We start from the raw sequence: 45,479 nt of genomic DNA on the forward strand, positions 1-45,479 counted from the left end.
AAGATCGATTTGTTTCTTTCGTTTTCGCCGTTGTTTATCGGCGACTTAAATAATATATCATGTAATGCGTTATCTCGTCAACACTTTTTTTATAAGTTTTTTAAAACCAATTTTAGAAGGTTTTGGAGACCCCGTCAAAGCGACGGAATTACATCTTATCATCTGCTTATCAGTATTGCAATAGAAAAATAAAAAAAGAAGAGGATTTCTCCTCTTCTTCTAACTTGTTACTCTTCTTCAGGCTTTGAATCGTCGTTATCATCATTCTCGATGATCTCTTCAGCATCAACATCAATGATTTCTTCCGCACTTACTTCAATAGTAGGTTCTGTATCTTCGATGTCCTCACCTTCGATACCCTCTTCATTGATCTCTACCTTCGCAACCGTTGCGACAGAGTCACCTTCAGAGATACGGATCAATCTCACACCTTGCGTGTTTCTTCCGGTTTGAGAAATATCCTGTACATCAATACGAATAATGACGCCACTCTCAGTAATAATCATACATTCTTCATCAAGCGTGACAGTCTTGAGAGCTGTTAACACACCATTACGTTCAGTAAGGTTACACGTCTTGATACCTTTACCGCCTCTTGTTTGCACGCGATACTCTTCAACAGGTGTTCGTTTACCGAATCCTTTATCAGTCACAATAAGTACATCCTGGTTTTCATCTAGAATGCCTATACCGACAACTTGATCGTTCTCCTGAAGGGTGATCCCCTTAACACCAGTAGCTGTTCGACCCATAGATCTAACGTCTTCTTCATGAAAGCGAATCGCCATTCCTTGTTTCGTTCCCATAATAAGCTCTTTCGATCCATTCGTTAGACGAACGCCCATTAGCTCATCGTCTTCTTTAAAGTTGATGGCAATGAGCCCACCCTTTCGAATATTCGCAAAGGCAGATAATGGAGAGCGTTTAACAACACCCTGCTTCGTCGCAAAGAAAACGAACCAATCATCAACAAACTCTTCTATAGGAATAATTGCAGTGATATATTCATCTTTTTCTATTTGAAGGAGATTAATAATTGGAATCCCTTTCGCTGTTCGACTAAGCTCAGGTACTTCATACCCTTTAAGTCTGTAGACCTTCCCTTTATTCGTAAAGAAAAGAATCGTATTATGCGTCAGAGTAGTGAATAGGTGTTCAACAAAGTCACCATCATTTGTACCCATCCCCTGAATTCCACGACCACCACGCTTTTGACTACGATACGTATCGATTGGCAGACGCTTGATATACCCCTTATGTGTGAGGGTAATAACAATATTTTGTTTAGGAATTAAATCTTCATCCTCGATCATATCAAAGCCAACCGTTATTTCGGTACGACGTTTGTCCGCGAATCTTTCTTTTACTTCTGCTAGCTCTTCGCGAATGATTTCAAGAACTTTCTCTTCATCAGCAAGGATCGCTTTTAGTTCAGCGATACGCTTCATTAATTCTTGATATTCTGATTCAATTTTATCACGTTCTAGACCAGTTAAACGCTGAAGTCGCATATCAAGGATCGCCTGAGACTGATCATAGCTAAGCGAGAACTTTGTCATAAGGCCTTCTCTAGCAATATCTGTTGTTTCAGAAGCTTGAATTAATTTAATCACTTCATCTAAATGATCAAGTGCAATTCGCAAACCTTCTAATATATGTGCTCTTGCTTCCGCTTTGTTTAGCTCAAACTGCGTTCTTCTTCTAATAACAACCTTTTGATGCTCTAGATAATGCTCAAGACATTCTTTTAGCGTTAATACTTTTGGTTGTCCATCTACTAGAGCAAGCGTGTTAATCCCAAAGCTAGTTTGAAGTGCAGTTTGTTTATATAAGTTATTTAGGAGAACATTCGCATTTGCATCTTTACGTACCTCAATGACAACACGCATTCCCGTGCGGTCAGATTCATCGCGAAGATCTGTGATACCCTCTATCTTTTTATCGCGAACAAGCTCTGCGATTTTTTCGACAAGACGTGCTTTATTAACCTGATAAGGAAGTTCAGATACAATGATCGTCTTTTTACCATTGCTAAATTCTTCGATTTCAGCTTTTGCCCGCTGGATAATTGATCCTCTACCAGTCATATAAGCTTTGCGAATACCCTCACGTCCAAGAATCTCAGCTGCAGTCGGGAAATCTGGTCCTGGAATAAACTCCATTAATTCAGGTATCGAAATCTCTGGATTCTTACTAAGTTCCAAAATCCCTTCAATGACTTCCCCAAGGTTATGCGGTGGTATATTCGTAGCCATTCCTACAGCGATACCTGAAGCTCCGTTTACTAGTAAGTTAGGAAACCTTGCAGGGAGAACAATTGGTTCTTGTTCAGAGCCATCATAGTTGTCCTGGTAGTCTATTGTGTCTTTGTTAATGTCTCGCACCATTTCCATAGCGATTTTAGACATTCTCGCCTCAGTGTAACGCATTGCAGCTGCTGAATCTCCGTCAATAGAACCAAAGTTACCATGGCCATCTATTAACATATTACGATAGCTAAAGTCCTGAGCCATGCGCACCATTGTGTCATATACAGCTGAATCACCGTGTGGATGGTACTTACCAATTACTTCTCCAACAATACGCGCAGACTTCTTGTAAGCTTTATCAGAAGTCATACCCAGGTCATTCATGGCATACAAAATACGGCGATGCACTGGTTTTAAACCATCTCGTACATCAGGAAGAGCTCGACTTACAATAACGCTCATCGCATAATCCATGAAGGAGGTGCGCATTTCCTGACTAATATTTATTTCCTTAACTCTCGATCTTTCCATATCAGACATACGGAAAACCTCCAATTATACTCTTGTTCATCTCATAACATTTAGCTGTATTGCCTTATTAACCCTTGAACAGCAGAAAAGGGGGGATTCCCCCCTTCAGTTTATTTCTTAAACATCTAGATTCTTTACATAATGGGCGTTGTCTTGAATAAAGTTCCGTCTCGGTTCAACACGATCTCCCATTAACATATCAAAGACTTCATCCGCTTCGATCGCATCTTGTAGTTCAACTTGCAGTACTGTACGCGACTCAGGATCCATCGTTGTTTCCCAAAGCTGAGTTGGGTTCATTTCACCTAGACCTTTGTATCGCTGAATACCGGGCTTAGGAGCTTTCGGAATCTCGTTCAAAATAATATCATGCTCGCGGTCATTATAAGCGTAAGTAACTTTTTTTCCTTGTGTAATCTTATAAAGTGGCGGCTGGGCAATGTAAACATAGCCATTTTCAATCAACGGACGCATATAGCGATAGAAAAATGTTAATAGAAGCGTTCGAATGTGGGCTCCATCAACATCCGCATCAGTCATGATAATTAATTTGTGGTAGCGAGCTTTTGATAAATCAAAATCCTCACCTATACCAGTTCCAAGTGCTGTGATAATCGCTCTAATTTCGTTATTTGATAGTATTTTATCTAAACGTGCTTTCTCGACGTTCAGAATTTTACCTTTTAGAGGCAATATTGCTTGGAAATGACGATCACGTCCCTGTTTAGCTGATCCACCCGCTGAGTCACCCTCAACAATATAGAGTTCAGAAATAGAAGCATCTTTAGATGAGCAATCAGCTAATTTACCTGGGAGAGCGCTCACTTCAAGAGCACCTTTCCTTCTTGTTAACTCTCGTGCTTTCTTTGCTGCAGCACGAGCGCGTGAGGCTATAAGACCTTTCTCAACTATTTGCTTAGCAACGAGGGGATTTTCAAAAAGGAAAGTAGAGAACTTTTCTCCAAAAATAGACTCGGTAATTGTACGAGCTTCTGCATTTCCAAGCTTTGTTTTCGTCTGACCTTCGAATTGAGGATCAGGGTGCTTAATTGAAATGATTGCAGTTAATCCTTCTCGTACATCATCCCCTGTTAAGTTAGGGTCGGTTTCACGGAATAAACTATTTTTTCGTGCATAGTCATTAATAACGCGAGTAAGGGCTGTTTTAAAACCGTATTCGTGACTTCCACCCTCATGTGTATTGATGTTATTGGCAAATGAGTAGATACTACTCGCAAAACCATCATTGTATTGAACAGCGATCTCGACAGAAATCCCTTCACGTTCTCCTTCTACGAAGATTGGTTCTTCGTGGAGCGCTTCACGTGAACGATTTAAATGTTCAACGTATGATTTAATACCGCCCTCGTAATGATATTCATTACGCTTAGTTTCTTCAGGACGCTTGTCTTGCGCAACAATTTTAATTCCGCGATTTAGGAAAGCAAGTTCTCTTAGACGATGAGCAAGAATATCAAATTCATATTCTATTGTTTCAGTAAAAATTTCGGTATCAGGGATGAAGTGAATGGTTGTACCCGTCACATCACTATCACCAATAACCTTAAGATCTTCATCAGGTACACCGCGTGTATAACTTTGGTAATAAACTTTGCCTTCACGTTCTACCGTAATTTCAAGTTTAGACGACAAAGCATTTACTACTGATGCCCCTACACCGTGCAGTCCACCGGAGACTTTATATCCACCGCCGCCAAACTTACCACCGGCATGCAGTACAGTCATAATAACTTCGACTGCAGGACGGCCCATTTTCTCTTGAATACCGACTGGAATGCCTCGTCCGTTATCCTCTACTTTAATGCTATTGTCTTTCTCAATACTAACTGTAATTTGTGAACAGTACCCTGCAAGAGCTTCATCGATACTGTTATCAACAATTTCCCAAACAAGATGGTGGAGACCTCTGCTACTTGTGGAACCGATGTACATCCCTGGGCGTTTTCGAACAGCCTCAAGTCCCTCAAGGACCTGAATCTGACTTTCATCATAACTTTCTTTATTAGACTGTTGCTCTAATGTCATATTGTTCACCTACATTTCTCTATCAAAGATAGACTCAATTAAGCTTGCTGATTGACAGCCAACCTGGTTTTAAGATGATTCTCCATTCGATGTTACTTCTACACTATCCGATACTGTATAAGCACGTCTTTTTAGTGTGAGTGAAGATAAAGGGGACAGATAGACCGTATCAGTTGTGATAACGATTGATTTCGTTAAATCACCACCAATATCTTCTACTAGCTTATCTTTTTGATGGCGGTGCAAGAATTCATTCGTAATCTCCGCTTCCTCCATAACTTGCCAATCAAAGATGCCAACAACATCTCTCGATTGAACAACTACGTCCTCTCCTAAGTGTATAAACACCACTTCACCTCATTTCACCTTTTCGATTAGTCCATCTTGGACTTGAAAAGTCGTCGCTTTCTCAAGCGTTTCATGATGGATGCCTTCGACGCTAGTCGTTGTGACAAACGTCTGGACCTTCCCCTGAATTGTATTTAAAAGATGAGACTGCCTGTAATCATCTAACTCCGACAGAACATCATCGAGCAGAAGTAAAGGATATTCGCCTACTTCACTATGAATCAATTCAATTTCAGCAAGTTTTAGTGATAAAGCCGTGGTACGCTGTTGCCCTTGAGATCCATAGGTTTGAACGTCTTTTCCATTTACAAAAAACGACAAATCATCTCTATGGGGGCCCGCTAGCGTAACACCACGCTCAACTTCTCTCTCTTTAATTTTATCAAACTTTTGCTTATATCCATCTACTATTTTCGACAAATCGGTTGGTTCTGATACCTCTACAGTTGGATTATAGTGAATTTCAAGTTTTTCTAGCCCTCTACTAATTCCATAATGAATTGGTTCAGCCCATTGTTGAAGGAGTTGAACAAATCGAACTCGACGTATATAAATATTCGCAGCAGCTTCAATTAATTGTTCGGTCAAGATATCCAACATTACATAATCGGGATTTTTTTGATATCGCAAGGTCTTTAACAAGCTGTTACGCTGCTGAAGAAGCTTCAGATATCGACCAAGATAATAGAGATAGACTGGTTGTACCTGGCCAATTTCAATATCGATGAATCTTCTGCGAACGCCAGGATTGCCTTTAACCAGATTGAGATCCTCTGGTGCAAACATGACAACATTCAGTGCACCAATGTAGTTGCTCAGTTTCTGCTGTTCCAATTGATTTAGTTTGGCTTTCTTACCTTTTTGGGAAATAACCAGTTGGAGGGAGAGGGAACCATTTCGTTTTTCTATTCTACCTTCTATTTTAGCATATTCCTCGTCCCAATTGATTAATTCTTTATCTCTTGGTGTACGATGGGATCTCGCCATAGCTAGTACATAGATAGCTTCCATGATGTTTGTTTTCCCCTGAGCATTTTCACCGAGAAAAACGTTCACGTTATTTTCAAACTGCAGTTCTTGCTTCGTGTAATTTCGATAATTCGTTACTTTCAATGTGTTTAGATGCAACGGGAAACCCCCATTCAGCTAGATACAACAAACTCCCCGACTCCAGGAATCATCACTTTATCCTGATTGTAGAGTTTTCTGCCACGTCGGTCATCTAATTCTCCGTTTACATAGACCTCGTACTCTGACAGAAACCACTTTGCCATTCCGCCTGTATTAATCACTCCAGCTTCTTGAAGAAGTTGGCCAAGAGTGATGTATTCTTTAATTAATTTGATTTCATTCATCTTCGTTCACCTCATTTTCCTTCTACTCCATTCAACGATGACGAGTTTGAAGGATGACAATAGTTTATTATAACTCTTTTTTAACTAAAACGCATGACTTATAGAGTGGAAATTTCACAATGGCAAGAAAAAAGAGAAAGCCGCTGGAAGAATTCTTCTCAGCAGCTCAATATTTTTGCATGAATTTTAACTAAAATTAATAAGTTCGTACCGGTAGAATTAACTGCATAATAGCAGCTCCTTCAATAGGCTTGATTAAGAATGGACGCATCGCACCAGTAAAGCTAATATTCACTTCATTGGAATCCATCGATCTCAACGCATCCATCATGTATTTAGCACTAAAAGAAATCTTAAGCTCTTCTCCATCAAAGAATTGAGATTGTACCTGTTCAATAACTTTACCGATTTCAGGAGAGTTTGAGGAAATTTCTAACGTTGATTCCTCTATGCTTGCGAGCTTGACTACGTTATTCCTTCCTTCTCGTGCAAGAACTGAAGCTCGATCAATCGCTTGTAATAGTTCTTTTGCTGATACCGTTACGTTTGTTTTACTTTCGTTAGGTATAAGTCGACTTGTATCAGGATAGTTTCCGTCAAGAAGTCTTGAGAAAAAGAGAATGTGATTTGATTTAAATAGAATTTGATTCTCTGTAACCGTAATATCTACAAGTTCTTCGTTATCATCAATAATTTTAGAAAGTTCACTTAAACTCTTTCCTGGGATAACGACATTTGAGAATGAAAGGTCATTACCATTAGGTTCAACCTGCACTGTCCTGAGAGCAAGTCGGTGACTATCTGTCGCAGTACAGTTTAATTCGCCATTCTCAAGCTTCCAGTTTACACCTGTCAACACCGGTCTAGTTTCTGAAGTAGAAACAGCAAATACCGTCTGTCTAATAATGTTTTTTAGGAGATCTGCTTGAATTTGAAATCCTTCTTTGGATTCTACTTCTGGTAGACGTGGATATTCTTCAGGATCTAGACCGTTAAGGTTAAACTCTGAAGATCCAGAACGGATTCTCGTTGTTAAGCTATCGTGAACTTCAATTTCTACTTGATCACCTGGTAGTTTTTTAACGATATCAGAGAAGAAACGTGCTTGAAGAACAATACTTCCCATCTGAGAGATTTCAACAATTTGTTTATCATTTTCCTCTGCGGGAATGAAACACTCGATTGAAATATCTGAGTCAGAGCCTGTTAATGTTACACCTTCATCACTTGCCACGATTTTAATACCAGTCAGTATCGGTATCGTTGTTCTTGAAGATACTGCTTTCATGACATCAGATACGCTTGATACTAGATAATCTCTCTCGATTTTGAAACGCATAATTTACCTCCTAAATAAATGACCCTGATTATATATTTATTACTTAAAAAAGTCGTAGTCTTACTAGTAGGGGCTGTGAATGTGTGGATAAGTGTTAGTGAACCTATATCACGTAAGTTATCCACCTGTGGATAGTGTGTTAGTAACTCTGGATAATTGTACACACTCTATCAACTAATATCCACAAAAAAGGTGACTAACCATTTTTCAGCTGCTCTACTATATCTTGCAGTTTCTTCTGAAATGCTTGATCAGAATCCACTAGTTTTGAAATCTTCTCATGAGCGTGGATCACAGTTGTGTGATCACGGCCTCCAAATTCTTCCCCAATCTTCGGAAGAGAAAAATCGGTCAGTTCTCTTGATAGATACATCGCAATTTGACGTGGGAAAGCGACTGATTTCGTTCTCTTTTTAGCCGCAAAGTCTTCTAGTTTTACTGAGAAGTGATCACTTATAACATTTTGAATATCATGGATGGTGATGACTCTAGGTTTAGATGATGGAATAATATTTTTTAGAGCTTCAGCTGCTAAGTCCGCATTCATGTCTTGATTAATTAGTGAAGAATAGGCCACCACTCGAATAAGAGCACCTTCTAGTTCACGTATGTTCGTATCAATCTGGTTAGCGATATAGAGCATCACTTCATTTGGGATATCTAGGCCTTCAGCTTTCGCTTTCTTTCTAAGAATCGCAATCCTTGTTTCAAGATCAGGAGGCGTAATATCAGTAATTAATCCCCATTCGAAACGTGATCGTAGCCTGTCCTCTAGCGTTGGTATTTCCTTAGGTGGTCGATCACTTGAAATCACAATTTGCTTACTTTCTTCATGAAGCGCATTAAATGTGTGGAAGAATTCCTCTTGGGTTTGTTCTTTACCAGCTAGAAATTGAATATCATCAATCAATAGCACGTCTACATTTCGATATTTATTGCGAAAATTAACGGTCTTATTATCGCGAATGGAGTTAATAAACTCATTAGTAAACTTCTCGGATGATAAATACACCACTTTTGCATTCGGATTATGCTCAATGACATAGTGACCAATTGCATGCATCAAGTGTGTTTTTCCTAGGCCAACCCCCCCGTAAATAAATAAGGGATTATAAGCTTTGGCTGGCGCTTCAGCCACTGCTAGGGAAGCTGCATGAGCAAAACGGTTCCCGGATCCAATAACGAAAGTATCAAACGTATATTTGGAATTAAGCACGCTCTGCGGATGTTCTTCCTGAGCGGGATTTGCTTTTGGTTTTTTCTTCATAGATTGTTCAAGATCCAAATCAGTATCGGACTGATTCTGGGGAATAATGAACTTTGCTTTGAGTTCACTGCCTGTTAGCTCAAGTAACGTTTCCGTTATTAAACTTGAGTATCTAGATTCGAGCCAGTCTCTAGCGAACTCGTTGGGGGCAGTAATAATAATGGTGTCGCCTTCCATTCTGTTAGCAGAAGTGGACTTTAACCAGGTTTCGAAACTCGGCTTACTTAATTTTTTTTCGATTTCGGATAATGCCTGTTGCCAGAGATCCGTGATGTTATCCAACGAAGTCCCTCCTTTTGTTCAAAAGTAAATAAAATTAATATTGTGAGCTTAGTTCGGGCCTCTGAATGATTCTTATCATCAGACCGGGTGACATTGTAACAGACCCTTATGTTTTTTCACCAAAATAAAAACAGGCTGTATTCGCTGACGATAGTCGCCTAATGTGCCAACGTACAACCTTTGTACAATCATTTGAATATTCACGAATAATTATACTGTCCACAATATCAAAGCGGATCATATAATATAGAAGAAAGTCGAATTATTGACTGTGTTCACATGGTTGTGGACATAAAGAATAACATACCTGAATAACTGTCCACATAATTATCCACAGACTGTGGACTCTTTTTAATCCACTCTAGCTTATTCACGAGTTAAAACACAAATATCATAACAAAAGAATAGCTTGTTTGCAATGTTTTTCGGGAGGTTATCCACAGAGGACATATCTTGTGGATCAAAACTGTCCACAGCACTAGATTTTGTGTAGAACCTGTCGATAAGTGATGTGAATAAGTGAAAAGTGTCGAAATGAGTTATCCACACGGGTGTTTTAAGAGGTTTGTAAATGATTTGATCAATCTTTATTTGGTGGAGATCATCGTAGATTTAAATGATTGCTTTTAGTTAAAGTGTGTTTGATATTTTAATTAAACTTGACAATTCCCCATGTCTTTTCTTATAATTACTTGGACTGTCTTTATACAGTTTATCCTCAGGGAGGTGTAATAGAATGAAAAGAACGTTTCAACCAAACACACGTAAACGTAAAAAAGTTCACGGTTTTCGTGCACGTATGAGCTCAGCTAACGGACGTAAAGTCCTTGCTCGTCGTCGCCGTAAAGGTAGAAAAGTATTGTCTGCATAGACCACTGATCATCAGTGGTCTTTTTTTAAGATAAGGTTTATAATATGCTTATCCAAGTAACACTGGGAGTGTGCGGATTGAATAGCAACTACCGGATTAAAAAGAATTCTGAGTTTCAGAACGTTTTCAAAAATGGAAACTCAACTGCAAACAGACAATTTGTTGTGTATGTATTAAAGCGAAATGATCAGCCTCAATTTCGATTAGGTCTTTCAGTAAGTAAGAGGATCGGCAATGCTGTGACACGAAATCGTGTGAAGCGACTTGTGAAAGAATCATTCCATCAGTTGTCAGATCAAATCAAATTCCCTTACGATTTTGTCGTAATTGCACGAAAACCTACTTCAGAGATGAGTTTCGAAGAAGTGAAGAGCAGCTTAACTCATGTGCTTAATAGAGCTCGTGTGTTGAGAGGTGTGAAACAAGTTAGTAAAGGAAGGGATTCTAAATGAAGAAAGTGGCTTTGATGCTAATTCGCGTCTATCAGAAGTTTATTTCTCCATTAACTCCCCCATCTTGCCGTTTCTACCCATCCTGTCCTCATTACAGTTTCGAATCTTACCAGAAGCATGGATTTATTAAGGGCTCCTGGTTGACGGTTAAAAGAATTTCAAAGTGCCACCCCTTTCATCCTGGCGGTTTTGATCCTGTACCGGATAAAAGGGACTAGTGGCATGCTTTTACTACATAAATCATTGTCGAGATATGATTGCAAGGAGGATGAAGCGTGAGGAAAAAAATAACCCTCGCATTTCTATTGATTGGTCTCGTTGCGGTCCTTTCAGGATGTAACATTAACGAGCCGATTGATGCAGAAAGCACGGGATTTTGGAGCGAATACATTGTATATCCGCTTTCCGCAGTCTTAACATTTTTCGCTGATTTGACTGGTGATGGAAATTATGGACTGTCTATTATTATTGTTACGATTTTAATTCGACTTCTACTACTTCCATTGATGATCAAACAAACGAGAAGTTCAAAAGCGATGCAGGAACTGCAGCCAGAAATGCAGAAACTTAAAGAAAAGTACAGCAGTAAAGACCAGAAGACGCAACAGCAGCTTCAGCAAGAAACAATGCAGCTCTTTCAACAGAATGGTGTTAACCCGCTTGCAGGTTGTCTACCAATCTTAGTGCAAATGCCGATTCTTTTAGGTTTTTACCATGCTATTATGCGTACACAAGCAATTGAAACACATACTTTCCTCTGGTTTAGCCTTGGCTCTCCAGATATAATTCTGGCAGTCACTGCTGGTATAACAACCTTCATTCAGCAGAAAATCATGATGGGTAGCGGTGGAACGGTGCAGCCTCAAATGAAGATGCTTCTATACGTTATGCCAATTATGATTATTGTCTTTGCTATTAACTTCCCTGCAGCGCTAGCGCTATATTGGGTTGTAGGTAACATCTTTATGATTGCGCAAACTTACTTTATTACGAAACCTACCATTAAAACCGCTGATACGAATACGGGGGGAGCGAAGAAGTGAGAAGCGTTACGGTAACGGGAAAAACGATTGAAGATGCCATTGAAAATGCGCTGAATCAAATCGGGACTGTTCAAGAGAATGTTAATATTGAAGTGTTAGAAGAGCCTAAAAAAGGATTTTTAGGTTTTGGAGGAAGGCCCGCCCGCATCAAAGTAAGCGAGAAACCTGACATCATAGAGCAAACAAGGGCTTTTTTAGAAAAAGTCATTAGCAATATGGGAGTAGAAGCCAGTATAGAAGGTAGAAGAGAGGATCGCGATCTTTATTTTACTCTATCTGGTGAAAAAATTGCGATATTGATAGGGAAACGCGGCCAAACTCTTAATTCTTTGCAATATTTGACAAATCTTGCCGCGAATCGATTTTCTGACCGATTTGTCCGTGTAGTACTCGATGCTGAGAACTACCGTGAAAGACGTGAAGAGACGCTAAGAAAGTTAGCCGATCGTCTTGCAGACAAAGCGATGGTTACGAAAAAGGATATACAGCTAGAACCGATGCCGTCGTTAGAACGTAAGGTAATTCACCTTTATTTGAAAGAAAAGAAGGGGATTTCCACTCACTCAGATGGAAAAGATCCACATCGCCGTGTGGTTATTGTTCCACGTAATAAATGATATGAAACCTTCGGGCACTTTGCCCGAAGGTTTTTTTGAGGAAAGATTGGGTTTTCTTTACTAGAAATCTCCATTCTTTTCACCCTTCTTAGGCTGGTTGTATGGAAAGCAAACTTATTTCTTTTTTTTATGAAAATGGGTTACACTAAAAGGTATTGTGGATTAGTCTGTAGCTTTAAGATATGAAGTTATCCACTGTGGATAATTGGTTAAACTAATACTAGCTTATATTATATAGAAAACGTAAATAAATAGAATAAAGAAGTGTGATTAGAGAGGTGAATAACTTTGGAATATGAAACGATTGCTGCAATATCGACTCCAATGGGAGAAGGGGCAATTGCGATTGTCCGACTTAGTGGTTCAGAGGCGGTTGCGATAGCTGATCGGCTATATAAGGGCAAACAGGCGTTAGAATCCGTTGATTCTCATACGATTCATTATGGTCATTTGATTGATCCTGATACTGAGCAGGTTGCTGAAGAAGTGATGGTTTCAATTATGAAAGGACCCCGGACATTTACGAGAGAGGATATTGTCGAGATCAACTGTCACGGTGGACTGGTATCTGTAAACCGTGTGCTTGAGTTGGTTTTGCGTAGTGGTGCACGCCTTGCAGAGCCAGGTGAATTCACTAAACGAGCTTTTTTGAATGGTCGAATTGACTTGTCGCAAGCAGAGGCTGTTATTGATTTGATTCGAGCAAAAACGGATCGAGCAATGAATGTTGCGTTAAATCAAATGGAGGGTCGCTTATCGACGCTGATTGCTACCTTGAGACAGCAACTCCTTGAGACAGTTGCTCATGTTGAAGTGAACATTGACTACCCTGAATATGATGCAGAAGAAATGACGCAAGATCTTTTAACCACGCAATTAAAGCAGGTGGCTAAGGAAATTGAAGGTATTCTAATTACAGCACGACAGGGAAAAATTTTGCGTGAAGGTTTATCTACTGTTATCGTGGGACGGCCAAACGTTGGTAAATCATCCTTATTGAATAGTCTTGTTCACGAAAACAAGGCAATAGTGACAGACGTTCCTGGTACGACCCGAGATGTTATTGAGGAATATGTTAATGTAAGAGGCGTGCCTTTAAGATTAGTGGATACAGCGGGAATTCGAGAAACGGAAGATCTGGTCGAGCGAATAGGTGTTGAACGTTCACGTGAACGCTTGAAACAAGCTGATCTCATCTTGCTTGTGCTTAATTATAATGATGAGTTGACGCATGAAGATGAGAAGTTGTTCGAAGCGGTAAAAGGCATGGATGTTATTATTATCGTGAATAAAACGGATCTAGATGAGAAACTAGATTTAACTAAGGTAAAAGAATTAGCAGAAGAGCATCCAATGATTACGACTTCATTAAAACATGAACAAGGCGTTGATGAGCTTGAACAATCCATCTCTGAACTGTTCTTTGCAGGTGAAGTAGAGTCACAGGATTTAACATATGTATCTAATTCACGTCATATTGCTTTGCTAGAACAATCGCGAAGAACGCTTGATGATGCGTTAGGCGCTGTTGAAGCAGGAATGCCGGTTGATATGGTACAAATTGATATTACTCGAACGTGGGAAATTCTTGGAGAGATAATTGGTGATACAGTATCTGAGAGTTTGATCGATCAGTTATTTTCACAGTTTTGTCTTGGGAAATAAGATGATAAAAGGAGGAATACGGCAATGGGTTATAAAGCCGATTCTTATGATGTTATAGTCGTCGGAGCAGGTCATGCCGGTGTGGAAGCGGGACTCGCTTCAGCAAGAATGGGTGCGAAAACACTCATGCTTACACTTAACTTAGACTCTGTCGCTTTCATGCCATGTAACCCGAGTGTAGGAGGTCCTGCAAAGGGAATTGTTGTGCGGGAAATTGATGCACTTGGTGGAGAAATGGGACGAAATATAGATAAAACGCATATTCAAATGCGTATGTTAAATACAGGTAAGGGGCCTGCTGTACGTGCACTGCGTGCGCAGGCTGATAAAGTACTGTATCAAAGTGAAATGAAACGAACCATTGAAGAACAGGATAATCTTACGCTCTTACAGGGCATGGTTGAGAAACTAATCGTTGAGGATGGCGTCTGCAAAGGAGTTATTACGAAAACAGGTGCAGAGTTCGAGGCGAAATCTGTTGTTTTAACAACTGGTACGTTCATGCGCGGTCGCGTTATTATTGGAGATCTTTCATATGAAAGTGGCCCTAATAACATGCAGCCTTCCGTTAATTTGTCGCACCATTTGGAGGAATTGGGCTTTGAGATGGTTCGTTTTAAGACAGGAACGCCTCCACGTGTAAATAATAAATCTATTGATTATAGTAAAACTGAAATTCAGCCCGGTGATGAAAAACCGCGTGCATTTTCATACGAAACAACAGACTTTATTACAGACCAGCTGCCATGTTGGTTAACTTATACGGGTGAAGCAACGCATAAGCTCATCAATGATAACTTGCATCGATCTCCGATGTATTCAGGTATGATTGAAGGGACAGGCCCAAGGTATTGCCCATCAATTGAAGATAAAATTGTTCGCTTTAATGATAAGCCCCGTCACCAAATTTTCCTTGAACCAGAAGGACGCAATACGAAGGAAGTATATGTGCAGGGTCTTTCAACAAGCCTTCCAGAGGATTTGCAGCAACAAATTCTTAAAACCGTACCTGGTCTTGAAAATGTTGAAATGATGCGTGCAGGCTATGCCATCGAATATGATGTTATTGTTCCGACCCAATTGTGGCCTTCACTTGAAACAAAAACAGTGAAAAACCTCTTTACTGCAGGACAGTTAAACGGTACTTCAGGATATGAAGAGGCAGCAGGTCAGGGAATCATGTCTGGTATTAACGCTGCAAGGAATGCACAGGAGCGTGAAGCGGTGATTCTGGATCGTTCTCAAGGGTACATTGGCGTTATGATCGATGACCTTGTGACGAAAGGAACGAACGAGCCATATCGTCTATTAACATCACGAGCAGAATATCGTCTTCTTCTTCGTCACGATAATGCAGATTTAAGACTAACAGAACTCGGTTATGACATCGGCATGATTCCTAAAGAACGCTATGATCGTTTCCTTGCTAAAAAAGAAATGATCGAGCAAGAAATGAAGCGTCTTGCGAAGATTGTGATTAAACCAGGCGAGCAGGTTAATGATGTTCTTCCGGAGAATAGTACTGAATTGAAGGAAGCTATTCACGCAGCTAATTTATTGAAGAGACCGGAAGTAACTTATCAAGAGATTCATCAACTAGCACCAGCAGACTTTGAAATTCCTGAAGATGTTTCAGAACAAGTTGAGATTCAGATTAAATATAGCGGCTATATTAATAAAAGTCTTCAACAAGTGGAACGTATGAAGAAAATGGATGAAAAGAAAATTCCTGAGGGCATAGATTATTATGCGATTGGTGGTCTTGCAACTGAAGCGAAGCAAAAACTTGATGAGGTTCGCCCTCTTTCAATTGGTCAGGCTTCGCGTGTATCAGGAGTTAATCCAGCTGATGTATCGATCTTACTTGTGTATATCGAACAGGGGAAAATCGCTAAAATTGCAAAATAATGTACTAGTGGAGGGTCTATGAACGAGCAACAGTTTCAGGAGTTGTTAGAGGAGAAAGGGATTACTCTTTCTCCTGAACAGCTTCAACAATTTCAAACATACTATGAAATTCTAGTTGAATGGAACGAGAAAATGAATCTGACAGCTATCACTGATAAAGAGGAAGTCTACGAAAAGCACTTCTTTGATTCAATCATGGCGGCGTTCTCATTTGATTTCTCTTCTGACTATCATATTTGCGATGTGGGAGCGGGCGCAGGTTTCCCAAGTTTGCCTATTAAAATTTGTTTTCCACATTTAAGCATCACTATTGTCGATTCACTTAACAAGAGAATCGGTTTCTTAGAACACCTTTCATCAAAACTTAAGCTAACAAATGTGTCATTTTATCATGACCGTGCTGAATTATTTGGTAAAAACAAAGATCATCGTGAAAAGTATGATGTTGTCACAGCAAGAGCCGTTGCAAGACTTTCTGTCCTTGGTGAGTTGTGTCTTCCTCTCGTTAAACCAAACGGTTATTTTGTTGCGCTAAAAGGCCCAGGTGTAGAGGATGAATTAGAGTCTGGTAAACAGGCGATTAAGCTTCTTGGTGGAGAAGTTGTGAAACGAGATACGCTAACACTACCTAAAGAAAAGAGTGAGCGTAATATCGTTACAATTAAAAAAATCAAAACAACTCCAAAAAAATATCCAAGAAAGCCAGGCACACCAAATAAAAATCCTTTATAATAAAGATGGACTGCATTTGAACGGATAGGTGTTTCACATGGAACGCTGCTACGACGGAAGGAATTCGGTTTTGAAGCAGCGAATCAGTTAAGGAGTCGATTAAAGGTGGTGTTAGGCGATGAAGCATACGTTTTCACGTCTTTTCGGTTTGAACGATGAAAAAAGCGAGACGATGGAAGCAGAACAAGAGGAAGTGAAACAGCTTCTTGTTGAGGATATTATCCCAAACCGTTTCCAACCTCGAACAATTTTTATAGATGAGAGAATTACTGAACTATCTCAGACGATAAAGACCCATGGAGTTATTCAGCCGATCGTGGTTCGAGAACGTGAAGGCAAGTATGAAATTATTGCCGGGGAAAGACGCTGGAGAGCAGTGAAAAAGCTAGGTTGGGAGCGAATTCCTGCCATTATTAAGGAATTTAACGATTCTCAAACAGCCTCTATTGCGCTTATCGAGAACCTGCAGCGTGAAGAGCTAACAGCTGTTGAAGAAGCTATGGCTTATGCCCAGCTTATTGAGCTACATGATTTAACTCAGGAGAGCCTCGCTCAGCGACTTGGCAAAGGGCAATCTACTATTGCGAATAAGCTTAGATTACTGAAGCTCCCCGAGCCTGTTCAAAGAGCGCTTCTCGAGAAAAAAATCACGGAGAGACACGCTCGTGCTTTGATTCCACTTAAGAATCCTGAGAATCAAGTAAAAGTTCTCACAGAAGTTCTTGAAAGACAATGGAATGTGAAGCAGACGGAAGAACGTGTTGTTCGTATGCTAGAAGGCACTGTACCTAAACCGAAGCCTAGAAAAAAATCGGTTAGTAAAGATATGAGGTTGGCTGTCAATACGATCCGTCAATCGCTTGATATGGTAACAGAGACTGGTTTAACGATTGATACAGATGAAGAAGACCATGACGAATACTATCAATTTACGATCCGAATACCTAAAAAGAAGTAAACTCATCCAAACTGGATGAGTTTTTTTGTACATATAAAACGTTAAACAGATAGTATTAACTTCAAATATGCTGAGCTGTTTTCTGTTTCTATCTCTTTCAGGGAGGAAATGGAATTTTATTGAGAATACCGTCCGGCTAATAACAAACGTGATAAAATAGAAAGAAAGAATGGTTGGAGAATGGGGTGACATCTTGGTGAATATTGTTGCTGTAGCAAATCAAAAAGGCGGAGTGGGAAAGACGACCACTTCAGTGAATGTAAGTGCCTGTCTCGCCTATCTTGGTAAAAGGGTCTTGCTTGTTGACATTGATCCTCAGGGGAATGCAACAAGTGGCGTTGGGATTGAGAAAGGCGATATTGAAAAATGTGTGTATAACATCCTCGTAGATGACCTAGATGCTGGAGACATTATTCAGGAGACGATTGTTGAGAATTTGCACGTCATTCCTTCAACAATTCAGCTTGCAGGAGCAGAGATCGAACTTGTTCCCACCATTTCCCGGGAAGTAAGATTGAAAAGGGCGCTAAATAAAGTTGAAAAAAACTATGATTATATTATAATTGATTGTCCTCCATCGTTGGGGTTATTAACAATTAATGCTCTTACAGCCGCAGATGCAGTGCTTATTCCTGTCCAATGCGAATACTATGCACTTGAAGGACTAAGTCAGTTACTTAATACAGTACGACTCGTCCAAAAGCATTTAAATACAGAATTAAAGATTGAAGGAGTACTGTTAACAATGCTTGATGCAAGGACAAACCTTGGTATTCAAGTGATTGAAGAAGTTAAAAAGTACTTCCAAGAAAAAGTCTATCGAGTGATCATACCAAGGAATGTACGTTTGAGTGAGGCGCCAAGTCATGGGAAGCCAATCATTGTCTATGATCCAAAATCTCGAGGGGCTGAATGCTATTTAGAACTTGCAAAGGAAGTGTTAGTCAATGACTAATCGTGGTTTGGGTAAGGGAATTAACGCCTTTTTCCCTTCCCAAAATGAGAACGAGACTGTGAGGGATATTCCCGTTAATGAGCTCCGTCCTAACCCTTATCAACCGAGAAAGAAGTTTAGTACTGAAGCGATTGAAGAATTAGGTGCTTCGATTCAAACTTTCGGTGTCCTCCAGCCATTAATCGTTCGTCAAAGCATTAAAGGCTATGAAATTGTTGTAGGTGAGCGGAGGTATAGGGCTTCTTTAGAAGCAGGTCTTACAACCGTTCCAGCTGTTGTGAAAGATTTAACAGATCGAAAAATGATGGAAATTGCCTTAATTGAAAACTTGCAGCGTGAGAATCTAAATCCGATTGAAGAGGCGCATGCTTACCAGAAACTGATGGAAGAAACAGATGTGACACAGGAAGAATTGTCAAAACGCCTGGGTAAAAGTAGACCGCATCTCGCTAATTTCCTTCGTCTTTTACAGTTACCTTCTGAAGTACAGGAATATATTTCAGACGGAAAGCTCACGATGGGGCATGGGCGGGCGATACTTGGATTAAAAAATAAAGAAGCTAGAAAGCCACTTGCGGATCGAGTTCTTCAGGAGAAATTAAACGTTCGCCAGCTAGAGAAGTTAATTACGGAATTGAATCAGAATGTTTCACGTGAAACAAAGAGAAAAGAGAAGTCAGATCCGTTTCTTAAGGAAAAGGAAGATCACCTTCGTGAGCGATTTGGAACGTCGGTTTCAATTAAAAGAATGAAGAAAAAAGGTAAAATAGAGATTGAGTTTTTCTCAGAAGAAGATCTAAATCGCATATTAGAAGTGTTAGAGAAAGAAGATAACGAATAAAAGCATAAACTGCCATTCAGTTTATGCTTTTATTCTAGCTTAGTAGAATTTGAAACGAACTTAATGGGGTGGTAATGTGATTTATCTTGATCAAGCGGCAACGTCCTTTCCTAAGCCGCCTGAAGTTGTTCAGGCTATGACTGAGTGTATGACCGAATACGCGGCAAATCCAGGTCGTGGTGGACATGCTTTATCCAAGCGCGCTGATAACATGATTGTACAAGCACGTGAACAGCTGGCTGATTTTTTTGGCTTTGACCAACCTGAACGCGTTTGTTTTACAGCAAACGCTACAGGAGCTCTTAATCAGGCAATAAAAGGTTTTTCCTTCAATGAAGGGGATCATGTATTAACCACTTCTTATGAACACAACTCAGTACGTCGTCCTTTAGAATATATGAAGAAAACTTCAGGAATTGAAGTGGATTACATTAATCTGGAGACGACTGAGGAATTTGATGTCGAGGCATTCTGCAATGCCATACGATCTTCTACAAAAATGATTATTGTTTCACATGGCTCTAATCTAACTGGTAAAATTATTCCTATCGATGAGATTGGAAAAATAGCCAGAGAACAGGGAATTACGTTTCTCGTAGATGCCTCCCAAACAGCTGGTATTATTCCTATTCATATGGAGCAAATGAGCGTTGATCTATTGGCTTTCCCAGGTCATAAAGGTTTACTTGGTCCGCAGGGTACAGGTGTACTAATGGTTAGCAAAGCGGTTGAGCTTAATCCTATATATCATGGCGGTACGGGGAGTAGTTCTGAGTTGGTCGATCAGCCACTAAAATACCCTGAACGCCTTGAGAGCGGAACCGTCAATACACCAGGAATTGCCGGGTTATTAGCAGGTCTCAATGCAGTGAAGAAAATGGGTCTTCATAAAATAAGAATGCATGAACTGCATTTAACTGAGCATCTAATAAATGGATTAAAAGAAATTAATTATGTGAAGGTGTATGGACCTAATAAAGAACGCCTTGGAGTTATCCCTTTTACTATTGAAGGAATTGATGCTCAGGAAATTGCAATTATACTTGATCAGCATTACGAGATTGCAGTAAGAGCAGGCCTACACTGTACTCCACTTGGACATGAAACGATCGGAACGACCACTACTGGAGCGGTACGATTAAGTGTGGGACCTTATAATTCAATAGATGAAATTAATAAAACCATCCAAGCAGTAGAAGAAATTGTTGAGGGGTACTTTGGCTGAGGAGATGTAGGAAATGGTATTATTAGGAACAGTTGTGAATGGTGCAGCCATTATTGCGGGTACGCTGATTGGCACGGTTAGCAGTCGCATCCCTGAACAAACGAAAACGACAATTATGCAGGGCCTAGCTTTAGTTGTTTCTGTTATCGGACTACAAATGGCCATGAAAAGCGAGCAGTTCTTAATTGTAATTGGCAGTCTGGTGCTGGGCGGTATACTAGGTGAGTATTGGAATCTAGAAGGAAAGCTGAATGGTTTAGGGAAGTGGATTGAGAGAAAAACTGGTGCTGCTTCGGAAGGCAGCGTAGCTCAAGCTTTTGTAACAGCTACACTCGTTTACGTTGTTGGTGCTATGGCTATTCTTGGGGCACTTGATAGTGGCCTACGAAATGATCACTCAATATTATTTACAAAGTCTTTAATAGATGGTTTTACTGCAATTATGTTTACAGCAACGCTAGGTTATGGTGTATTGTTTTCAGCAATACCCGTAATGCTGTATCAAGGAGTTCTTGCTCTCTTTGCTGCACAGATAAACCAGTTTGTCCCCCAAGCCCTTCTCGATGCGTTTATTGCAGAGGTAACTTCTGCAGGAGGAATTATGATTCTAGCAATTGGATTGAACTTGCTCGGTATTGTTAAAATTCGAGTAGCTAACTTTCTCCCTGCTTTATTAATTGCAGCTATTCTTGTCTCAAGTCTGTACCTGATGCCTTCGATGTTTTAGAATGCGATTATTTAATCAGGTTTTGTTAAGCAGTCAAAAATCAAGAAACCATATGATTTAGTAACAGAGATCTATATTAAAAAGACCCGTACTCTGGTTTTGTAAATGACCAGGATACGGGTCTTTTTGTCGACGTTATGGAAGTTGAAGAAGGTCATCTCCCCAATTTAAGGCATTGTTCTTCTCGAGTGACATATCTGATCCATATGCTTCAATAGATTGATGAAGACTTATAGCCATAACATCAGCCATTTTCATAACTAAATTTAATCGTGTATTTTGCAAAACAAAGTATTCCATGAATCCACTAACATTCACGATCCCTGTTAAATGAATATCCCCAACTTCTGGGAGCTCTTTTTTTACTCCCGCACCTGGCTTCACAGGGCCCTCTCCTGCCGTAATAATTCCAACAGAGTGAAGACGTCCGAGACAAGCATCAATTCCGATAATAAATGGACGAGTGTGCGTCTGTTCAATTGATGTCATCACTTCATTTAAATTCACAGCATGAACTGGTGACTCAAGCGTACCGTATACTGTTGCTTTTGGCTGAAGCTGCTGCAATTTGCTTCCAACAAGCGGGCCTAAAGCGTCTCCCGTTGAACGATCCGTTCCGATGCAAACGATCACAATTGAATCTGTTCTTCTCGTTGGCAGCAGAAGCGAAATCCTCTCACTAAGTGTTTCTATAGCAAGATCATCCTCATGATGGATTCGATATACAGCAGGTTTTTTTTGAAAAAACTTGTCTCGAAGATTCATAGGATTCTCTCCTTTGTAATAGTAGTAACAGTATACGGAATTTTGACGTGATCTATACATACAAGATCATTTCTGCCGTGGATTTTACTTCAATTTCGTATTGAGTAAGACTAGGAGGGAATGCCATGATAAGCGGTGGAATGAAATGGTTGTTTCTTATATTAGGAACGATGATTGGTGCAGGCTATGCATCAGGGAGAGAACTGTGGCAATTTTTTGGTCATGAAAGCGTACTGGCTATCATTTTATTTACAGTCATGTTCTCGATTTGTTGTTATGTGATTATGAAAATAAGTTACGAAACGAAATCCACTCATTATTTGCCGATTTTGGAACGACTTGTGGGCAAAAAGTTAACCGGAATCTATGATTTACTCATTATCCTGTATTTGTTTACAACAACGATTGTAATGTTTGCAGGTGGTGGGGCAACGATGGAAGTGGTTCATCTACCTTATTGGTTAGGTATTTGTATTCTTGCTGTATTAGTTATTATCCTTTTCTTCTGGGATATCAACGGGATGTTATCAATGAATGCCATTATTCTTCCTTTGCTTATTATTCTCTTACTTTCAGTACTTGGATTGTTCATTCACTCGAATCCCTCAGCTATGCTTTTTAATTGGACAAAACAAGCGAACTGGCCAGCGGCTTTTACGTTCACAGCGCTAAATATTTTACCACTTGTCGCAGTCCTTTCAGCCGTCGGTCATCAAATTAAGCATAAAGGAGAAATTTGGATTGCGAGCCTTGGAAGTGGATTAATTCTCGGGGGAGTGTCTTTTCTTTATAATCAATCACTCATACAGGTGGCTCATGACCTTCTTTTATACGAGATCCCATTGTTTGCGATCTTAAAAACGTATCCGTACTATATGATTTTGATTATGTCTGTCTTACTATGGTTAGCCATATACACTACAGCTGTAAGTGGAGTCTTTGGTCTTACATCGAGATTTCGAGATTTGCTTGGTCTTCCTCTATGGATTGTCGCTTTTATTATTGTCATGATTATGCTTCCGTTTACTGCGTTTGGTTTTTCTACACTAATTGCTTTTTTATACCCTCTGTACGGTGTACTTAATCTCTATATTTTAGCATCTATCTTGATTTTCCCAGTTCTTAAACGGTATGATTTGTTATCATAGTACTAAAAACTGGGAGGTATGTGGATTGGATTGGTTCGATTCTTTGTGGACGCCTACATATCAGTATTTATCCAATCGTGAGCTTTGGGGGAATATGGTCAAAAGTGCACTTACTATTTTAGCTATTTTAATTGGTACATGGATCTTTTTGCGAATAGCAAAATCAGCATTAGGTCAGATTTTCTCTATTCGTTTAAAAAGCCCCCTCCGGTTATCGGAACGTAGAGAAGCGACTCTCATAAGGTTGATTGAGAATGTTCTAACCTATGTTACTTATTTTGTTGCACTAGTTATGATTTTGAGTGAATTTGGCGTAGACGTTCGGACCCTAATTGCTGGAGCCGGAGTGGTTGGTCTTGCTGTAGGTTTCGGGGCACAGAACCTTGTTCGTGATGTTATTACAGGTTTCTTTATTATTTTCGAAAAACAGTTTTCTGTTGGCGATTATGTCCGTATCTCTAGTGTAGAAGGATTTGTTGAAGAAATTGGACTACGCGTTACGAAAATTAAAAGTTGGACAGGAGAACTTCATATCCTACCGAATGGTAACATTAGTCAAGTAACGAATTATTCTATTCATAATAGTATTGCCGTTGTTGATGTGAACATTGCGTATGAAGAACATATACAAGAAGCCGAGAAAGTGATCATTGATTTAATGGACGAGCTGTATGAGCAGTTTGATGCTATGATTGTGAAACCGGAATATCTTGGAGTCCAGGATTTAGGGCAGTCAGAAGTAGTTCTTCGTATTATCTCAGAAGTGCATCCAATGGAGCACTGGGTCATAGGGCGAGAAATCCGAAAAGCGGTTAAACAACGTTTTGATGAAATTGGTATTGAAATTGCTCTGCCACGCGTTGTCATGTATCAGCGTGATGAGCAAAGTGAAGTAAAAGAAAAAGCATAAAGGGGGAATCCTTATGTCTGATAAAGACTTTGGCTTGAATGACATTGTCGAAATGAAAAAAGCGCATCCGTGTGGAGAAAACCGTTGGAAAGTAATTCGGATGGGAGCAGATATCCGAATCAAGTGTCTCGGGTGTGACCATAGTGTGATGCTTCCAAGAAAAGAGTTCTCTAGAAAATTGAAAAAAGTTCTTGAGCATGCGGAATCGTGACCGTCCATATTGGGCGGTCATTTTACTTATAGAGAAAGGGGGACGCTTGTTTTTTTGCTTCGTCATCTCTATAATTGATAAGGTATGTCGTTCGTTGAACAAGATGATCAAAAAAGTCTATTTATGGCTCATTTAGCCATCTTTATATTTATAAAAATCGCCTTCTGAGGCAGATACTTTTAAAGGAGTGACCGAGATGGCATTAACCACCGGTATTGTAGGACTTCCAAATGTTGGGAAGTCAACTTTATTTAACGCAATTACACAGGCAGGAGCAGAGTCAGCTAACTATCCGTTCTGTACAATTGATCCGAACGTTGGAATTGTAGAAGTTCCAGATGAGCGTCTTCAAAAGCTAACTGAGCTTGTAAATCCAAAGAAGACTGTACCAACAGCTTTTGAATTTACAGATATTGCTGGGATTGTTAAAGGGGCAAGTAAAGGCGAAGGCCTAGGAAACAAGTTTCTTTCTCATATTCGTCAAGTAGATGCGATTTCTCAAGTTGTTCGCTGTTTCGATGATGAGAATATTACACACGTTTCTGGTAAAGTAGATCCCATTTCTGATATTGAAACGATTAACCTTGAGCTAGTCCTCGCAGACCTTGAATCAGTAGAAAAGCGCATCGCCCGTGTTCAGAAAATGGCGAAGCAAAAAGATAAGGAAGCGCTAGCTGAATTTAACGTTCTCACAAAGCTTAAGGAAGCATTTGAAGAAGAACAGCCTGCTCGAAGCGTAGAGCTAACGGAAGAAGAAGAGAAAATTGTTTACGGTTACCATCTATTAACGAAAAAGCCTGTTCTTTACGTAGCAAACGTTGACGAAGATGATCTTCTGGACCCAACTGATAATGAATATGTGGCTAAAGTTCGTGAATATGCTGCAAAAGAAGGCGCAGAAGTTATCGTCGTTTGTGCGAAGATTGAATCCGAACTCGCTGAACTTGAAGGCGAAGAAAAAGATGCATTTCTTGAAGACATCGGAATCTCTGAGCCGGGATTGAATAAATTAATCCGCGCTTCCTATGACCTTCTTGGACTAGCTACTTACTTCACAGCTGGTGAGCAAGAAGTTCGTGCGTGGACATTCCGTCTTGGAATGAAAGCTCCACAAGCAGCTGGTATTATCCATACAGACTTCGAACGTGGTTTTATCCGCGCAGAAATTGTAGCTTATGATGACCTAGTTGAAGCTGGGACAATGGCTATCGCGAAAGAAAAAGGAAAAGTTCGTCTTGAAGGAAAAGAGTACATTGTAAAAGACGGAGACGTGATCCATTTCCGCTTTAACGTTTAAGATATAGATTCAATTTCTACGGTACTTGCTAATAAAGAATTAATTTGGTATAATCTAAAGCTGTGAGTAATTATCTTTGTATACTTACTCCTTGCTCTTAATTCCAGTTAAGAGCCGTTAGACCAAAAGGAGGTGAACGGAATGCGTAACTACGAAATTATGTACATTATCCGTCCAAACATTGAAGAGGATGCACAGAAAGCTCTTGTTGAGCGTTTCAACGGTATCCTTACAGACAATGGTGCGGAAATTAATGAAACTAAAGAAATGGGTAAGAAGCGTCTTGCTTATGAAATCGAGAATTTCAACAGCGGGATCTACATGCTTCTTAACATTAACAGTAATACTGAAGCGATTGATGAATTCAGCCGTTTGATGAAAATCAACGACGATGTTCTTCGTTTCATGACGATCAACCTAGAAGAAGCTAAAAAGTAATTGTTTTATAAATAGGAGGGGTTCTGATGCTGAATCGCGTCGTATTAGTTGGACGTTTAACAAAAGACCCTGAATTGCGTTATACCCCTAGTGGCGTAGCGGTTGCGAACTTCACACTTGCTGTGAATCGCCCGTTTACGAATCAGCAGGGAGACCGCGAAGCTGATTTTATCAACATTGTTGTATGGCGCAGACAGGCAGAAAATGCAGCCAATTTCTTGAAAAAAGGCAGCCTTGCTGGTGTAGATGGACGAGTTCAGACTCGCTCTTATGATAATAGCCAGGGACAGCGTGTGTTTGTGACAGAAGTGATGGCTGAAAGCGTCCAATTTCTCGAGCCTAAAGGTTCTAACCAAGGCGGTGGCGGAAGCGGTAACAGTAGTAACTACGGTGGCGGCAACCAAAACAGAGAAACCGGCGGTTACGGGAATCAGAACCAAAATCGTGATAACAACCGTGATCACTCCAATTTTGGAGATGACCCGTTTGCGAGCGATGGCAAGCCGATCGACATTTCAGATGATGACTTGCCGTTCTAATACTCTCTGTTTCGAGCGGTGAAAACAGAGATCGAATTTTAAATGCAAAGGAGGTAACTACCCATGGCAAGACCAGGTGGACGCAGAGGTCGTCGTAAAAAGGTTTGTTTCTTCACAGTAAACAAAATCACTTACATCGACTATAAAGATACAGATCTTCTTAAGCGCTTCGTATCTGAGCGTGGAAAAATTCTTCCACGTCGTGTAACAGGTACTAGCGCTAAATATCAACGTCAATTGACTCGTGCGGTTAAACGTGCTCGTCAAATGGCTTTACTACCATACGTACTTGGTGAGTAAGTTTTAAAACAGTGGGACAATGTCCCACTGTTTTTTTCTATACAAGTTTATTCTGAAATAATGTTTTTTTACATTGTTTGAGAATAAGTGGTTTATCATTTCACATTTTGAGGGAATAAGAACCTTACAAGAGATCTGTAAGGAGGAACCACAATAATGAAAAATGTGGAAACAACAACAATTAATCTGACAGAGCAGCTTAGTATGAACTCCCTTATGGCATTCGTAAAAAAAGCGAAATCGTTTAACAGTCACGTGTCACTTTATCGTAATGGTCATAGCATTAACGCAAAGAACTTAACTAGCGTTATAACGTTCAATCTTACGGTGAAAGAAAATGACTCACTTCTTCTTATTGCTGACGGTGAGGATGCTACCGAAGCATCTATGCAATTAGAAGAATGGCTTCAAAATGAAATGGATAGCGCAAAAGAAGAGACTTTATCTCTTATGTAATACATAGTAGGCTGTTTAGAAAACAGCCTTTTCTTAATGCTTACTATTCAAATTAATGAAACATTTGCTGAAACGGGCAGAAATTCTTACAATGTAGTAAGGGGATTTCGACCCGTTTTTTTGAATTATATAAAAGGTAGTTTATTTAATTCGTGTAAACACTGGTATGGTAGGGCGTGAGACTGAATGTAGATTTATTTAGTAGTCGGACCTAATCGCCCACTTCCGCTTTACTGATCTAGCTGCAGTGGGCAGTCTCTCGATCACTTCACCTTTTCCTCCGAACACAAAGACCGTGTTCAAATGAAAAGGTTCCAGTGCTTGTCGAGCCTAATCGCTCACTTCCGCTTTACTGAAAAGGAGTTAATGATGAAGAATCGTGCTGTTGTACCGTTAGTTGAAGGAGCTGCGCTTGCGGCTGTGTTTGCTGTTTTATTTTTGGTAACGATGTATGTTCCTGTTGTTGGTGTAATTACTTTATGGGCTCTTCCAGTGCCGTTTATTTTAATGGTAGTTCGGAATGGGTTGAAGAGTGGATTGGTGATGTGGGCCGTCACTATCGTTATTGGGGTATTAACAGCTGGTATACCTTCGTTTGCTTTTACCTTAGTATTTAGTCTTGGTGGTTTAACTGCTGGGTACTTATATTATCTTCGTAAATCTGCGCTTGCTGTTTTACTTGGTAGTACCATTGCTTATGTTGTTGGTTTGGTTATCATTTTCATTTCAAGTATTTTACTTATTGGTCAAAATCCAGCCGATTTATCTATGGAAATGATGAATCAATCTTTTCAACAGGCTGAGTCAATGGCGAAAGCTTTAGGGGGGAATTCGGATCAAATTGCTCAGGCTAGGGATCAAATTAGTTTGATTCGATATCTTATTCCAACTGTTCTTGTGTTAATGGGGGCGGTTATTGCGCTTATATCTCAACTTATTTCGGTGCCGATTTTAAAGAGGGTAGGGAATTTTCATCCACCAGTCTTTCCACCAATCCGAGAATGGTCATTTCCGAAGAGTTTTTTATGGTATTATTTAGTTGTTACTATTGTTATGATGGTAGGATTAGAAGAAGGATCTGCTGTATTTGTTGCATCCATTAACGTTTACTTAATACTCAACGCACTGATATTTGTTCAGGGGATTGCAGTCATTTACTTTTTTAGCCATCAAAAGGGGTGGCCCATCGTCGTGCCAATTCTGTTAACGGTTCTTGGCTTCGCACTAACATCATTTATTGTTATTATTGGAATCATTGATCTTGGTTTCGAATTGCGAAGGAGAATGAAATCATAGGTAGGAGCTGAAAGTATGCCAAAGTTTTTAACGAAACGGTGGCATGGTTATCATGTGGTAGCCTTGTTCGTCATTTCCATCCTGTTTATCGGCATCATCACCTATTACAACTGGATATTAGGGGTTGGAAGCGTAGTGGTCATGACGCTTCTTGTTTATACAGCGATTCGAGCTGAATCTTTATTTCAAGCTGCACTTAGGGATTACGTATCAACTCTGTCTCACCGCGTGAAGAAGGTGGGAGACGAGGCTCTTATGGAGATGCCTTTTGGAATATTGCTGTATGATGAGGATTATCACATCGAATGGACCAATCCATATTTGCCTATCATGATGGAGAAAGAACAGTTGATAGGACTTTCGTTGAATGATATATCAGAGCAAATTCTTCCCTTTTTGAAGTCAGAAGCGAATGAAGAAATTTTAACGATCCATGATCGTAAGTACAAAACGTATTTCAAACAAGAAGAAAGACTTCTCTATTTCTTTGATGTGAGTGAAAAAGTAGAAATACAACGTCTTTATAGCGAAGAAAAAACGGTTGTTGGGATTATTTATCTGGATAACTATGAAGAAGTAACCCAGGGACTTGGTGATCAGGTGCGTAGTAACTTAAACAGCTCTGTTACCTCGATTCTAAATAACTGGGCTGATGAGCAGGGAATTTTCTTGAAGCGAAGTTCATCTGAGAAATTCTTTGCTGTATTAAATCAAAAGATCCTTCAGGATTTGGAGAAAAATAAATTCTCTATCCTTGATGAAGTGCGTGAAGCTACTTCGAAAGAGAACATTTCCATTACATTGAGTATAGGTATTGGTAGTGGCCATAGTACACTTACGGAACTTGGTCAATTAGCTCAATCTAGTCTTGATTTAGCACTTGGACGTGGTGGTGACCAGGTGGCGATTAAGCAGACAACCGGGAAAGTGAAGTTCTATGGAGGAAAGACCAATCCAATTGAAAAGCGGACAAGGGTTCGAGCACGAGTTATTTCTCACGCTTTAAGAGAACTTGTACTGGATAGTGATCAAGTCATAATTATGGGACACAAAAATCCTGATATGGATTCTATCGGTGCATCGATAGGTATATTAAAAGTAGCACAGGCTAATGGAAAAGAAGGTTCTATCGTTTTTGATCAAAACCAACGGACAAGTGGTGTCTCAAGATTAATGGAAGAGATTGAAGGGAATGACCAACTTTGGGCTCGCTTTATTGACCCTGAAGATGCGCTTGAGAATTGTACACCGAATACGCTTCTAGTTGTCGTCGATACCCATAAACCTTCTCTTGTGATGGAAGAGCGCCTTTTACAAAAGCTTGACCATGTGGTTGTTATTGATCATCATAGACGTGGAGAAGAGTTTATTGAAGATCCAGTTCTTGTGTATATGGAGCCATATGCTTCTTCTACAGCTGAACTTGTAACGGAACTCTTTGAATACCAGCCTAAAAGGCTCAAAATGGACATTATGGAAGCAACAGCTCTTTTAGCAGGGATTATTGTGGATACAAAAAGCTTTACGCTTAGAACCGGTTCTAGAACGTTTGACGCTGCATCCTATTTAAGGGCACATGGAGCTGATACTGTTCTTGTACAGGAGTTTCTACGTGAAGACATTGCCTAGTATATTAGGAGAGCCAGAATTATCGAGAAATCGCACATCTATCGAAGCGGTATTGCGATTGCACTCGGTGAAAGAGATCAAACATATGATCAAGTATTGATTGCCCAAGCCGCAGACACGCTCTTATCAATGAGCGGCGTGATTGCTTCTTTCGTTATTTCAAAACGAACTGATGGTAAGATTAGCATTAGCGCAAGATCGCTTGGTGATGTTAATGTTCAGATTATAATGGAAGGCCTTAATGGCGGTGGGCACTTAACCAATGCTGCGACGCAAATTGATTCTGGATCAATCGAAGAAGCAGAAGAATTGCTTAAGGAAACAATTGATAACTATTTGGAAGGGAGCGAAGATGAATCATGAAAGTGATTTTCTTAGAAGACGTAAAAGGTAAAGGTAAAAAAGGCGAAGTGAAAAATGTGGCAGACGGTTATGCTCGTAACCATCTGTTGAAGAATAATCTAGCTCTAGAAGCAAATAATGCAAATATGAAAACTTTAAAAGCAAAACAGCGCAGTGATGATAAAAAGGCTCAGGAAGAGCTTGATGAGGCTAAAGCACTGAAGGAAACAATCGAAAGCCTTGAAGTTGAATTGGAAACAAAATCTGGTGAAGGCGGCCGTTTATTTGGATCCATTACAAGTAAAAATATTGCTGAAGAACTGAAAAAGCACGACATTAAAGTGGATAAACGTAAAATCGAGCTTGATGAACCAATCCGTTCACTGGGATACACGAATGTACCCATTAAATTGCACCATGATGTAACAGCAACTGTTAAAGTACATGTGGTAGAGCAATAATAGGTGATCACGGGTGGAAAATAGCGAAATGCTCAGGGGGAAAACAACATGAGTGATTTATTTGCTGATCGTACGCCACCTCAAAATATAGAAGCTGAACAAGCGGTAATCGGTGCTGTTTTCTTAGAAATTGATGCTCTGACAACAGCAACGGAAGTATTGCAGCCAGAAGACTTTTATAGAGCGGCACATCAGAAGATTTTCTCTGTCATGATTGATCTCTCCGAGAAGGGTGAGCCTGTCGATCTTGTCACGGTTACATCAGAGCTGCAGGATCTTAAAATTCTTGAAGAAATTGGTGGAGTATCTTACCTAAGTGATCTGGCTAATTCAGTTCCTACGGCTGCGAACGTTGAGTATTATTCTAAAATTGTAGAAGAGAAATCAATCTTAAGAAGACTTATTCGCGCCGCCACTGATATAGCTTCCGATGGATATGCGAAAGAAAATGAGATTGAAAACCTTCTATCAGAAGCTGAGAAATCCATTATGGAGGTTTCTCAGCGAAAGAATACAGGAGCATTTATATCTATTAAAGATGTTCTTGTAACTGCCTATGACAATATTGAAATGCTACAAAACAGTACGGAAGATATTACAGGCATTCCTACAGGGTTTTCTGAGCTTGATCGAATGACCGCAGGCTTTCAACGAAATGACTTGATTATCGTTGCAGCAAGACCTTCTGTAGGTAAGACAGCTTTTGCTCTTAACATTGCTCAAAACGTCGCTACGAAAACGGATGAAAATGTTGCGATCTTTAGTCTTGAGATGGGTGCTGAACAGCTTGTTATGCGTATGCTCTGTGCTGAAGGGAATATTGATGCACAACGTCTTCGAACAGGTGGACTGACAGGAGATGACTGGCAGAAGCTGACGATGGCTATGGGTAGTCTTTCAAATGCCGGTATTTATATTGATGATACTCCTGGTATACGAGTTGGTGATATTCGTGCTAAATGTCGACGCTTGAAGCAGGAGAAGGGCCTTGGCATGATTCTAATTGATTATATGCAGCTTATTCGTGGTAATGGATCTGGGGAGAACAGACAACAAGAAGTTTCCGAAATATCGAGGTCCTTAAAAGGCATTGCACGTGAACTAGAAGTACCTCTCATTTCACTATCACAGCTCTCTCGTGGAGTTGAGTCGAGACAGGATAAAAGACCAATGATGTCTGATATACGTGAATCTGGAAGTATTGAGCAGGATGCTGATATTGTCGCGTTCTTATACCGAGATGACTATTATGATAAGGAATCGGAAAATAAAAACATCATTGAAATTATTATTGCAAAGCAGCGAAATGGCCCAGTTGGAACAGTAGAGCTTGCTTTTGTGAAAGAATACAATAAATTCGTTAACCTAGAAAGGCGTCATGATGAAGGTGACATGCCACCAGGTGCCTAAAAAAGCCTCTTTTATGAGGCTTTTTTTATTATAGTTCACAAAAATGAGCATAATAAAGGCACTCCATTTGTCTTATTTTTATTCAAAAGAAATAACTAAATAACGAACATAATTATATTTATTTATATAATTGTTCGGGTTTGTTGACTTACAACCATCAAATTGGTACACTTACCCTGGGTTTTTTAAAAAAAGAAGTATGCTTCTTGATGAATTAATCGTAAGAAGCATCTGGAGGTGCTCAAATGCCATCAGTAGTTGTGGTAGGAACACAGTGGGGCGATGAAGGTAAAGGAAAGATTACGGATTACCTCTCGGAAAATGCAGAAGTTGTCGCTCGTTATCAGGGTGGAAACAATGCAGGACATACAATTGTATTTAATGATACGAAGTACAAACTTCACTTGATTCCATCAGGAATTTTTTATGACGATAAAATTTGTGTCATCGGAAACGGAATGGTTGTTGATCCAAAAGCTGTTCTTGAAGAACTTGACTATTTACATGAACGCAATATTAATACAGATAACCTGCGCATTAGCAATCGCGCACATGTTATTCTTCCTTATCACTTGAAGCTTGATGTCGTGGAAGAAGAGTACAAAGGCGAAAATAAAATTGGCACAACGAAAAAAGGAATTGGACCAGCATATATGGACAAAGCTGCAAGAGTGGGAATCCGTATTTGTGATCTACTTGACAGAGAAGTATTTGAAGAGAAGCTGGAGCGTAACCTAACTGATAAAAATCGTCTTCTAGAGAAAATGTATGAAGTTGAAGGCTTTAAAAAAGAAGATATTCTTGAAGAATACTACGAGTACGGCCAAAAGATTGCAAAGTATGTTGTAGATACTTCAGTAGTCCTTAATGATGCCATTGATGAAGGACGTCGTGTTCTATTTGAAGGTGCACAAGGTGTCATGCTTGATATCGATCAGGGTACATACCCATTTGTAACGTCTTCAAATCCAATTGCTGGTGGGGTTACAATTGGTTCAGGTGTAGGACCTAGTAAAATTAATCATGTTGTTGGTGTTTCGAAGGCTTATACGACACGAGTAGGTGACGGTCCGTTCCCTACTGAGCTTCATGATGAAGTAGGCGACCAAATTCGTGAAGTAGGAAATGAATATGGTACAACGACTGGCAGACCGCGCAGAGTTGGCTGGTTCGACAGTGTTGTAGTACGACATGCACGCCGCGTAAGCGGAATTACCGATCTTTCTCTAAATTCCATTGATGTACTGACTGGCATCGAAACGCTTAAAATTTGTACAGCCTATAAATACAAAGGTGAAGTTATTGAAGAGTTCCCAACAAGCCTTAAGGTTCTTGCTGAATGTGAACCTGTTTATGAAGAAATGCCTGGTTGGACAGAAGATATTACTGGTGTGAAAAACCTTGGTGATTTACCACCTAACGCACGTCACTACATTGAGCGTGTTTCACAATTGACAGGTATTCCATTATCAATCTTCTCAGTAGGTCCAGACCGTAATCAAACAAATATGATTCGTGGCGTTTTTGCTTAATTAATCGAGCTGGCAGCTGAGACTGCCAGCTTTTTTTAGAACATTAGAAGTTGGAAAATTCTGCAGAAAAACGATTTTTGTGGTAAACTTGGACTATCAAAATTGTTAAACTTTGATGAGGTGTTCGCATGAGTCGGAATAAAAGACAGGTCTTTCGTCAGCAGCTTGACGTTCCTTTTGCTGCAAGGATGAGAATTATTGAAAAGAACACACCTGTCGCTACGGATTTTAACCATAAAATTTATATTCATGATATCGGACTTGAAGGTATTGGTTTTTCTGTAGATTTCGAAGCGCCAATGCATACGAATATGGAGTTTTCGATTAAGTTAAATGATGAACCATTTCGCATTACAGGTGAAGTGGTGTGGGGGAAGCCAAACGATCCTAATGATCCAAACACAAGAGCAAGCCACTTTTTTGGTGTGAAGTTTCATCTCAAAACGGATAAGGAATCCTCTCTCATTTTTCAAGAGGTCAATCGTTTCGCTATTAAACGTCATCGTCGGAAACAAGAAATTCGTGAAATGATGAAAGAGCGATTAAATAAACAGGCAAAGGGGTAAATTAGGACAGAGTTAACTTACTCCATGGCTGTTTTTTTATTTTCTTTTCAAGATCTCTTGCTTTTTATGAAATCCAATGATATGATAAATCTTGTCGTCGTTACACGATACTTATGACGAGCCATTAGCTCAGTTGGTAGAGCATCTGACTTTTAATCAGAGGGTCGAAGGTTCGAGTCCTTCATGGCTCACCATTTTCTTTAGATGAAAATGATACATATCGTCGCGGGGTGGAGCAACGAGCGTTACTTCATTGAATCAACATCGAGTTGTTTCGACGGATACGCATCGGAGCATAATCTTGCAGAGGACGAAACAGTGCACAGCATAAAGAAGCAAGTGCAGCAATCTTTCATTCATATCGTCGCGGGGTGGAGCAGTTCGGTAGCTCGTTGGGCTCATAACCCAAAGGTCGCAGGTTCAAATCCTGCCCCCGCAACCAAAAATTTAACTGCGTCGATTAATCTTCCTTGTTAAATTTTTATCGGAGTCCCTTCAGGGGCAACCTAAACACATAACTTGGTATGATTTCTCTCAAACGTAAGTGAACAATATTAGAATGGTCTCGTGGTGTAGCGGTTAACATGCCTGCCTGTCACGCAGGAGATCGCGGGTTCGATTCCCGTCGAGACCGCCATTTAATCTATTAAATGGAATTAGTAATATGGCTCTGTAGCTCAGTCGGTAGAGCAACGAGCAAAGCTTCATCGAATTTCCGACGAGTTGTCCCGACACAGCTAGCTTCAAAGCAAGGCTTGTAGAGGAAGGGACAGAGTTTTACACAGCATAAGCTGATGGACAGTATATCTTATATGGCTCTGTAGCTCAGTCGGTAGAGCAGTGGACTGAAAATCCACGTGTCGGCGGTTCGATTCCGTCCGGAGCCACCATTATTTTTCAATTAACAACGTACATATATCGCATATCTCTCATTGAGAGGTATGCGTTTTTTGTTGTAGATTTTTTAAAGCGAACTATTTCCTGCAGTCGTGATCCTTATTCAAAGTGTAAGGTAATCGATGAAGAACCTTCCAGTTTTCTGGTATGAGTTGCCACGATCGTGACGAAACGACTACATTTTTATTACAAGTTGAGTATTTGTACCCATGTGACTTCCTGTATGTGATAAAGTGCGAAACGTGAGCAAAAAAGATAGTTTTAGCTTTAGCGGGAGGAAGTCACATGAAAAAAATAAATGTACGTCGTTTTATACAACTTTCGGTCATTGTAACGAGTGTTAGTACACTTTTTTGGATAGAACCAGTTGGTGCATCAGTTTATAATCTCATGAAGCCTGTTTATCACGTTTATATAGATGGAGAAAACGTAGGCACTGTGGATAGTCGAGCGGTGTTGAACGAAAATATAAAGGAATTAAAAAAAGAACAAGAAGCAAATGGTGTGAAGTTATCAGTTGAGAATGACGTGGAGGTTGTGACGGAACGCTTATTTAAACCTTCAGTTGACAATAAGGAAGCACTCGAGCAATTAGATGAAGAAATTACGTTTACTGGTGAAGGGTATACCCTATCGTTTGATGGAGAGCAGGTAGGGAGCTTCGTGAGTGAGGAACAAGCAAAAGATGCTCTATGGGAGTACGCTAAGTCCTTACTTACTGATGATAAAGTGAAGCAAATTGAGAGAACAAGTCTGAATGTATTCGAATCAGGTGATAAGCCTCATCCGATCGATGCTGTTGAGCTCTCACAACCGTTTACAGTTGAAAAGAATGAAGTGAACCCAGAGGATATTTTAACGGAGGAGGAAGGAGTGTCCCTCCTTAAATCAGGTTTTGAAGAAGAGGTACCATATAAAGTTACAGAAAACCAATCTCTTAAACAAGTAGCTAAAAAGTTTAACATGGATGTTAAAGAATTAATGGAAAAAAATAACCTTTCTAGTGAGGATGAGATACAAAAGGGTGATCAATTAAACGTTCTTGAGAAGAATAAATTTGTAAACGTGATGGAAACGGTAGAAATTGAAAAAACAAAAGAAATTCCATATCAAGTTACTAAGAAGAAAAGTGATTCTCTCTTAAAGGGTGAGAAGAAAGTAGCGCAAGATGGAGAAAAGGGTAAGAAGACTGTTACTTATAAAGTAAAACGCGAAAATGGAAAAGCCGTTGAAAAGAAAGTTGTGAAAGAAGACGTTTCTAAGGAACCTGTAGATGAGGTAATTAAAATTGGAACAAAGGTAATTCCCTCAAAAGGAACTGGTTCATTTGCATGGCCTGCTGTAGGAGGAACAATTACAAGTAAGCAGGGCGATCGCTGGGGATCTTACCATAAAGGAATCGATATTGCGGGGGTATCAGATAAAACAATCCGTACAGTGGATAATGGAAAGGTTACAGCTGCAGGTAAGCGAAGTGGTTATGGGAACCAGGTTACTGTTAATCACAATAACGGTTTAAAAACAACTTATTCTCACCTGGCGTCCATTTCTGTCTCAGTTGGCGATACGGTTCAAAAGGGTAACAAAATTGGAGTTATGGGTAATACAGGAGATTCAACAGGTATTCATCTTCATTTTGAAGTATATAAGAACGGTGATCTTGAAAATCCAATGAATTACGTGAAAAAATAACCTTCAGTGAAAACTGAAGGTTTCTTTTATGGCTTCCTGGCGAAAGATGTGTTTGAAGGGCGAATGCATTAGTAGGACTTCATAAGCCATTAGGTAACGATGTTATAAGACGAAAGAGAAAGGACGTAGCGTTTCTCTTATAGAAGTTAAGGGAAGAGCGGTAGGGAATCGTAATAAAACCTACATAATATGATAAAATAGACAAAAGTATGCATGTTTCATATCAACGGTAAATTGATATTGTCATATCAAAGAAGGAGCGTTCATAATGGACAAGAAAATTCTTGTTGTAGACGATGAAAAACCAATTGCGGATATTCTGCAATTTAATCTTGAGAAGGAAGGCTTTACGGTAGTTTGTGCTTACGATGGAGACGAGGCTATTGCTAAAGTTGAGGAAGAGAATCCAGATATGATTCTTCTTGATATCATGTTACCTCAACGTGACGGAATGGAAGTTTGTCGTGAAGTTCGTAAAAAATATGAAATGCCAATTATTATGCTAACGGCAAAGGATTCTGAAATTGATAAGGTGCTAGGTCTTGAGCTTGGTGCTGATGATTATGTGACAAAGCCTTTCAGTACACGTGAGCTTATTGCGCGTGTAAAAGCCAATTTGCGCCGTCGTCAGCAGGAGCCTGAGAAAGAATCTTCACCGAACTCGCTTATTAAAGTGGGTGCGCTAACGATTCATCCAGATGCTTATCTTGTTACGAAGCGTGAAGAATCAATTGAGTTAACACATAGAGAGTTTGAATTGCTACATTATTTATCAAAACATATAGGTCAAGTTATGACACGAGAGCATTTGTTACAAACTGTTTGGGGATATGATTATTTTGGCGATGTTAGAACAGTAGATGTAACAGTACGTCGATTACGCGAGAAAGTCGAAGATAATCCAAGCCATCCGACGTGGATTATTACAAGACGTGGCGTTGGCTACTATATGCGTGAACCGGAACAGGAGCAGTAAACTTTAGATGGGAAAGGTCGGTTTTTTTAAATCCATTCATTTTAAGTTTGCGATTGTTTATGTCCTTCTTATTCTTGTTGCAATCCAGTTTATCTCTGTTTATTTTAACGACAAGTTAGAAGAGCAGTTTCAGAGTAACTACGCTAGTTCCATTCGTGATCGTGCTGAGCTTCTAGCTGATAATGTCTCTGATCAGGTGAACAGTAAGAGCGATGAAGAAGATGATACGATTAATAACTTGATTAGAAATTTTAGCCAAAATGAAATTCGTCAAATTCTAGTAGTTGATTCATTAGGTCAAGTAGTCGGTACGCTTAATGATGATGGTCTAGAAGGAACACGTGCAACGAATGATTTCGTGGATAGTGCATTAAATGGTGTAGCTGAACAAGAAATTCTTCTTGATAGTGAAGGAGAGCGGTTTTTAGCTTATGGCTATCCTATTAAAGGTGAAACGAACACCACTGTTGGAGCGGTTTACATTCAGGCAAATATGAATCAGGTATTTGAACAAGCAGATGAAGTGAATAGTTTATTGGCTCAATCTGCCTTGATTGCCCTGGTACTGACAGGGCTACTTGGTATTATTATCTCTCGTACGATAACAAGGCCAATTTCGGATATGCGAAAACAAGCACTTGTGATGGCCCGAGGCGACTTCACTCGAAAAGTGAAGGTGTATGGAGAAGATGAGATTGGACAGCTTGCGCTTGCCTTTAATGATTTAACAAGAAGGCTTCAAGAAGCTAATGCCATTACAGAAGGTGAGCGACGTAAGCTTACTTCTGTGCTTGCTTATATGACAGATGGTGTTATTGCTACAGACCGAGAAGGTATGATCATTCTAATGAACGATCGTGCTGAGGAAATGATGAACGTTTCACGTGAAACGGTTCTTGGAACATCACTAAACAAAATTCTTCAGTTCGCTGAAGAGAAGACGTGGGATGATGTTTACAATGGTCCTGACTCAATGATTCTAGATTTAAGTGATGATCAACAAACGTTTATTATTCGAGTTAACTTTTCCATTATCCATAAAGAAGACGGTCCAATTAATGGATTGATTGCTGTCCTTCATGATATCACCGAGCAAGAACAGCTTGAACAGGAGCGACGTGAATTTGTAGTGAATGTATCACATGAGTTACGTACGCCTCTTACAACGATGAGAAGTTACCTTGAGGCGCTTCAGGAGGGAGCCTTGCAGGATCCTGAAATTGCTCCGCGCTTCTTAAGCGTCACGCAAAATGAAACAGAGCGTATGATTAGGTTAGTTAATGATCTATTACAGCTTTCTAAAATGGATAAGAAAGAGTATCATCTTGAGTTTACGGAAGTCGATTTCGTTGAGATGTTTGATCATGTGCTTGATCGTTTTGAGATGTCGAAGCGAGAGAATATTGAAATTGTAAGGCAACTTCCGCGGTTAGCGATTTACACCAAAGTGGATAAGGATAAAATGACACAGGTGCTTGATAACATTATTTCTAATGCAATTAAGTACTCCCCGGATGGAGGTACCATCACAGCAAGATGCTGGACGATTGGGAAGAAGATCCGAATCAGCATTAGTGATGAAGGTGTTGGCATACCCAAAAATAATCTTTCGAAGATCTTTGATCGGTTCTATCGTGTAGATAAAGCTCGCTCACGGCAGCTTGGAGGAACTGGACTTGGTTTGGCTATTGCCAAGGAAATGATCCATGCCCATCATGGGGATATCTGGGCAGAGAGTAAGTGGGGACATGGAACAACGATCTACTTTACTCTCTCTTATAAGCGAATAAGGGAGGTCGAAGACAAGTGAGAATGACGAAGAAACAATTTGAGAACTTTAAAACCGTTTTACTAAATGTTCTCGTTTTAACTAGCTTGTTTCTAACGTGGCAGATTTGGACATTCGAACCTGAGTACGAAAAGGAAGCTGCTCCTACAGAACCAAGTCCTGTTGGTATTAAGGAAGTAAGTATCAATGAAGTTGTAAAACCAAATCAGCTCGTTTATCACATTGATAATCAACATTTTACTTCCTTTTATTCCAATACCATTGATTCTTTTTACAATGAATTTATCTCCGGAATGAAAATCAAGTCCTTTACGATGGAGAATGATATGAAAAGTATACGGGAGACCGGCAATAGCGTAGAGCTTATTTTTCCAACATTGCTTTCAAATGACGTTTTGAAGAAACTAGTGAGCATTTCGAAAGACGATATTCCTTTGTCGACATTCGATCGCATTATCATTCCGTCTATTGCATCAGGTAAAAACAATGAAATCATTTTCCTCAATACATCCAATGGTGATGGAATGCGAGCTACGGTTGAAGCTTCGAATGATATAAAAGAATGGTATTCAAACGTCTTCTCTTCTTTTGAGGTTAATAGTAGTGAAGCTGAAGAAAATAAGATCTTTCGTGCCAAACCGTTTCAAGTTTCTGACGAGCTACCAATTTTTTATATTCCGATACAAGGGCCTTCTTTAGCGACGTTCGGAGGAAGTTCCGATGAGCTAGCAAATGAAGAAGATTTTAAAGAAGCGCTTTTTCCTGAACAAGATCGTGTTGAGAAGAACTCATTCAACAATATTTCTGATCTTTATACAGACGGTAGCCGAGACTTAACATTTAGTCATGAAAATGAATTTATGGTGTTTAAGAATCCCCCTTCTACAACAAGTCGGTATGTATCGAATGAATCTCCTATTCTGGATGCCTATGGATTTATCAATAAGCATTTTGGTTTTCGTATCACCGATTACGATGATGATGAATATGTGCTGAACGAATGGATCAGATCTTCTGATAACAATACAGATCAAATTACCTTCCGACTATATACGGGAGGGTATCCAGTTTATAGCTCTTCGACAGAAGATCTTGATGAGATTGATGTAACTCTTGAAAATGATGATGTTAGCACGTACAAGCGAATGTTGAAGGTTATTCAATACGCTAGAGAAATTGGAGATCGTAAGCTACCGAGTTATGAAGAAGTCCTTTCTCTACTAGACGAGGGAAGTTTTAAGAAAACCGAAATACAAAACATAACAATGGGTTTCACAATTGATCGGTCAGCAGAACAAAATTATGAGTTTACACTTATTCCCCAATGGTATGTGAAGTTGAACAATTCCTGGACACCGCTACAATCCATTAGCAATGAACAGGGAGGGGAATCAGTTGGATTGGAATAGAACGAAAACGATATTAATATTAACGTTTCTTGTGTTTAATATCTTTCTAGCTAGTGATTTATTTAAGAAGCAAACCGAATTAAGTGATCTCGAGCAGTATGAGCAGGTTACGATTGAAGATCAATTAAAGAATTTAAACGTCACATATGAGAAAAACCTTCCTGTTCAAACGGAGAAGATGTCATTCATTAGTGGAGACGTTCATGAATTTACAGAGCAAGAAGAGAAAACGTTAGAAGAGGGAACAAGTCAGGACATTACGCTTGATGGACGAAAGTTAATCTCCACTCTTAAGAAGCCGTTCCCGATAAGCGATCCGGACGAGCCTTCTGCCTTTTCAATATTTCTAGAGACGTATGTGTATGAAGGTGGGAAGTATCAGTTTTACGCCCGTGATGAGAATAATCCAAACATTATTTATTTCGCGGAAACCTTTGAAGATCGTCCTATTTATAGCCAGGATTCAGGTATGCTAATTGTTACGCTTGAAGATGACAAGGTTGTCTCTTATACGCAAACATACTCGAACTTAAAGAAAATCGGCAAAGAACGTAAAATCGATCCAGCTTCTGAAACGATTGGGCTTCTTGTGAATCAGCAGGATATTTCTTTAAATGACAAAGTAGAAGACATGTCAATTGGGTATTACACAACGGTTACGAACGAGGATGACCGCGATACATTTGTTTTCGTTCCAACGTGGCATGTTGTCGTTAAGAACGAAAACAAGGATAAACCAATTCAGAACTATTATGTCAATGCGATTGAGAAAACAGTCTTTAGTGATCCTAAAGAGGTCGAAACCAATGAGCAAGAGGATGAGAAGGATTCAGATGACAGTGAGAAACCGGATCCTTCTAAGCCTAAAACGGTAACAAGCGATAAGTAGGAGAGGAATGGAATATGTCTCTTGAATTTAGTGTGCTTGCAAGCGGAAGCACTGGTAACGCCATTTATGTTGGTACAGAGAAGCATAAGCTTCTTGTAGATGCTGGATTAAGTGGAAAAAAACTTGAGGAACTGTTCGCAAAAGCCCATCTCGATCCAAAGGATCTAGATGGGTTGCTTGTGACTCATGAACATAGCGATCATATTAAAGGTCTTGGCATATTTGCAAGAAGGTATAAGCTGCCTATATATGCAAATGCAAAAACGTGGGAAGCGATGTCAGGTCTAATTGGTGCAATACCAGTAGAACAAAAGTTTCAGTTTGATATGGATACTGTGAAAACTTTTGACGATCTTGATGTCGAATCCTTTGGTGTCTCCCATGATGCAGCAGAGCCGATGTTTTATGCCTTTCATCACGAAGGTAAGAAACTTAGTATCGCGACAGACCTTGGATATGTGAGTGATCGAATCAAAGGAACAATTCGCAATTCAGATATGCTTGTATTTGAGTCAAATCATGACATCAATATGCTTATGATGGGGCGCTATCCATGGAATGTGAAAAGACGAATTTTAGGTGACATGGGTCACGTTTCGAATGAAGATGCGGGAGCTGCCCTATCAGATATAATTGGTGATCAAACAAAGCGTATTTATTTAGCCCATTTAAGTAAAGATAATAACATGAAAGACCTGGCAAGACTTTCTGTCCAGCAAACCCTTCAACAAAATGGCTTTGCAGTTGGGGAGCAGATTGATCTATATGATACAGATCCTGCTGCGCCAACACTTGTTACGAAGTTATAACGACAAGCTTGAGTGAGGGCAAGTAAGATAGATTAGTCTTGATTCTGGTGTCTCCTTTTTTAACTGAAAGGAATGGTGAAGAATTTGGGCTATTATGATGGTGATGAAAACAATCGACCGATGCGACAGAAAGGTAATCGCGGCGGAGCATTTATGGCTGGACTGATTGGTGCCATTCTTGGCGCATTACTTATTCTCTTTACTGTGCCTGCTCTCTCGGATGTAGGCGTGCTGCCTGATATTCAACCACCGCAAGATGAAGAAGCGGAAGTGAAGTCGGAACAGCGAGCGATTACTAAAGATATTAGTATTGATGTAACAAATGACATTACGTCAGCTGTTGCGAATGTAAGCGAAGCGGTTGTCGGAGTGATTAATTTACAAAAAACAGATTTCTGGGCAGAGGATTACGGAGAAGCTGGAGCGGGATCAGGCGTTATTTATAAAAAAAGAAGGCGGAGAGGCATTTGTTGTTACTAACAATCACGTGGTTGAAGGTGCGGGGCAGCTTGAGGTGAGCTTAAACGCCGAAAAGCGCGTTTCTGCAGATCTTGTAGGCACTGACCCTCTAATGGACCTTGCCGTCCTTAAAATCCCTTCTGAGGCCGTTACAATGGTTGCTGAATTTGGTGACTCGGATACACTCAAGCCGGGTGAACCAGCTATAGCCATCGGTAATCCATTAGGCTTTCTTGAAGGGACCGTCACACAAGGTATTATTAGCAACCCTGAGCGTTCATTTCCAGTAGATACCGATCAGAATGGGACAATTGATTGGAATGCTGATGTAATTCAAACAGACGCTTCTATTAACCCAGGTAACAGTGGAGGAGCGTTAATTAACATCTCAGGTCAATTAGTAGGGATTAATTCAATGAAGATCGCTCAATCAAGCGTAGAGGGAATTGGCTTCTCGATTCCAATCAATATCGCTGAGCCTATCATTAATGATCTAGAGTCGTATGGAGAAGTCAGAAGGCCTCAAATAGGAATAGGAACAAAATCACTCTCGGAGATTCCTACCTATCACTGGAGTGAATCACTAAAGTTGCCAGATAAAGTCGATTATGGAGTCGTAGTTATGAGTGTTTTTCCTACTTCTTCAGGTGATATTGCGGGTTTAAAAGAGCTTGACGTTATAACAGCAATGGATGGAGAAAAAATTAAGAATTCAATCGACCTTCGTAAATTTCTTTATACAAAAAAAAGAAATTGGAGATCGAGTGAAATTAACAGTCTATCGTGAAGGCACGAAACAAGAAGTAGAAGTGACACTTGCCGAGCAGCAAAGCTCTTAAATAGCGCAGGAGGGGAAACTCTCCTGTTTCTTTTTGGAGAAACCTATGCACAGTGGATAAGTGAAATGAAGGAGAGGTAGAATGAAAATATATAGTTGTAAAGACCATGTTGAATTGGCTCTTGATGTAATTGTTGATGAAACAGAAAGTTTCCCTGTATTAGAAGAGCTTGAGAAAGAATCAAATGAGTTGTCCACAACATGTGAGTATTGCAAAAACAGCGCAACATATATGGTATCGAACTAATATTCGGTCACGACATGTGGATGGAAAATGTGTATATGTGGATAATTTCTGTGGATAACTTGTTTATCTGCTGTGGATTTAAGATAAAAGGATAGGTGTGGATAACTTTTGAACATAAGTATTGTTACTGTGGGGAAACTGAAAGAAAAATATTTAAAGCAAGGGATTGCGGAATATACGAAACGCCTCGGTCCTTTCGCAAAAGTAGAAGTGATCGAGGTCTCAGATGAAAAAGCTCCAGAGAACCTAAGTGACACCGAAATGCTTCAGGTGAAAAAAAGGCGGAAGGTGATCGCATTATGAGCAAAATTTCACCTGATGCTCACGTAATTGCCTTAGCTATTGAAGGAAAAATGAAAACTTCTGAACAGTTAGCACGTGACCTTGACCAGCTCGCAACATATGGAAAGAGTAAGGTAGCTTTTGTTATTGGAGGCTCACTTGGTTTAAGTGATGATGTTCTCAAGAGAGCAAATGACACGCTTTCCTTCTCAAAGATGACTTTTCCTCATCAGCTAATGAGGCTTATTCTAGTTGAGCAGGTTTATCGTGCGTTTAAGATTAATAGAGGCGAACTGTATCATAAGTAAATGTGGATATAAAAGAATAGAGTCAAAATCTCAAGTTTTTCCGGAGAAAACTTATTACTTTGTTCTCATTGTATTCAGTACAGTAGGAGCTAAACTTGGCTAGACCAAACACTGGGGTCATCATGTCTCTTTTAATCTCATATAGAAGCAAATAGAGGCTGGGACAAAACCCG

Annotated in this window: 41 protein-coding genes, 4 tRNA genes and 3 pseudogenes; 40 read left to right on the forward strand and 8 right to left on the reverse strand. The window is 39.8% G+C overall.

Annotation, left to right across the window (positions count from 1 at the left end; translation table 11 throughout):
- Positions 1–227: 227 nt before the first annotated feature.
- The 7 genes from gyrA to dnaA form a co-directional block, all read right to left on the reverse strand.
- On the reverse strand, positions 228–2,789 hold the full coding sequence (gyrA, locus tag ACIFPW_RS11645) for a DNA gyrase subunit A (RefSeq protein ID WP_430244365.1): 2,562 nt from the start codon (positions 2,787–2,789) through the stop codon (positions 228–230).
- Positions 2,790–2,897: 108 nt separating this feature from the next.
- Positions 2,898–4,826: a DNA topoisomerase (ATP-hydrolyzing) subunit B gene (gene gyrB, locus ACIFPW_RS11650; RefSeq protein WP_430244368.1), complete on the reverse strand. Its 1,929-nt coding sequence runs from the start codon at positions 4,824–4,826 to the stop codon at positions 2,898–2,900.
- A 69-nt stretch (positions 4,827–4,895) separates the two neighbouring features.
- On the reverse strand, positions 4,896–5,174 hold the full coding sequence (gene remB, locus ACIFPW_RS11655) for an extracellular matrix regulator RemB (protein WP_194218136.1): 279 nt from the start codon (positions 5,172–5,174) through the stop codon (positions 4,896–4,898).
- A gap of 9 nt (positions 5,175–5,183) precedes the next feature.
- On the reverse strand, positions 5,184–6,302 hold the full coding sequence (gene recF, locus ACIFPW_RS11660; RefSeq protein WP_430244370.1) for a DNA replication/repair protein RecF: 1,119 nt from the start codon (positions 6,300–6,302) through the stop codon (positions 5,184–5,186).
- Positions 6,303–6,316: 14 nt separating this feature from the next.
- Positions 6,317–6,529, reverse strand: coding sequence for a S4 domain-containing protein YaaA (yaaA, locus tag ACIFPW_RS11665; RefSeq protein WP_194218138.1), 213 nt, complete (start codon positions 6,527–6,529; stop codon positions 6,317–6,319).
- Positions 6,530–6,725: 196 nt separating this feature from the next.
- Positions 6,726–7,868, reverse strand: coding sequence for a DNA polymerase III subunit beta (gene dnaN / locus ACIFPW_RS11670; protein ID WP_226615962.1), 1,143 nt, complete (start codon positions 7,866–7,868; stop codon positions 6,726–6,728).
- A gap of 196 nt (positions 7,869–8,064) precedes the next feature.
- On the reverse strand, positions 8,065–9,417 hold the full coding sequence (gene dnaA / locus ACIFPW_RS11675) for a chromosomal replication initiator protein DnaA (protein ID WP_430244372.1): 1,353 nt from the start codon (positions 9,415–9,417) through the stop codon (positions 8,065–8,067).
- A gap of 736 nt (positions 9,418–10,153) precedes the next feature.
- Between dnaA and rpmH the strand changes: the two genes are divergently transcribed.
- The 13 genes from rpmH (at position 10,154) to ACIFPW_RS11740 (ending at position 21,411) form a co-directional block, all read left to right on the forward strand.
- Positions 10,154–10,288, forward strand: a complete 135-nt coding sequence (gene rpmH / locus ACIFPW_RS11680; RefSeq protein WP_048311109.1) for a 50S ribosomal protein L34 — start codon at positions 10,154–10,156, stop codon at positions 10,286–10,288.
- A 77-nt stretch (positions 10,289–10,365) separates the two neighbouring features.
- On the forward strand, positions 10,366–10,740 hold the full coding sequence (gene rnpA, locus ACIFPW_RS11685) for a ribonuclease P protein component (protein ID WP_430244375.1): 375 nt from the start codon (positions 10,366–10,368) through the stop codon (positions 10,738–10,740).
- Positions 10,737–10,958 (forward strand): membrane protein insertion efficiency factor YidD, encoded by a 222-nt coding sequence (gene yidD / locus ACIFPW_RS11690; protein ID WP_430244377.1) that lies wholly within the window; start codon positions 10,737–10,739, stop codon positions 10,956–10,958. The genes rnpA and yidD overlap by 4 nt, the downstream gene beginning before the upstream one ends.
- Before the next feature lie 57 nt (positions 10,959–11,015).
- Positions 11,016–11,783 carry a YidC family membrane integrase SpoIIIJ gene (gene spoIIIJ / locus ACIFPW_RS11695; RefSeq protein WP_303532812.1) on the forward strand — a complete coding sequence of 256 codons (768 nt, stop codon included), beginning with the start codon at positions 11,016–11,018 and terminating at the stop codon, positions 11,781–11,783.
- Positions 11,780–12,400: an RNA-binding cell elongation regulator Jag/EloR gene (gene jag, locus ACIFPW_RS11700; protein WP_430244380.1), complete on the forward strand. Its 621-nt coding sequence runs from the start codon at positions 11,780–11,782 to the stop codon at positions 12,398–12,400. The genes spoIIIJ and jag overlap by 4 nt, the downstream gene beginning before the upstream one ends.
- A 288-nt stretch (positions 12,401–12,688) precedes the next feature.
- Positions 12,689–14,065, forward strand: coding sequence for a tRNA uridine-5-carboxymethylaminomethyl(34) synthesis GTPase MnmE (gene mnmE / locus ACIFPW_RS11705; RefSeq protein ID WP_430244382.1), 1,377 nt, complete (start codon positions 12,689–12,691; stop codon positions 14,063–14,065).
- A 24-nt stretch (positions 14,066–14,089) separates the two neighbouring features.
- On the forward strand, positions 14,090–15,973 hold the full coding sequence (gene mnmG, locus ACIFPW_RS11710) for a tRNA uridine-5-carboxymethylaminomethyl(34) synthesis enzyme MnmG (protein WP_430244384.1): 1,884 nt from the start codon (positions 14,090–14,092) through the stop codon (positions 15,971–15,973).
- Between the two features lie 18 nt (positions 15,974–15,991).
- Entirely contained in the window at positions 15,992–16,705 is a 714-nt protein-coding gene (gene rsmG / locus ACIFPW_RS11715) for a 16S rRNA (guanine(527)-N(7))-methyltransferase RsmG (RefSeq protein WP_226615958.1), read from the forward strand.
- A 118-nt stretch (positions 16,706–16,823) separates the two neighbouring features.
- Positions 16,824–17,663, forward strand: coding sequence for a nucleoid occlusion protein (gene noc, locus ACIFPW_RS11720; protein ID WP_194218148.1), 840 nt, complete (start codon positions 16,824–16,826; stop codon positions 17,661–17,663).
- 169 nt (positions 17,664–17,832) lie between these two features.
- Entirely contained in the window at positions 17,833–18,618 is a 786-nt protein-coding gene (locus tag ACIFPW_RS11725) for a ParA family protein (RefSeq protein ID WP_371017943.1), read from the forward strand.
- Positions 18,611–19,459, forward strand: coding sequence for a ParB/RepB/Spo0J family partition protein (locus ACIFPW_RS11730; protein ID WP_430244386.1), 849 nt, complete (start codon positions 18,611–18,613; stop codon positions 19,457–19,459). The genes ACIFPW_RS11725 and ACIFPW_RS11730 overlap by 8 nt, the downstream gene beginning before the upstream one ends.
- A gap of 76 nt (positions 19,460–19,535) precedes the next feature.
- The gene (locus tag ACIFPW_RS11735; RefSeq protein ID WP_430244388.1) at positions 19,536–20,684 is read left to right on the forward strand and encodes an aminotransferase class V-fold PLP-dependent enzyme; all 1,149 of its coding nucleotides are present in this window, start codon (positions 19,536–19,538) and stop codon (positions 20,682–20,684) included.
- Between the two features lie 13 nt (positions 20,685–20,697).
- Positions 20,698–21,411, forward strand: a complete 714-nt coding sequence (locus tag ACIFPW_RS11740; protein ID WP_430244390.1) for a DUF554 domain-containing protein — start codon at positions 20,698–20,700, stop codon at positions 21,409–21,411.
- Between the two features lie 135 nt (positions 21,412–21,546).
- On the opposite strand, the gene yyaC is transcribed toward ACIFPW_RS11740, so the two are convergent.
- Complete coding sequence (yyaC, locus tag ACIFPW_RS11745; protein ID WP_430244392.1) at positions 21,547–22,176, reverse strand: spore protease YyaC; 630 nt, start codon at positions 22,174–22,176, stop codon at positions 21,547–21,549.
- A gap of 125 nt (positions 22,177–22,301) precedes the next feature.
- Between yyaC and ACIFPW_RS11750 the strand changes: the two genes are divergently transcribed.
- The 27 genes and pseudogenes from ACIFPW_RS11750 (at position 22,302) to rlmH (ending at position 45,306) form a co-directional block, all read left to right on the forward strand.
- On the forward strand, positions 22,302–23,324 hold the full coding sequence (locus tag ACIFPW_RS11750) for a YkvI family membrane protein (protein ID WP_194218154.1): 1,023 nt from the start codon (positions 22,302–22,304) through the stop codon (positions 23,322–23,324).
- A gap of 25 nt (positions 23,325–23,349) precedes the next feature.
- Positions 23,350–24,234 carry a mechanosensitive ion channel family protein gene (locus ACIFPW_RS11755; protein ID WP_430244394.1) on the forward strand — a complete coding sequence of 295 codons (885 nt, stop codon included), beginning with the start codon at positions 23,350–23,352 and terminating at the stop codon, positions 24,232–24,234.
- Positions 24,235–24,247: 13 nt separating this feature from the next.
- On the forward strand, positions 24,248–24,445 hold the full coding sequence (locus tag ACIFPW_RS11760; protein WP_430244397.1) for a DUF951 domain-containing protein: 198 nt from the start codon (positions 24,248–24,250) through the stop codon (positions 24,443–24,445).
- Between the two features lie 196 nt (positions 24,446–24,641).
- The gene (gene ychF, locus ACIFPW_RS11765) at positions 24,642–25,742 is read left to right on the forward strand and encodes a redox-regulated ATPase YchF (RefSeq protein WP_194218157.1); all 1,101 of its coding nucleotides are present in this window, start codon (positions 24,642–24,644) and stop codon (positions 25,740–25,742) included.
- Positions 25,743–25,883: 141 nt separating this feature from the next.
- On the forward strand, positions 25,884–26,180 hold the full coding sequence (gene rpsF, locus ACIFPW_RS11770) for a 30S ribosomal protein S6 (protein WP_048311133.1): 297 nt from the start codon (positions 25,884–25,886) through the stop codon (positions 26,178–26,180).
- A 26-nt stretch (positions 26,181–26,206) separates the two neighbouring features.
- Entirely contained in the window at positions 26,207–26,719 is a 513-nt protein-coding gene (ssb, locus tag ACIFPW_RS11775; protein WP_098445609.1) for a single-stranded DNA-binding protein, read from the forward strand.
- A gap of 63 nt (positions 26,720–26,782) precedes the next feature.
- Positions 26,783–27,019, forward strand: coding sequence for a 30S ribosomal protein S18 (gene rpsR, locus ACIFPW_RS11780; RefSeq protein WP_048311135.1), 237 nt, complete (start codon positions 26,783–26,785; stop codon positions 27,017–27,019).
- A gap of 156 nt (positions 27,020–27,175) precedes the next feature.
- The gene (locus ACIFPW_RS11785; protein WP_194218160.1) at positions 27,176–27,475 is read left to right on the forward strand and encodes an HPr family phosphocarrier protein; all 300 of its coding nucleotides are present in this window, start codon (positions 27,176–27,178) and stop codon (positions 27,473–27,475) included.
- A 369-nt stretch (positions 27,476–27,844) separates the two neighbouring features.
- Positions 27,845–28,771, forward strand: a complete 927-nt coding sequence (locus tag ACIFPW_RS11790; RefSeq protein WP_430244399.1) for a YybS family protein — start codon at positions 27,845–27,847, stop codon at positions 28,769–28,771.
- Between the two features lie 15 nt (positions 28,772–28,786).
- Positions 28,787–30,763 (forward strand): annotated as a pseudogene (locus tag ACIFPW_RS11795) (DHH family phosphoesterase).
- Positions 30,760–31,203, forward strand: coding sequence for a 50S ribosomal protein L9 (gene rplI / locus ACIFPW_RS11800; RefSeq protein WP_194218163.1), 444 nt, complete (start codon positions 30,760–30,762; stop codon positions 31,201–31,203). Before ACIFPW_RS11795 ends, rplI begins: the two are co-directional and overlap by 4 nt.
- 48 nt (positions 31,204–31,251) lie before the next feature.
- The gene (gene dnaB, locus ACIFPW_RS11805) at positions 31,252–32,613 is read left to right on the forward strand and encodes a replicative DNA helicase (protein ID WP_194218164.1); all 1,362 of its coding nucleotides are present in this window, start codon (positions 31,252–31,254) and stop codon (positions 32,611–32,613) included.
- A gap of 245 nt (positions 32,614–32,858) precedes the next feature.
- Complete coding sequence (locus tag ACIFPW_RS11810) at positions 32,859–34,145, forward strand: adenylosuccinate synthase (protein WP_430244402.1); 1,287 nt, start codon at positions 32,859–32,861, stop codon at positions 34,143–34,145.
- Positions 34,146–34,273: 128 nt separating this feature from the next.
- Positions 34,274–34,711 (forward strand): PilZ domain-containing protein, encoded by a 438-nt coding sequence (locus tag ACIFPW_RS11815; RefSeq protein ID WP_194218166.1) that lies wholly within the window; start codon positions 34,274–34,276, stop codon positions 34,709–34,711.
- 118 nt (positions 34,712–34,829) lie between these two features.
- Positions 34,830–34,905, forward strand: a tRNA-Lys gene (locus ACIFPW_RS11820).
- A 171-nt stretch (positions 34,906–35,076) separates the two neighbouring features.
- A tRNA-Met gene (locus ACIFPW_RS11825) sits at positions 35,077–35,153 on the forward strand.
- Between the two features lie 119 nt (positions 35,154–35,272).
- Positions 35,273–35,348: transfer RNA gene (locus ACIFPW_RS11830), tRNA-Asp, on the forward strand.
- A gap of 177 nt (positions 35,349–35,525) precedes the next feature.
- Positions 35,526–35,601 (forward strand) — tRNA-Phe (locus ACIFPW_RS11835).
- Positions 35,602–35,893: 292 nt separating this feature from the next.
- The gene (locus tag ACIFPW_RS11840) at positions 35,894–37,300 is read left to right on the forward strand and encodes a peptidoglycan DD-metalloendopeptidase family protein (RefSeq protein ID WP_430244404.1); all 1,407 of its coding nucleotides are present in this window, start codon (positions 35,894–35,896) and stop codon (positions 37,298–37,300) included.
- Between the two features lie 268 nt (positions 37,301–37,568).
- Complete coding sequence (gene yycF / locus ACIFPW_RS11845; RefSeq protein WP_098445599.1) at positions 37,569–38,276, forward strand: response regulator YycF; 708 nt, start codon at positions 37,569–37,571, stop codon at positions 38,274–38,276.
- Positions 38,277–38,283: 7 nt separating this feature from the next.
- Entirely contained in the window at positions 38,284–40,086 is a 1,803-nt protein-coding gene (gene walK / locus ACIFPW_RS11850; RefSeq protein ID WP_430244406.1) for a cell wall metabolism sensor histidine kinase WalK, read from the forward strand.
- Between the two features lie 2 nt (positions 40,087–40,088).
- Positions 40,089–41,474, forward strand: coding sequence for a YycH family regulatory protein (locus tag ACIFPW_RS11855; RefSeq protein ID WP_430244415.1), 1,386 nt, complete (start codon positions 40,089–40,091; stop codon positions 41,472–41,474).
- The gene (locus ACIFPW_RS11860; protein WP_430244408.1) at positions 41,461–42,363 is read left to right on the forward strand and encodes a two-component system regulatory protein YycI; all 903 of its coding nucleotides are present in this window, start codon (positions 41,461–41,463) and stop codon (positions 42,361–42,363) included. Before ACIFPW_RS11855 ends, ACIFPW_RS11860 begins: the two co-directional genes overlap by 14 nt.
- A gap of 14 nt (positions 42,364–42,377) precedes the next feature.
- Positions 42,378–43,172, forward strand: a complete 795-nt coding sequence (locus tag ACIFPW_RS11865; RefSeq protein ID WP_430244411.1) for an MBL fold metallo-hydrolase — start codon at positions 42,378–42,380, stop codon at positions 43,170–43,172.
- Between the two features lie 84 nt (positions 43,173–43,256).
- A pseudogene (locus ACIFPW_RS11870) lies at positions 43,257–44,470 on the forward strand (S1C family serine protease).
- 81 nt (positions 44,471–44,551) lie between these two features.
- On the forward strand, positions 44,552–44,716 hold the full coding sequence (locus ACIFPW_RS11875; RefSeq protein ID WP_430244413.1) for a CxxH/CxxC protein: 165 nt from the start codon (positions 44,552–44,554) through the stop codon (positions 44,714–44,716).
- Positions 44,717–44,824: 108 nt separating this feature from the next.
- Positions 44,825–45,306: pseudogene (rlmH, locus tag ACIFPW_RS11880) on the forward strand (23S rRNA (pseudouridine(1915)-N(3))-methyltransferase RlmH).
- Positions 45,307–45,479 lie beyond the last annotated feature (173 nt).

This window comes from Pseudalkalibacillus sp. NRS-1564 (genome assembly GCF_050467905.1).
Lineage (GTDB): Bacteria > Bacillota > Bacilli > Bacillales > Guptibacillaceae > Guptibacillus > Guptibacillus hwajinpoensis_B.

What these genes read in the sequence shown, in the direction of transcription:
- rplI (WP_194218163.1), top strand. Translation starts at nt 30,760, where the DNA reads ATGAAAGTGATTTTCTTAGAAGACGTAAAAGGTAAAGGTAAAAAAGGC.
- ACIFPW_RS11760 (WP_430244397.1), top strand. Translation starts at nt 24,248, where the DNA reads ATGTCTGATAAAGACTTTGGCTTGAATGACATTGTCGAAATGAAAAAA.
- ychF (WP_194218157.1), top strand. Translation starts at nt 24,642, where the DNA reads ATGGCATTAACCACCGGTATTGTAGGACTTCCAAATGTTGGGAAGTCA.
- ACIFPW_RS11725 (WP_371017943.1), top strand. Translation starts at nt 17,833, where the DNA reads ATGGTTGGAGAATGGGGTGACATCTTGGTGAATATTGTTGCTGTAGCA.
- dnaN (WP_226615962.1), bottom strand. Translation starts at nt 7,868, where the DNA reads ATGCGTTTCAAAATCGAGAGAGATTATCTAGTATCAAGCGTATCTGAT.
- ACIFPW_RS11815 (WP_194218166.1), top strand. Translation starts at nt 34,274, where the DNA reads ATGAGTCGGAATAAAAGACAGGTCTTTCGTCAGCAGCTTGACGTTCCT.
- yyaC (WP_430244392.1), bottom strand. Translation starts at nt 22,176, where the DNA reads ATGAATCTTCGAGACAAGTTTTTTCAAAAAAAACCTGCTGTATATCGA.
- dnaB (WP_194218164.1), top strand. Translation starts at nt 31,252, where the DNA reads ATGAGTGATTTATTTGCTGATCGTACGCCACCTCAAAATATAGAAGCT.
- rsmG (WP_226615958.1), top strand. Translation starts at nt 15,992, where the DNA reads ATGAACGAGCAACAGTTTCAGGAGTTGTTAGAGGAGAAAGGGATTACT.
- walK (WP_430244406.1), top strand. Translation starts at nt 38,284, where the DNA reads ATGGGAAAGGTCGGTTTTTTTAAATCCATTCATTTTAAGTTTGCGATT.
- rpmH (WP_048311109.1), top strand. Translation starts at nt 10,154, where the DNA reads ATGAAAAGAACGTTTCAACCAAACACACGTAAACGTAAAAAAGTTCAC.
- yaaA (WP_194218138.1), bottom strand. Translation starts at nt 6,529, where the DNA reads ATGAATGAAATCAAATTAATTAAAGAATACATCACTCTTGGCCAACTT.
- rpsR (WP_048311135.1), top strand. Translation starts at nt 26,783, where the DNA reads ATGGCAAGACCAGGTGGACGCAGAGGTCGTCGTAAAAAGGTTTGTTTC.
- mnmG (WP_430244384.1), top strand. Translation starts at nt 14,090, where the DNA reads ATGGGTTATAAAGCCGATTCTTATGATGTTATAGTCGTCGGAGCAGGT.
- ACIFPW_RS11740 (WP_430244390.1), top strand. Translation starts at nt 20,698, where the DNA reads ATGGTATTATTAGGAACAGTTGTGAATGGTGCAGCCATTATTGCGGGT.
- gyrB (WP_430244368.1), bottom strand. Translation starts at nt 4,826, where the DNA reads ATGACATTAGAGCAACAGTCTAATAAAGAAAGTTATGATGAAAGTCAG.
- gyrA (WP_430244365.1), bottom strand. Translation starts at nt 2,789, where the DNA reads ATGTCTGATATGGAAAGATCGAGAGTTAAGGAAATAAATATTAGTCAG.
- ACIFPW_RS11840 (WP_430244404.1), top strand. Translation starts at nt 35,894, where the DNA reads ATGAAAAAAATAAATGTACGTCGTTTTATACAACTTTCGGTCATTGTA.
- ACIFPW_RS11810 (WP_430244402.1), top strand. Translation starts at nt 32,859, where the DNA reads ATGCCATCAGTAGTTGTGGTAGGAACACAGTGGGGCGATGAAGGTAAA.
- ACIFPW_RS11855 (WP_430244415.1), top strand. Translation starts at nt 40,089, where the DNA reads ATGACGAAGAAACAATTTGAGAACTTTAAAACCGTTTTACTAAATGTT.
- yycF (WP_098445599.1), top strand. Translation starts at nt 37,569, where the DNA reads ATGGACAAGAAAATTCTTGTTGTAGACGATGAAAAACCAATTGCGGAT.
- ACIFPW_RS11865 (WP_430244411.1), top strand. Translation starts at nt 42,378, where the DNA reads ATGTCTCTTGAATTTAGTGTGCTTGCAAGCGGAAGCACTGGTAACGCC.
- ACIFPW_RS11785 (WP_194218160.1), top strand. Translation starts at nt 27,176, where the DNA reads ATGAAAAATGTGGAAACAACAACAATTAATCTGACAGAGCAGCTTAGT.
- rpsF (WP_048311133.1), top strand. Translation starts at nt 25,884, where the DNA reads ATGCGTAACTACGAAATTATGTACATTATCCGTCCAAACATTGAAGAG.
- ACIFPW_RS11875 (WP_430244413.1), top strand. Translation starts at nt 44,552, where the DNA reads ATGAAAATATATAGTTGTAAAGACCATGTTGAATTGGCTCTTGATGTA.
- ACIFPW_RS11750 (WP_194218154.1), top strand. Translation starts at nt 22,302, where the DNA reads ATGATAAGCGGTGGAATGAAATGGTTGTTTCTTATATTAGGAACGATG.
- ACIFPW_RS11730 (WP_430244386.1), top strand. Translation starts at nt 18,611, where the DNA reads ATGACTAATCGTGGTTTGGGTAAGGGAATTAACGCCTTTTTCCCTTCC.
- ssb (WP_098445609.1), top strand. Translation starts at nt 26,207, where the DNA reads ATGCTGAATCGCGTCGTATTAGTTGGACGTTTAACAAAAGACCCTGAA.
- noc (WP_194218148.1), top strand. Translation starts at nt 16,824, where the DNA reads ATGAAGCATACGTTTTCACGTCTTTTCGGTTTGAACGATGAAAAAAGC.
- ACIFPW_RS11790 (WP_430244399.1), top strand. Translation starts at nt 27,845, where the DNA reads ATGAAGAATCGTGCTGTTGTACCGTTAGTTGAAGGAGCTGCGCTTGCG.
- yidD (WP_430244377.1), top strand. Translation starts at nt 10,737, where the DNA reads ATGAAGAAAGTGGCTTTGATGCTAATTCGCGTCTATCAGAAGTTTATT.